This is a genomic window from Limnohabitans sp. INBF003 (genome assembly GCF_055396645.1).
In genome coordinates, this window is sequence record NZ_AP029222.1 from 2,877,881 (window position 1) to 2,930,611 (window position 52,731).

Sequence of the window (52,731 nt, forward strand, 5' to 3'; positions counted from 1 at the left end):
TCTTCCAATTGGCTGATGCCTATGGCTGCGAACTGATCGGCGGCGACACCACCCAAGGCCCGTTGAACATGGCTATCACCGTGATGGGCGAGGTTCCTCTGGGGCAATCTATTTTGCGCAGTGGTGCACAAGCGGGTGATGACTTGTATGTGAGTGGCCATTTGGGCGATGCACGCTTGGCTCTTGAAGCTTTTCGTGGCGCGATCAGCCTGCCGCAAACTGTATTCGATGCCGCACGCCTGCGCATGGAAACACCGACGCCACGCGTGGCTCTGGGCATGGCCCTTCGAGGCATCGCTCATGCCATGGCCGACATCAGCGATGGTTTGCTTGGCGATCTGGGACACATCCTCAAAGCCAGCCATGTGGGTGCCGAAATTGACCTGCAGTCCACGACAGAGCTTATGCAAACGACACACCTGTGGTCTTGCCCTTCTGAATTGGCCCAGACCTGCGTGCTGTCCGGTGGCGACGACTACGAACTCGTGTTCTGTGCCCCGCCCTCGGCATCTGCCAGCGTCCATGCTGCGGCACAAGCGTCTGGTACTCGCGCAACACGGATTGGCCGCATCACTGCGGCACCAGCGCTGGTCCTGCTGGACCCACAAGGGCAAACTGTGCATTCACAGTTTCGCTCTTTTGATCACTTTGCATGACGATGACTTCTTCTTTTGATTCAAGGACCGTCAGCCGCCCCATCAAGCCGACCGCCGCCTTCATGCTGGCGCACCCAGCCCGCATCATGGCCCTGGGTCTGGGCTCTGGCCTGGCACCCAAGGCACCCGGTACGGTTGGCAGCCTTTGGGGGTGGCTCTCCTGGTTGGTCATTCAAAACTATCTCTCTTTGCCTGAACAAGCCCTGCTGATTGCCACCGCCTTCCTTGCAGGCTGGTGGGCCTGCACGGTCACCGCACACCACATGGGCGTCAGCGACCCTGGTGCCATTGTCTGGGACGAGATCATTGCCATGTGGTTGATTTTGTTTTTGGTCATGCCGACAAACTTCTGGGGGCAACTGACTGCCTTTGCCTTGTTTCGGTTTTTCGATGCCGCAAAACCCGGACCGGTTGCGTGGGCAGATCAGCTGTTCAAGGGCTTTGGCTGGCGCGGTGGTTTCGGCATCATTTTTGATGATCTTGTGGCTGCTTTTTGCACCTTGTGTGTGATGGCTTTATGGAGGTGGTTCTGATGTCCGATGTGGCGGTCAAGCTGGCGGAACGCTTGAGCACACTGAATTGGCAAATGGCTACAGCAGAAAGCTGCACAGGTGGCCTGATTGCTGCGCACTGCACGGACTTGCCTGGCTCCAGTGCGTGGTTTGACCGCGGATTTGTCACCTACTCCAATGACGCCAAGACACAAATGCTGGGCGTGCCCGCTGAATTGATTGCAGCGCAGGGTGCCGTCAGCCAATCTGTTGCACACGCCATGGCCATGGGTGCGGTTTACAGGTCCAAAGCGCAAGTGTCTGTTGCGGTCACAGGCGTCGCAGGCCCGAGCGGCGGCACCCCTGAAAAGCCTGTGGGAACCGTTTGGTTCGGCTGGTGCATCAACGGCGCAGCATCAACAGAGATCAAACACTTTGAAGGCAACCGCCATCAAATCAGGCAATCGACTGTGGCACACGCCCTAGAAGGCCTGCTCAGCCGCCTTCCTCTTCCGAATTGAACTTGGAAGCCACAAATGAAAAAACCCTCCGAAGAGGGTTTTTTCATATTCAACCGAAGTTGAAATTTGGTTGCGGGGGCCGGATTTGAACCAACGACCTTTGGGTTATGAGCCCAACGAGCTACCAGACTGCTCCACCCCGCGGTATCTTCGAATTATACCTTACTCTGCTGCTTGTTCGGCAGAAGAATCAGCACGATCGACCAATTCAACCAAGGCCATTGGTGCATTGTCACCCACGCGGTAACCCATTTTCAGGATGCGTGTGTAACCACCAGGACGCTTGGCGAAACGGGGACCCAGATCGGCAAACAATTTGACGACGCTGTCACGGTCACGCAGGCGGTTGAATGCCAAACGCTTGTTGGACAAGCTGTCTTCTTTGGCCAAAGTGATCATCGGCTCAATGACGCGACGCAGCTCTTTGGCTTTAGGGAGTGTGGTCTTGATGACTTCGTGCTCGATGAGCGAGTTCATCATGTTGCGCAGCATGGCGAGGCGGTGCTCGCTGGTGCGGTTCAATTTACGGAGGCCGTGTCCGTGACGCATGGTGCTTTCCTTTCTTTATTAAACAGGCAGCCGTATCAGGTACTGCCCGTGCACACCCCGGAATTTTCCGGGAACTTCGTATTATCGCTTTTCCAAACCAGCTGGTGGCCAGGCTTCGAGCTTCATGCCCAAAGTCAGACCGCGGGAAGCCAAGACTTCCTTGATTTCATTGAGTGACTTGCGACCCAGATTAGGGGTTTTGAGCAATTCATTCTCAGTGCGCTGGATGAGGTCACCGATGTAATAAATGTTTTCTGCTTTGAGGCAGTTGGCCGAACGAACGGTGAGTTCGAGTTCGTCCACAGGACGCAACAGGATCGGATCAAAACTGCCAGCGCCACCGCGTTGTGCAGGCTCATTGAAGGCCGACAATTCGCTGCCTTCGAGTTGTGCAAACACAGCCAGTTGTTCAACCAGAATCTTGGCCGAGGAGCGCACAGCATCTTCAGCCGTGATCGCACCATTGGTTTCAATTTCGATGACCAACTTGTCCAGATCGGTACGCTGCTCAACACGAGCGCTTTCAACGGTGTAGCTCACGCGCTTGACCGGAGAGAACGATGCGTCGAGAACGATGCGGCCCAAAGCTTTGGTAGGCTCGTCAGCAAAACGGCGCATGCTGCCAGGCACATAACCACGGCCTTTTTCGACCTTGATCTGCATGTCCAGTTTGCCGCCATGCGACAGATTGGCAATGACGTGCTCTGGATTGATGATCTCGACATCGTGAGGTGTCTGGATATCGGCAGCAGTAACAGCGCCTTCGCCGTCCTTGCGCAAACTCAGAGTCACTTCGTCACGGTTGTGCAGTTTGAAAACCACACCTTTGAGGTTCAACAGGATGTTGACCACATCTTCTTGAACACCGTCAATGGAAGAGTACTCATGCACAACACCCGCGATGGTGACTTCGGTGGCGGAGTAACCGACCATGGAAGACAACAAGACGCGACGCAATGCGTTGCCGAGTGTGTGACCATAACCACGCTCGAATGGCTCCAACGTGACTTTTGCACGGTTGGCGGCCAATTGCTCGACTTGGATGGCTTTGGGTTTCAACAGATTGGTTTGCATTCAGACTTCCTCTCAATACCCCCGGTTCGTTACACCGGTAAGGCTGATGAAGCACCCGGCCCACAATGCCTTGTGCGCCGGGAACGATTGAAACAACGAATTAACGTGAATACAGTTCGACGATCAACGATTCGTTGATGTCTGCTGCGAATTCATCGCGATCAGGAACCTTCTTGAAGGTGCCTTCTGCCTTGTCGGCATTGACTTCAACCCAAGCAGGCATGCCCACTTGCAAGGCCAATTGCAAAGCTTCAACCACGCGGTTTTGCTTTTTGGACTTTTCGCGAACAGCGATCACGTCACCGGCCTTGACCAGGTACGAAGGGATGTTCACGGATTGACCATTCACCGTGATGGCTTTGTGAGAAACCATCTGACGTGCTTCAGCACGTGTAGAGCCAAAGCCCATGCGGTACACCACGTTATCCAGACGGCACTCCAACAGACCCAACAAGTTGGAACCTGTGTTGCCTTTGCGGCGATCAGCTTCAGCGAAGTAGCGGCGGAATTGCTTTTCCAGCACGCCGTACATGCGCTTGACTTTTTGCTTTTCACGCAATTGCAGACCGTAGTCCGATGTGCGCTGACCCGAAGTACGGCCGTGCTGGCCTGGCTTGGTGTCAAATTTGGACTTGTCCGCGATCGAGCGGCGTGCGCTCTTCAAGAACAGATCAGTGCCTTCACGGCGTGAGAGTTTGGCCTTGGGGCCGAGGTAACGTGCCACTTGAAATCCTTTTATACATCTGCCGCATCAGAAATGCGGGAGCCAGGCGATGCAAGCATGGCCTGGCGGTGGGCTTGGTTTGAAATTAGATACGACGACGCTTTTGAGGGCGGCAGCCATTGTGCGGAACAGGTGTCACATCAGCAATGGAGGTGATGCGGATACCCAATGCACCCAGGGCACGAACCGAAGACTCGCGACCAGGGCCTGGGCCCTTGATTTCGACGTCAAGGTTTTTGATGCCTTGTTCTTGTGCTGCACGACCTGCGACTTCAGAAGCGACCTGAGCAGCGAAAGGTGTCGACTTGCGCGAACCCTTGAAGCCCTGACCACCCGAAGAAGCCCACGACAAGGCATTGCCTTGGCGATCGGTGATCGTGATGATGGTGTTGTTGAACGACGCTGTGAACGTGCGCAATGCCGTCGGCAATGTTCTTGCGGACTTTTTTGCGGACACGTTGTGATGCGCTGTTTGATTGTGCTTTAGCCATAGTGGTCTCTCAATCCTGCTTATTTCTTCAGAGCCGCTGCGCCTTTGCGCGGACCCTTGCGAGTGCGTGCATTGGTGCGTGTACGCTGTCCGCGCATAGGCAAGCCGCGACGATGACGGAAACCGCGGTAGCAACCGATGTCCATCAAACGCTTGATGTTCATGGTGGTTTCACGACGCAGATCACCTTCAATGGTGAACACGGCGATTTGATCGCGAATTTTTTCGAGATCAGCGTCCGTCAGATCTTTGATCTTTTTGGAATAAGCGATGCCAGAAGCTTCGCAAATTTGTCGAGCGCGGGTGCGACCAATACCGAAGATGGCGGTCAAGCCAATTTCAGCATGTTTGTGCGGCGGAATGTTGATGCCAGCGATACGTGCCATTTTCGTCCTCTAAAACTAGTTCAATCAGCCTTGACGCTGCTTGTGACGTGGATCTGTACAGATCACACGAACAACGCCTTTACGGCGAATGATTTTGCAGTTGCGGCAAATTTTTTTCACCGAAGCCGAAACTCTCATGGTTTTCTCCTAAAACTCATCGTTACCCAGACCTTGTCAGACTAGGTGAAATTTGTGGCCCTGCACAAATGGCAGGGATTCTTTACCGAAACCAGCTCACTACAGACAACTCTTTTTCAAGCTTTGCCGAAGCATTGATCACAACAATTGATCAGGATTTGAAACTTGCTTTCTTCAAAAGCGAATCGTACTGTTGTGACATCAAATAATTTTGAACCTGAGCCATGAAATCCATGGTCACGACCACGATGATCAGCAACGATGTGCCACCAAAGTAAAACGGAACATTGTATTTCAGAATCAAAAACTCAGGCAGCAAACAAACGAATGTGATGTATGCCGCACCTGCCATGGTCAAACGCAACAAAATCTTGTCAATGTAGCGTGCCGTTTGATCACCTGGGCGGATACCCGGAATGAAAGCACCGCTCTTCTTGAGGTTGTCTGCTGTTTCACGGCTGTTGAACACCAACGCCGTATAGAAGAAGCAGAAAAACACAATTGCCGCAGCATAAAGCATCACGTAAATCGGCTGACCAGGTGTCAAGCTGCTCGAGACATCTTTGAAGAAACGAACAACAACGCTGTCTGTTTCACCCGAACTGAACCAGTTGATCACCGTTGCAGGCAACAAAATGATCGACGACGCGAAAATCGGAGGAATCACACCTGCCATGTTCAGCTTGAGCGGCAAGTGCGACGATTGACCGCCATACACCTTGTTACCCACCTGACGGCGTGCGTAATTGACGAGAATCTTGCGTTGACCGCGCTCCACGAACACCACGAAGTAAGTCACCAGAACCACAACCGCAATGATCAGCATGGAAACCAAGGGATTCATCGCACCGGTACGAACCAGCTCAAACAAACCACCCATGGCATTTGGCAAACCTGCCGCAATACCCGCAAAAATCAGGATCGAGATACCGTTGCCCAAGCCACGCTCGGTGATTTGTTCACCCAGCCACATCAGGAACATCGTGCCGGCCGTCAGACTGACCACCGCAGTCATGCGGAAACCCATACCTGGATTGATCACCAGACCCGCCGATGCTTCCAGAGCGACAGCAATACCCAACGACTGAAATACAGCCAGACCCAAAGCGCCAAAACGCGTGTACTGGGTGATCTTGCGCCGTCCCGCTTCGCCTTCTTTCTTCATTTGCTCGAAAGCAGGAAGAACGTAGGTCAGCAATTGCATCACGATGGAGGCAGAGATGTACGGCATGATGCCCAAGGCGAACACGGTAAACCGCGACAAAGCGCCACCCGAAAACATGTTGAACAAGCTCAGGATGCCACCTTGCTGACCATTGAACAGCTGCTTGAGCTGTGCAGGATCAATGCCTGGGACAGGAATGTGCGCGCCAGCACGGTAAACCACCAGCGCGAGCAGCAAGAAAACCAGTCGACGACGGAGGTCGCCGAACTTGTCTGCTTTGACTGCTTGATTAGCGCTGGTTGCCACGATGTGTCTCGCCTATCAACATTCAGGCTACGGAGCCACCAGCAGCTTCAATCGCTGCTTTGGCACCTGCAGTCGCGCCAATACCTGTCAATTTGACAGCTTTAGCGAGCTCACCCGTATTGATCACCTTGACCACTTTGGCCATTTGCGACACCAAACCAGCTTGCTTCAAAGTCAACACATCCACTTCAGCCAAGTCCAAACGGGACAAGGTTGTCAGTGTGATTTCTGCGTTGTACTTGAGCAAGTGCGACTTGAAGCCACGCTTGGGCAGGCGACGTTGCAAAGGCATTTGACCGCCTTCGAAACCCACTTTGTGGTAGCCACCCGAACGGGATTTTTGACCTTTGTGACCACGACCGGCGGTTTTACCCAGACCCGAACCGATACCACGGCCAACGCGACGCGCTGCGTGCTTGGAGCCTTCTGCGGGCTTGATGCTATTGAGTTCCATCATCGGCCTCTTAGAGAACTTTGACCAGGTAGCTGATCTTGTTGATCATGCCGCGCACTGCGGGTGTGTCCTGCAGCTCACTCACGGAGTTGAGCTTGCGCAGACCCAAGCCACGAACAGTGGCGCGGTGCGAAACTTTGGTGCCAATCGGGCTGCGAACCAGTTGGACTTTCACGGTTGATTGTGTCGTCATGTTCGATCTCCGGTTCAGCCGAACAGCTCTTCAACGGACTTGCCACGCTTGGCAGCCACGTTGGAGGCTGTTGTGCAATTGGACAATGCGTCCAGAGTGGCACGAACCATGTTGTAAGGGTTGGACGAACCATGGCTCTTGGCCACGATGTCGGTGATGCCCACCACTTCGAACACAGCGCGCATAGGACCACCAGCGATGATGCCGGTACCCTTTGGGGCTGGTGCCATCATGACGCGGGCTGCGCCGTGATGACCATGCACTGCATGGTGAATGGTGCCATTCTTGAGGTGAACTTTGGCCAAGTTGCGACGGGCTTCTTCCATCGCTTTTTGGACAGCGGCCGGCACTTCTTTCGATTTGCCTTTGCCCATGCCCACTTTGCCATCGCCATCACCCACCACAGTCAATGCGGCGAAACCCAAGATACGGCCACCCTTGACCACTTTGGTCACGCGGTTGACCGCGATCATCTTTTCGCGCAGACCGTCTTCAGGACCGTCGCTCTGCGGTTTTGCTGTAAATTTAGCCATTTGTAATTCCGATCCGTTTAGAACTGCAGACCTGCTTCACGGGCTGCTTCGGCCAAAGCCTTGACACGACCGTGGTAAGCAAAACCTGCGCGGTCGAAGGCGACCTTCTCAACGCCAGCAGCTTTTGCTTTTTCAGCAATGCGCTTGCCAATGACGGCGGCAGCGGCGGCATTGCCACCCTTGCCTGTAGCGCCCAGGGCCGTGCGCACTTCGGCTTCGGCTGTAGAGGCACTGGCCAACACTTTGGTACCGCAGCCAGAGATAACGCTGGCGTAGATGTGCAGGTTGGTGCGGTTCACGGTCAAACGGGCCACGCCTTGCTGTGCAATGCGGATGCGTGTTTGACGTGCACGACGGAGACGCTGCTCTTTCTTGGTCAACATGATGCAGCTCCTTATTTCTTCTTGGTCTCTTTGATCGTGATCTTCTCATCCGAATAACGGATGCCCTTGCCTTTGTAAGGCTCAGGAGGACGAACAGCACGGATCTCAGCAGCAATTTGGCCAACACGTTGACGGTCGGCACCCTTGATCACGATTTCAGTCGCGGTCGGAGTGGCCACCGTGATGCCAGCTGGCATATCGATGTTGACGGGATGTGAGTAACCAACAGCGAGGTTCAATTTGGCGCCAGAGGCAGCCGCTTTGTAACCCACGCCGACCAGGTTCAGCTTCTTTTCGAAGCCTTTGGTCACGCCAGTCACCATGTTGTTCACCAGCTGACGCAAGGTGCCGCTCATGGCATTGGCTTCACGTGAATCATTGGCAGGGGCAAAGCTGAGCTTGCCGCCTTCGTTGCTCACGGTCACCAGCATGTTGGAGGCGATGGCCAATTGACCACCAGCGCCCTTCACACTGATTTGATCTTGTTTGATCGACACATCCACACCAGCGGGGATGGTCACAGGCATTTTTCCTACGCGGGACATTCTTTTTCTCCCTTTAAGCGACGTAGCACAGCACTTCGCCGCCGACACCGGCTGCACGTGCTTTGCGATCAGTCATCACGCCCTGGGGTGTGGTGACGATGGCCACGCCCAAGCCGTTTTGGACTTGAGGAATAGCATCACGGCCTTTGTACACACGCAGGCCTGGACGGCTCACGCGCTCAATACGCTCGATGACCGGACGGCCAGCGTAGTACTTCAGGGCGATATCGAGGGTGGCTTTGCCATCTTCGGTTTTGACTTGGAAGCCGTCAATGTAGCCTTCATCTTTCAGCACTTGGGCGATGGCGACCTTCACTTTGGAAGATGGAACCAACACGTTGGCTTTTGACACCATTTGTGCGTTACGGATGCGGGTCAACAGATCGGCAATAGGATCACTCATGCTCATGTTGTTATCTCCTGCCGATTACCAGCTGGCCTTGGTCACGCCCGGAATGTTGCCTGCGAAGGCTAATTCACGGATCTTGGCGCGGCCCAGACCAAATTGACGGAACGTACCGCGTGGGCGACCGGTGATTTCACAGCGGTTGCGTTGGCGGGTCGGGTTGGCGTTGCGCGGGAGCTTTTGCAGACCCAGACGGGCAGCTGCACGCTCTTCATCACTGCGCTTGGCATCGTTGGCGATGGCTTTAAATTCCGCGTATTTTTTCGCGTATTTCGCTGCCAGTTTTTCACGCTTGAGCTCGCGCTCGATCAAAGCTACTTTAGCCACGTGACACCTCAGTTCTTGAAGGGGAAGCGGAAAGCTGTCAAGAGCGCTTTGCACTCTTCGTCAGACTTGGCCGTTGTGGTGATGCTGATGTTGAGACCGCGCAAGGCATCGACCTTGTCGTACTCAATCTCAGGGAAAATGATCTGCTCTTTGACGCCGATGTTGTAATTACCACGACCATCAAATGCGCGACCAGAGATACCGCGGAAGTCACGAACGCGAGGCAAAGCCACGGTCACGAAACGGTCCAGGAATTCATACATCTGAACGCCACGCAGCGTCACCATGCAGCCGATAGGCTGTTGTTCACGGATTTTGAAACCGGCGATGGCTTTCTTGGCCTTGGTCACCACAGGCTTTTGGCCTGCGATTTTGGTCAAGTCGCTCACAGCGTGGTCCATGACTTTTTTGTCAGCCACCGCCTCAGACACACCCATGTTCAAGGTGATCTTGGTGATGCGAGGAACCTGCATTGGCGACTTGTAGCCAAATTTGGCTGTCAACTCGGCAGCGATTTTCTCGCGGAAGATTTGTTGCAAACGTGCCATGCTCATGCCACCTTGATTTCTTCGCCGCTCGACTTGTAAACGCGAACGCGTTTGCCGTCAGCTTGCAGCTTGATGCCCACGCGATCAGCCTTGCCTGTTGCGACGTTGAAAATCGCCACATTGGATTGGTGAATCGGCATGGCCTTTTCGATGATGCCGCCAGTCGTGCCCTTCATGGGGTTTGGCTTGGCGTGCTTTTTGACGATGTTGATACCGTCAATTACCAGATGAGAGTCAGTGGCGCGCAACGACACGACGCCGCGCTTGCCTTTGTCCCGACCTGTGATGACGATGATTTCGTCGCCTTTGCGAATCTTGTTCATGGCGCGTCCTTACAGTACTTCAGGAGCCAAGGACACGATCTTCATGAACTTCTCGGTACGCAGTTCACGCGTGACCGGGCCGAAGATGCGGGTGCCAATAGGCTCCAACTTGGCATTCAGCAACACAGCAGCATTGCCATCGAATTTAATGAGGGAGCCATCGCCACGGCGGATGCCCTTGGCAGTGCGAACCACCACAGCACTGTAGATCTCGCCTTTTTTGACGCGACCACGCGGGGCGGCTTCTTTGATGCTCACTTTGATGATGTCGCCAACACTTGCATAGCGACGCTTGGACCCGCCGAGCACCTTAATGCACAGCACGGACTTAGCGCCGGTGTTGTCGGCCACATCCAACCGAGATTCTGTCTGGATCATTTCTTTATTCCCAACTTGTATTTCTTGTCCGCCAGCCTTGCAGCCAACCCACAGAAATCAGTCTTGGACCCGTCATTCACACCGCGAACCACTCGCAGCGCTTCAGATTGGGCAGATACTTACGCTTTTTGCAAAGCGAAGCTCTCGATTATGTCTGAAAACTTGGGCAAGCGCAACAAGTTCCGAAAAATATTTCTGAAGAAGCGCCCCGATTCAGACATTCATGCCGAGCAGCACAGGCTGCCATCCGACGAGTTATGGAGCAGGACAGTGAAAAACACAGACAATTCACTTGCCCGACACGTCATTTTTGACCAAATCACTTTAACAACTATATTGATTGAGCATGACCACTCTCAAGAAACACATCGCCTTCATCGGCGGCGGCAACATGGCCAGCGCCATCATCGGCGGCCTGATCCGCCAGGGCATGAAAGCCGAGCAGATCACCGTGGTCGAACCCTTTGCCGAGACCGCCGCCAGACTGCAGCAGGACTTCGGCATCACCGCCCTGCCTGCCGCTGGCCCCGCTTTGGCCCAGGCCGATCTGGTGGTCTGGGCGGTCAAGCCGCAAATGTTCAGCGAAGCCGCCGCGCCCGTCATGCCGCACACCCGAGCTGCACTGCACTTGTCGGTGGCAGCCGGCATCCGCACCGACAGCATCTGCCGCTGGGTGGGCACCGATCGCGTGGTGCGCTGCATGCCCAACACGCCCGCCTTGGTGGGCCAAGGCATCACCGGTTTGTTCCCATGCCCGTCGGTCACCGCCGCCGACAAAGCGCTGGTGGAACAGGTCATTGGCACGACTGGCCAATTTTTGTGGGTGCAGCAAGAGTCGCAGCTGGACGCCGTAACCGCCTTGTCGGGTTCCGGTCCGGCCTATGTGTTTTATTTCCTCGAAGCCATGACCCACGCCGGTGTGGGCATGGGTCTGAGCGCTGAGCAGGCTTACCAGCTGGCCGTGGCCACTTTTTCGGGCGCATCGTCTTTGGCTGCGGCTTCGACAGAATCGCCAGAAGTGCTGCGCCAGCGCGTCACCTCCAAAGGGGGCACCACCTATGCCGCCATCACCTCGCTGGAATCCTCGGGGGTGAAGGCGGCGTTTGTGCAAGCCATGCAGGCGGCCGAAGTGCGTGCACGCGAGTTGGGCGATGAGTTCGGCAAAGCCTGATGCTGCCCGCCTGAAGCCTGGCAGGCGTCAGGCGACGCTGTAACTCGCTGCCACACCCAAAAACACGCTGAACCCCAGCCAATGGTTCAGTCGGAAGGCCTTGAAACAGCCTTCTCGGGTGCGGTCCTTGATGAGCAGGACATGCCAGACCACCTGCACAGCGGCCCCGGCCAGTCCTGCCCAGAACCACAGCCCCCGTGCTGGGGCATCCAGCAAGCATGCCCAGAGGCCCAAATAAGCCGCATAAAACCCCGTGATCGCCGCGACATCCCAGCGGCCGAGAGTGATGGCCGAGGTTTTCATGCCAATCAACAAGTCGTCATCGCGGTCCACCATGGCGTATTCGGTGTCATAGGCCAACACCCAAAACAGGTTGCCCAGCAGCAAGCCCCAAGCCAGTGGCGGCACAGCCCCTTGCACGGCGGCAAACGCCATTGGAATGCCAAAGCTGAACGCCACCCCCAGCACGGCCTGCGGCATCGACACATAGCGTTTGGCGTAGGGGTAAATCAGCGTCACCCCCAAAGCGGCAAACGACCACCGGATGGTGGCCGCGTTCGTCGTCAGCACCAAGCCGAACGCACACAGCGCCAGCACGGCCCCCACCAGCAAGGCCTCTTTTGTGCCGATGCGCCCACTGGTCACTGGGCGATTGGCCGTGCGTTTGACGTGCTTGTCAAAGTCTCGGTCGGCCACATCGTTGATGCAACAGCCCGCACTGCGCATGAGGACCGTGCCCAAGGTGAACACGGCGACCAAATGCCAGCCCGGAAAGCCACCCGCAGCCACCCACAAAGCCGCCAGCGAAGGCCACAGCAACAGCAGCCAGCCCGCAGGCCGGCTCCAGCGGATCAGGTCAAGGTACAGCTTGAGTTTGTAGGTCATGACAGACGCGTCACACCCGGCAGCGGACAGGCATAGATGGCGTTGCGCATGGCGGCAATGGCTTCGTAGCGGGTGTAGCTGCGGCGCCAGGCCAGCACCACCCGACGCGTAGGAGGCTTGCCACCTGCCGGGTCCACGATAGGCAGGTAGCGCACAGGTGAATCGTGCCACCCGCCCGAACGCTTGTGCACGGGCTTGAGCTCGGGCACCGACAAACGGGGCACCAAGGTCACGCCCATGCCTGCCGCCACCATGTGCTTGATGGTCTCCAGGGATGAGCCCTCAAAGGTCTTGCGGATGCCATCGGTCTGGCTCGCATAACGGGCAAATTCGGGGCACACCTCCAGCACGTGGTCACGAAAGCAATGCCCTGCTCCCAGCAACAGCATGGTCTCGTTTTTCAGCTGCTCAGGGGTGATGAAGGCTTCGGAGGCCAAGGGGTGGTTCAGCGGCAAGGCCGCCATGAAAGTCTCGTCATACAAAGGTGCCACGGCCAGGCCCGACTCGGGAAACGGCTCAGCCAGAATGGCGCAGTCGAGCTCGCCTGTGCGCAGCATTTCCAGCAATCGCACAGTGAAGTTTTCTTGCAGCATCAAGGGCATTTGCGGCATGTCGGTGATGATCTGGCGCACCAGATCGGGCAGCAAATAAGGCCCGATGGTGTAGATGACACCCAGGCGCATGGTGCCTGCTAAAGGGTCTTTGCCGCGCTTGGCGATTTCCTTGATCTCGGCTGCTTGCTCCAACACGCTTTGCGCCTGGCGCACGATTTCTTCGCCCAGCAGCGTGACCGACACTTCGCTGGCGCTGCGCTCGAACAGCTTGACCTCCAGCTCTTCTTCCAGCTTCTTGATGGCCAGCGACAAAGTGGGCTGCGACACGAAGCAAGCTTCGGCCGCCTTGCCAAAGTGCTTTTCGCGGGCCACGGCCACGATGTATTTGAGTTCGGTCAGTGTCATGGCTTGAATTTAACAGTCAGGCTTTCAAATATTCGGATTTCCCGCCCAGCCAACGGTGAATGTGCCGCTCGGCCAATTGCGGGTGCTGGTCCAGCATCTGCGGGGCCAGCGCACGCGCCCAGTCCAGCAAATGCGCATCGGTCTCCAGATCGGCAAAGCGCAGCAAGGGCGCACCCGACTGGCGTGCCCCCAAAAACTCGCCCGGCCCCCGGATCTCCAGATCGCGCCGGGCGATCTCGAAACCGTCATTGGTCTCGACCATGGCGCGCAGACGCTCGCGGGCGGTCTCGCTCAAGCGGCCGCCTTCGGGCGTGCCATAGAGCAACACGCAGGCCGATGCCGCCGCGCCCCGCCCCACCCGGCCACGCAGCTGGTGCAACTGAGAGAGGCCAAAGCGCTCGGCGTGCTCGATCACCATCAACGAGGCATTGGGCACGTCCACCCCCACCTCGATCACGGTGGTGCTGACCAGCACGCCCATGACGCCTGCGGTGAAGAGTTCCATCACCGCCTTTTTTTCGGCCACCGGCATGCGCGAATGCAGCAGGCCCACCATCACGCCGGGCAGGGCTTCGCTCAGGTCGGCATGGGTTTGCGTGGCATTGGTCAGGTCCAGCGCCTCGCTTTCTTCGATCAGCGGGCACACCCAATACACCTGCCGACCCTGCTGAATTTGGGCCCCGATGCGCTCGACCACCTCATGGCGGCGGTGGTCCGACACCACCCGGGTCACGATGGGCGTGCGCCCTGGCGGCAGCTCGTCGATCACCGACACGTCCAGATCGGCGTAATAGCTCATGGCCAGCGTGCGCGGGATCGGCGTGGCCGTCATCATCAGCATGTGCGGCTCCATGCCTTCGTCCTGCATCTTGCCGCGCAGGGCCAGGCGCTGCGCCACGCCAAAGCGGTGCTGCTCGTCGATCACGGCCAGCGCCAGGTTCTTGAACTTGACGTGCTCCTGAATCACCGCGTGCGTGCCCACCACCAGCGCGGCCTCGCCCGACTCGATCAGCGCCAGCATGGCGGCGCGCTCTTTCTTCTTCTGGCTGCCAATCAGCCAGGCGACTTTGACGCCCAGCGGCTCCAGCCAGCCCACCAGCTTGGCAAAGTGCTGGGTGGCCAGAATTTCGGTCGGGGCCATCAGGGCACATTGCCAGCCCGCATCAATGACCACCATGGCCGCCAGCGCCGCCACCACGGTTTTGCCTGCGCCCACATCGCCTTGCAGCAAACGGTGCATTGGCACGTTGCGGGCCAAGTCTTTGGCAATCTCCTGCCCCACACGCTGTTGGGCATTCGTCAGGCCAAAGGGCAAGGCGGCCAGCAACTGCCCGTGCAAGCCTTTCGGTTTCATCTTCAAGGCCGGGGCACGCAACAAATCGCGCTCGCGCTTGGCCGTGAGTTGCGACAGCTGCTGCGCCAGCAACTCCTCGCACTTGAGGCGTATCCAGGCCGGGTGGCTGCGGTCTTCGAGCGCGGCCAGCGACACATCGGGTGTGGGGTGGTGCAAAAACTGCAAAGCATTGCGCAAGGGCCAAGCGCCGCGTTGGTCAGGCCAGGCGATGCCCTGAGGCATCGTCTCGCTCAGGTCAGCGTGGTTCAAACCCGTGATCACGGCCCGCCGCAAATAGGCTTGTGCCAGCCCCGCCACCGTCGGGTACACCGGCGTCAGGGCTTCGGCCAAGTGACCGCCCGCCGCCTTGAAACTGGGGTGCATCATGGTCAGGCCCATGAAACCGCCCTTGACCTCGCCCCGCGCCCGGATGCGGTTGCCCACCGCCAGCGCCTTTTGGTGAGAAGGGTAAAAGCTGAAAAAGCGCATCACGCAGGTGTCCGAGCCGTCATCCACCGTCACCAAAAGCTGGCGACGCGGGCGCATCGTGATCTCGCAGGCCGTCACCGTGGCTTCAATCTGCACGACATCGCCTTCCCGAGCCTCACGGAGTTGGACGATCCTTGTTTCGTCCTCGTAGCGCAAGGGCAAATGCAAAGCCAAATCAATGTCGCGCACCAACCCCAGCTTGAGCAAGGCCTTTTGGGGGGCGCTCAGTGTTTTGGCGGGTTGAACGGCAGACGTTGCAGACATGCACCGATTGTGCCGTGAGACTCGCCCAAGGGGAGCGCCCTGTTCAGGCTTTGGGTTTGACCGTTGCTGCGACAGACAACGCGGTCACCACATCCCGCACCGTTTTGCGGGCATTGATGTCCAGTGCCAAATAGCGACCGAGCATTTCACGGTCGGACATGTTCAAATTTCTCAAATCCGACATGGCTTCCGCCGTCTTGATCACGCCCGCTTTTTGACCAAACCTCAGTTCGTCCGGACTGACTTGCAGCCAATTGGCCAAGACCCTGAGCTTGTCCTGAGTTGGAATTGATTTGGCCAGCAACCAATTGCGGGCAGTATGGGCTGTGATGCTGCGCCCCCAATAGCGCAAATTGAATTCATTGGCCACCACCGTGGGAGACGTGCGCACGCCAGCGTCCTCTAACGATTGACGAAGTCGTTGTGCAAATGCTTGGGTTTCTGTTGGTGCTGACACCCGTCTGAAAATAAGGCTTAAACGACCTCAACAGGTGAATTCGAATCAATTAATTCGATATATTTATTTACATTTCTTGATCTGACGATGATTTTTTGAATTCCCCACACCTCTGTCAACTTGTTGAAACTCACCCACGACGGAGACAGCCTCATGCCACTCAATTTTTGAAAAAACATTGGCAAGAACAATAACTTGAAGCATTTGTCACCCCCTTAAAATACATGTTTCATTTGTATGGGCCTGTCCAGCCCTGCGCCATGCCCCGTTCAAACCTCTCTCGCGCCTTCACGCTCAGCAATTTCGACTTCGAGCTGCCTCCCGAACTGATTGCCCAGCACCCGGCTGCCGAACGCAGCGGCTCGCGCTTGCTGGACGGCTCATCGCCCACGGTGATTGACCGCATCTTCCGCGAACTGCCTGGCCTGCTCAATGCGGGCGACCTGCTGGTCTTCAACGACACCAAGGTGGTCAAGGCGCGCATCTTTGGCGAGAAGGCCACGGGCGGCAAGCTCGAATTGCTGATCGAGCGCGTGCTGCCCGGGCATCAGGTGGTCGCACACATGAAGGTCAGCAAAAAACCGTTGGTCGGCGGCAAGATGCTCATGGCAGGCGGCACTGCACAAGGCGGCTTTGAGGCCGTGCTGTTGGGCCGTTGGCCCGATGAGAACGGCCAGCTATTTCACCTGCAACTGAGCGACGAACCGCATGCGCTGATGGAAAAGCACGGCCATGTGCCTTTGCCGCCGTACATTGAGCACACCGACACCGAAGAAGACGCCAAGCGTTACCAGACCGTGTTTGCGCGTGCACCGGGTGCGGTGGCAGCGCCCACGGCCGCGCTGCACTTTGATGAAGCCTTGCTGGCCGCGCTGGAGGCCCGGGGTGTGCAATGCGCCAGCGTCACCTTGCACGTGGGTGCAGGCACCTTCCAGCCCGTCAAGACCGAGAACATTGCCGAGCACACCATGCACCGCGAGTGGTACGAAGTGCCTGAGGCCACGCAGCAGGCCATTGCCGCGTGCAAGGCGCGGGGCGGCAAAGTGGTGGCGGTGGGCACGACCACGGTGCGCACGCTCGAATCATGGGCCAAGTTCGGCCAAGCCAGCGGCGACACACAAATTTTTATCACGCCAGGATTTGAATTCCAAGTGGTGGACCGTCTGATCACCAACTTCCACCTGCCCAAAAGCACGCTGATGATGTTGGTGAGCGCCTTTGCGGGCTACGAGCACATCATGGGCTTGTACCGGCACGCGATCACGAACCAGTACCGATTCTTCAGCTATGGCGATGCGATGCTGCTGACACGCACCGCATCTGAATCTCAGGTCAGCTGAAGAAACACCCGCCCACCTTCGATCTTGACCGGCCAGGTCTTGGCCGGCTCCGTGGCCGGGCCGCAAGCCACCGAACCATCACGCAGGCTGAACTGGGCCTGGTGGAAGGGGCACTCCACATGGTCGCCTTCCACAAAACCGTCGCACAATTTGGCGTTGCCGTGGGTGCAGAGGTTGTTGATGGCAAACACCTCGCCGTCCACGCTGAACAGGGCAATGTCTTGCCCCTCGGGGCTCACGGCGATGCCCGCACCTTCAAACAAATCGGCCTCGGCGGCCACGTCGGTCCAGTTTGTCATGGTCATATCGGGTAAATGATGGCGTTGGGGATCATTTCGCTGTCGTACACGCACAGGCGTTCAGCGAACTTGAGGCCTTCGGGGGTTTGCACGAGGGTGTCGATGTAGCGGCCCACATTGAACACGGTGCTTTCCTTGTCGAGCTTGGTGCGGAACACCGCGTAATTGGCTTCGGCGTGGATGCGACCGTCCTCCACCTTTCGCACCACGGGTGCACCCACCACATGCCGCTGGTAATACGGGTCGTGGTAGAGCGTTTCTTGGATGCCGTACACGCGGTCTTTCAGCATGCCTTTGCTGGTGAACGACAGCGTGCACAGCGGAAAGCCGCGCTCGTGGTTTTCACGCGGGATGAGTTTGTACACGCATTGCTCGGTGAAAAATTCGGGCCACAAATCCCACTGGCCGCTGTCCACGGCCAGGGCGTAATCGGCGTACAGGCGGCTCAAGGCCATGTGGGTTTCAAAGCTCACCATGGTCAAGCCTCCATCACTTTGCGCCAGTAGGCGTACATGCCCCGGATCAGGGTCTCGGTCACCATGTGGTCGGTCTCGCCCACATCGCGCCCGCCCAGTTCCACCAGCATGCGGTGTTCGGGCTTGGTCTCGAAGGCCTGCTGCGAGAACTCGATCACCTCACCGTCGTCGGCGCTCACAAAACCCGCCGGGCCAAACAGGTTGGACTGGCGCAAGCGGCGCTCGGTCATCTCGGGCGTGTCGTCTTCAAAGCCGAAGTGCGTCCACACAAAGTCAAACGCACCATGCCCGTCGGGCTGGATGTGCCGCGTGGACACGCTGTTGACCTGCTGCTGAAAAATCACGCTCGGGAACAGCGTCATCATCACCGCCGTGGGCATCTGCTCGCCCATCTGCCACCAGCCCTCGGGCACGATGTCCAGAAAACTGGCGTCGTGCAACTGCATGCTTTCCTTAAAGCTGCTCACCTGCGTGACCTGCGCCGCAGCGCCCGTGGCCTGGCCCGCGCTGCCGCGGGTCGAGATCATGGCGGCGTGGCGGTGGTGCGCGTCCATGCGCAGCTCGCTCTTGTTGTCGGCGCGCCAGAGGCCAAAGGTCACAAACCAGGTGTGCAGCAAGCCCGGGTGATAAGGGTCCTTGATGTTTTCCTGCATCAGCTTCCAGTTGCCCGGGATGCGCTGGCGGTTGTAGCCCAGCACCACCAGCTTGCGGCCGTTGAATAGGCGGTCAAAGTATTTCAGGATGGTCGGGCCCATGAAGTCTTCGAGCGACTCCACGTTGTGGTCAAACGACGCGAACACCACGCCGCCGCGCGTGGCCACTTTCAGGGCCGTGAGGCCATGGTCCTTGGGGTCAAAGTCGGCGGGCATACCGCCGTTGACCTTGCCGTCCTGGCGCACGCCGCGCCGGAACGGCACGCCCTGCAAGTCGCCCTTGAGGCTGTAGCTCCACTGGTGGTAGGGGCAGACAAACTCTTTCTTGTTGCCATGGCGCTCGCGGCAAAACTGCATGCCCCGGTGGGCGCAGACGTTCTCGACCACATGGATCTGGCCATCCTGGGCGCGCGTCATGATGACCGAGCGCTCACCCACCACCGTGCGCTTGAAATCGCCAGGGTTCGGGATCTCGGCCTCCAGGCCCACATAGCTCCAGTGGCTTTTGTAAAAGAAGCGCTCCAGCTCCTTCTTGTGCCGGTCTTCGTCGGTGTACACGGCAAACGGAACGCGGCTGGTGCCTTCCGTTTCCCAGTGGATGGAATGTTCGGTCATGTGTCAGTCTCCTCAAATGCTTGTTGCGGGAGCGAGCCCCTGCTCGCGAATGAGCGCTTGGGCATTGCATGCTTTCGGCCGCAGGGGCGACCTCCCACAGGTCTTGATGCACATCATGTCGCCGCCTTCGAATTCCGTAAATCGAAACTCAAAGATAATCATTATTCGAATTTCAAATAACACTGCGCCATGGAACTCGCCCGACTCGACCTCAACCTGCTGCTGGTGTTTCACCACCTGCTGCGCGAAAAGCGCGTCTCGGCCGTGGCCACGGTGCTGGGCATGAGCCAGCCCGCCGTCAGCAGCGCATTGGGTCGCCTGCGCACCAGTCTGGGCGACGAGCTGTTTTTGCGCACCCAGCACGGCATGGCCCCCACACCGTACGCCCTGCAACTGGCCGAGCCAGTGGCCACCGCGCTCGATGGGCTGCAACAAGCGCTGAACGTGCGCGCCGCATTTGACCCAGCCACCAGCGAACGCCGCTTCACCCTGGCCATGACCGATGTGGGCGAGATGTACTTCCTGCCGGTGCTGATGGACGCGCTCGCCCAAACCGCCCCCGGTGTCACCCTCCAGGTGGTGGCCGTGACCAGCGCCAGCCTGGGGGCCGACATGGCGTCTGGCCGCACCGACCTGGCGCTGGGCCTGCTGCCGCAACTGCAAGCGGGTTTTTTCCAGCAGGCGTTGTTTCGCCAGCCTTATGTGTGCCTCATGCGCGAAGGGCACCCGCTGGCCGCTGCGCCCAGCTTGGCGCTGGCCGACTTTGCCGCCGCCAGCCACGTGCGGGTGATTGCAGCAGGCACGGGGCATGGCCGGGTGGATGAAGCGCTGGAACGCCAGGGCCTGCAACGGCGCATTCGCCTCACGGTGCCGCACTACGTGGCCCTGGGCGACGTGCTGGGGCATTCGGACCTGATCGCCACGGTGCCCGAACGTTTTGCGCAGCGCGTCACCACACCTTTTGGTCTGACCACACGGCCATTGCCGCTGGCGGTGGACGGCAGCGTGATCCACCAGTTCTGGCACGCCCATCTGCACAAAGACCCCGGGCACCAATGGCTGCGGAGCATGGTGGCCCAGTGCTTTGGCGACGGCACCGACTGACCCCCTCCTACAATCCCTGCCATGCTCCAATTCGACCTGCTCAAAACCGACCCCTCCAGCCACGCCCGACGCGGCACGCTGACCCTGAACCATGGCGTGGTGCAAACGCCCATCTTCATGCCCGTGGGGACCTACGGCACCGTCAAGGGCGTGATGCCGCGCAGCCTGCACGAGATGGGCGCGCAGATCATTTTGGGCAACACTTTCCACCTGTGGATGCGCCCGGGGCTGGACATCATGAAAGGCTTTGGCGGCCTGCATCAGTTTGAAAAATGGGACAAACCGATCCTGACCGACTCGGGCGGGTTTCAGGTCTGGTCGCTGGGCGACATGCGCAAGATCACCGAAGAAGGCGTGACTTTTGCCAGCCCCGTGAACGGCGACAAGCTCTTCATGTCGCCCGAGGTGAGCATGCAGATCCAGACCATCCTGAACTCGGACATCGTGATGCAGCTCGACGAGTGCACGCCTTACGAGACCAAGGGCCACCTGACGACCGAGGCCGAAGCCCGCAAGTCGATGGAGATGAGCCGCCGCTGGGCCGTGCGCAGCAAGGACGAGTTCGCGCGCCTGGAAAACCCCAACGCGCTGTTTGGCATCGTGCAAGGCGGCATGTTCGAGAACCTGCGTCAGGAGTCGCTGGAAGCGCTGGTGGAGATGGACTTCCCCGGTTATGCGATTGGCGGTGTCAGCGTGGGCGAGCCCAAAGACCTGATGCTGCAGATCATGGCGCACACCCCGCACCGCCTGCCCGCCCACAAGCCGCGCTACCTGATGGGCGTGGGCACGCCCGAGGATTTGGTGCAAGGCGTGGCCGACGGGGTGGACATGTTCGACTGCGTGATGCCCACCCGCAATGCCCGCAACGGCACGGTGTTCACTCGATTTGGCGACCTGAAACTGCGCAACGCACGCCACAAAAACGACCCGCAGCCGCTGGACACCAGTTGCACCTGCCATGCCTGCGCGGGAACATCTGGCGTGTCGTGGGACAACGGTGGCCGAGACGGTTTCAGTCGCGCTTACATGCACCACCTGGACCGCTGCGGCGAAATGCTCGGCCCCATGCTGACCACCATCCACAACCTGCATTACTACCTGAACCTGATGCGCGAAGTGCGCGAATCGCTGGACGCGGGGCAGTTTTCGCAGTTCCGGGCGCAGTTCAAGTCAGATCGGGCACGCGGGGTTTGACTGCGTGGGAGGCTGCCCCTGCGGCCGAATGTTTGGTCTGGCTTCAGAAGTCATTCGCGAGCAGGGGATCGCTCCCACAAAGCCCATCTCCTGCACCCATTTTCAGTTGGTCGTGAACACCGTCAACACCCCGGTGTAACCGTACAACTGGTCGCGCGCAATTTCACCCGCAGCAAAAAAGCCCACCAGCGGCACATCGCCTAAAGCGTGGCGGATGATCTGCATCTCGGCGCTGGGGCCACCAAAGTGCGGGCCTCCCCGGCCCGTACAACTGACATAGACAGCACCGGCAATGCGCTTGCCGACTGGGAGCACGCTGGGCACCGGGTCATCGCTCAAGGCATTGATCGCCTCGATGGACAACATCTCGGGCTCCAGCTCTTCGCGAATCTCGGCGCACACGCGCACCAGGTCGGCACGGGCGGCCTGCACATCGCGCTTGCAAAACGCCAAGCGCATGCCGGGCTCCAGGTGTTCGGCCACCGCAACCCCCTGGCGCATGGGGTCTAGACCCACGATGTGGCGCACCCGCACGTCACTGCCCAAGTTGCCCGCGCGGCCCACGCCCACTTTCCCCGATGGGCTCAGACCCACCAAGGTTGAACGCACCACCGGGATGGCTTTTTGCGGCTCGCTCAAGCTGATCTTCAAGTCGGCCAGCATCACGTCAAGTGCAGGCTCTCCATTGAGCTTGAGCACCACATGCTTGTCGGCCTCGGTGATCTCGCGCTCGGGTGAAACGGGCTGACAACCTTGGGTCACACGTGACAGCAGGGTCACATCGGCGTTAAAGGCCACACCACTCAAGCCACCTTCCAACACACCGCCATCGTCCAGGCTCTGTCCCTTGTGGACAGCAAACTGCACGCTGCGGGTGCGGCTGGCGGTCAGCCCGCCAAACAAATAGCCTTGCTGGGTCCGCGCCGCCATTTCGCCCAGCAACTCGGCCAAATCGGGCGTGGCAGGGTCGGCATGCACCAGCGCCACGGCGGCAAAACCGTTGTAGGCCAAAGGGGTCAGACCCGAAAACACGCGGTAGCGCTCAGGGGGTACATCGCACAACATGACCGCCATGGCCGGTTCGTCAAAGTACTCGGCGTTGTTGACCGCGATGCCCACGCCTACGGTCCCGACCCAATCGCTGACGGCGGGCAACTCTTGGCGCAAATGGTCAAGAATCGCCTGGGCATGGCCCGCATAGTGGTCGGTGATGTAGAGCAGCGCCAACTTGGGGGTTGCGGCGCACTCGGGCAAGCGCATCTGGGCTCGCAACTGGGCTAAAACCAAACCCGCAGCCATCAGCCACTGCGGATGGGTCGCGTGGCCGTAGGGAAACAACTTCATGAAGTGGTGCGCTTGGGAACAGGCTTGCGCGGCGCAAATTTGGCAGCCGGTTTGGCTTTGGCGGCTACCGCTTTTTTGGCGGGCGCCTTTTTGGCTGCGGGTGATTTTTTGCTGGCCGCTGGGGTGCTGGCACCTTTGGCCTTCATGCCGGCCTTCATGGCCTCGGCAGCCACATCTTTCACGGCAGCGGCTGCAATGCTCTGAAACTGCTGTGTCAGGGCACCCCACCACTGCATCGGGTCCACCGTGGGCTTGGCCGAGGCCTTTTCTGAAGACTTGGCCGCCGACTTTTCTTGGGCCGCTTCGGCGTCAGCCTCTGGCTTTGCCACAACAGGTTCAGGCTCGCGGGTAGCTTGCGGCGCAGGTTCGGCTGCAGGTGCTTTGGCGGTGAACGCCTTGGCCAGATCGGCCATGTTCACGTTCATGCTTTGCAGCGTGGACAAGGTCATCTTCTGCACCTCCATCGCCTGGATGGTGGCCTTGAGTGCGGTGGTGTTTTGTTCCAGCCAAAACAACACCGACTTGAGCTCCTGGATGCGTTTGTCGATTTCCTCGACGCTCAGTGTCGGTGCCACCCAACTGGCCATGCCCGGGATGGCCCCTGTTGCTGGTGCTGCCTGAGCAGCCGTTTTGGACAGGTTTTGCAAGAAATCAAAACCGGGAACAAATTGGCCAAAGCCGAAAGCCGATGTGTCGCTCATGGTGTCTCCTCACGCAGATGGTGTGTGCAACAGCTTAAACGAAATGTCTGGCACAAGGCTTTCAGTGTTTGTGCTCTGCATGGCCATGCCCTTGCGGCATGCCAGTGGTCACCGGCACGCTCACTTGCTGTTTGCTTTCGGTGCCTTTGGCATCCTTGAAGACCAGGGTCAGGGCCACACTGCCGTCTTTCACAAGCGGCGCCTTGAGGTCCATCAGCATCAAGTGGTAACTGCCGGGCTTGAGCTCCACGGTTTGGTTGGCTGGCAAATCCAGTGCGGGCACTGCGCGCATTTTCATGACCGAGCCCTCCATCTTCATTTCATGGATTTCGGCCACGCCCGCGACGGGGGTAGACACCGCCACCAGACGGGTGGTCTGGGGGGCCGTGATTTTCATGAAAGCACCCGTGGCATTTTGGCCTTGAACGGTAGCACGGGCCCATCCGCCCTCCACCTTCACCTGGGCCCAGGTCGTGCTGGCGGCCATCAGGCCCAGGAACAACCAAGTGGCTTGTTTGAATGTCTTGTTCATGTTTTCTCCTCAGATTGGAAGTTGGGGTGTTCAGTGTGCGTGTCCAGCTGCTGCGGCACGGGGCATGAGTTCCAGCGCTGCAGCGGGTGATTTCAAGTCCGACAGTTTCTGGCCTGGCTTGGGGACTTCCGTCCAATCGTTGCGACCTTGCTCGCACAACTGCTGCACGGGCCAATACATCATGCCCGACTGGGCAGGTAAAGTGCCCAGCAGCACGAACTCGTCGTAATGGCCACTGGGCAACATGTCTTCGTCAGTTTTGGCCGTCCAGCTGATGCGGGTCACGTCTTCGGTGACGGTGCGGCCATGGCTGGTGTAAGGCTGCGCCAGCTTCTCGCGGGTCACCTCCAGACGCCAGCCCGCCTTGGGCATGGGTTTGGCGCCTTGCACGCCCGCGGGGATGTCCACCACGATCTGGCGCATGGGTGAATTGCCACAACCATGGCTCACCTTGAAAGTGGCCTTGTAGCTTTGGCCCGCGGTGGCCACTTGGTATTCGAGCACGGTGTGGGCCTGGGCCAAGCCACCCCATGCGATGGCCGATGCGGCGATGATTTTGAAAAACATGTTCATTGCAAATCCTGATGTCTAAAGTCAGCCTTCAACTCAAGCGTGTCGCTGCGCTGAAGGTAGGGGGGATGGGCTGACCCGCCTGTAGGCATGGCCATTCACATCCGAGTGGTCGCGCATGCGGCGTGTCTGGCCGCAGTGGCGTCAACGGGACAGTTCAGGAAAGTGCAGGGGGGCCGCGTGGCGGCAGAGGGGAGCCGGTCAGCCAGGCGATATGGGCTGACGGTATGGCGCGCAAGGCATAGGCCAAAGCACTGCGGGTTTCAAACCCCAACGACACAGGCGGTAGCGGTGCGCTGACGTGGGCGCACAAGGGGCAGTCCATGCCGCCCGAAGACTTTTGGCTGTCGCCAGCGTCGTCACCCATCACCATCTTCATGCCGCCCATGGCCGAGCAAACCATCTGGCTGGCCTGCGGCTTGACCAAGGGCGACGCCACCGAAACCCCGATGAACAACGCAAACCACACCAGCACGAGGCGGGTGAGGAGGTGTGCGTTGCGCAGGGTTTGCAGGGTAGGCATGGCCGAAATTATCCCACGGGCCTGCTGGGTGTCTTGGACGTCATCTTTGCGACGCAGCCGATGGCCGCCAGGCGCTAACCTGCGTTCATTGTTCACAACACCGGAGACTCCCATGCTCAAACTCTGCGGCTTTGCAGCCAGCAATTACCACAACAAAGTCAAATTCGCCCTGCTGGAAAAAGGCGTGCCTTTTGAAGAAGAACTCGCCTGGGTGGGCGCGACCGACGCGTCGGCCAGCCCTCTGGGCAAGGTGCCTTACCTCAAGACCGAGCAAGGCGCGATGTGCGAGTCGGCCGTGATGCTGGAATACATCGAGCAAAAATACCCGCAAAACCCGCTGCTGCCTGCCGACCCGTTTGCGGCCTCCAAAGTGCGCGAGCTGGCGCTTTTTCTGGACCTGCACCTGGAGCTGGTGGCGCGCAACCTCTACCCCGAAGCCTTCTTCGGCGGCAAGGTGAGCGACTCGGTCAAAGAAAAAGTCGCAGCGCAGCTCGAAAAGAACGTCGCGGCCTTTGCCAAGCTCGCCAAATTCGCGCCTTTTGTGGCGGGCGACAGCCTGACGCTGGCCGACTGCGCGGCCGTCACGCATTTGCCGCTGGTCTCAGGCGCCACCAAATTGATTTACGGCAAGGACTTCCTGGCCGATCTGCCGGTGCGCGACTACCTCAAGATGATGGGCGAGCGCCCCCACATGCAAAAAATCAACGCCGACCGCAAAGCCAACATGGAGTTGATGATGGCGCGCATGAAAGCCAAATAAGCACGGCTTGATTTTTCCTGACCTGGGGCCTGGTTGACCTGCGTCAACCACGCTGGCCCTTGGCAGGTTCAGGATGAGCGCATGAACTCATCCAGCCAATCCCCTCAAGAGCGCCTTCTGCAAGAGCGCACCCAACTGCTTGCACGCATCGCACAAGAGCGCGGCGGTTTGGTGTCGCGCGTCGACATGGCCGCTGAACACGATGTGCGCGACTTTGACAACCGGGCTCAAGCCATCTCGGAGCGCAATGACGAGTTCGCCATGAACGAACACGAAACCGCCGCGTTGGGTGACATCGAAGCCGCTTTGGAACGCATTCAGGCAGGCACCTACGGCCAATGCACCGACTGCGGCGTCACCATCCCGGCCGCCAGGCTCAATGCCTACCCCACCGCCAAGCGTTGCGTTGATTGCCAGTCATTGAAAGAGCAACGCCGCTGACTTTATAGGCGCGCATGCCTGACCGCGCTTGGCGCATGGGCCATGCTGTTTTGGGCCCAGGATGGCTGATATGCTTTCGGGCATGCACAGCTTATTTCACCTCGCTTTTCACGTCACCGACCTCGACGAGGCCCGCCGCTTTTATGGCGGCGTGCTCGGTTGCCAAGAAGGTCGATCCACCGACACCTGGGTGGACTTTGACTTCTTCTCGCACCAGATCTCGTTGCACCTGGGAGAGCCCTTCAAAACCACCCTCACGGGCCATGTCGGCGACCATCTTGTGCCCATGCCTCACTTTGGCCTGATTCTGCAAAAGGACGATTGGCAAACCCTGGCGGACCGCTTGCAAGGCGCGCACATGAAGTTCGTGGTCGAACCCCACTTGCGCTTTGCAGGCCAGCCGGGCGAGCAATGGACGATGTTTTTCATGGACCCGTTTGGCAACCCGATCGAAGTCAAGGGCTTCACCAGCTTGAGCACGGTCTACGCGAGCTGACGGCGATGGAACACACCTTTGCTTCGGCCACCATCTTGCTGCTGCTGATCACCGATCCGCTGGGCAACATCCCGATTTTTGTCAACACCTTGCGGGCTGTGCCCCCTGAGCGGCGTGCCCGCGTCATCGTGCGCGAAGTGCTGATCGCTTTTGGCCTGCTGCTGGCCTTCATGTTTGTGGGTCAATCGTTCTTGAAGGCCATGAGCCTGTCGGATGTGTCTTTGCAAATTGGCGGTGCGGTGGTGCTGTTTTTGATCGCATTGCGCATGATCTTCCCGCCGCCGCCACAAGACTCGCCCGTGCCTTTGGCTGAACCCTTGATCGTTCCCTTGGCCATTCCCGCCTTGGCCGGTCCTTCGGCCATGGCGACCGTGTTGTTGTTGGTCAGTCAGGCCCCTGAGCGGCGGCTGGAGTGGGTGGCGGCGCTGACGGTGACCATGGCCGTGTGCGCTGTGGTGCTGTTGTTGGCAGAGCGTTTGCAACGGCTGGTGGGCTTGCGCGTGGTCTCGGCTTTTGAGCGCTTGATGGGCCTTATTTTGGTGTCCATCTCGGTGGAGATGCTGATCCGGGGCTTGAAGTCTCTGGCGCAAAGCTGGCCCCACTGAGCCCCTTGCAGCGTCTTTGGGCCGATCAGTTCAGCCGACTGCTTTCCAGCGGCACATCCTTTTTAGATCGGGGTGTGCCAATCGGCCTGCCCGATTGGCCTTTTTGGGTGGCCGCAATGTCTTCTTCGCTGGGGTACTGGCCCAACAGCCAATAGTCAAAAACACGCCGGGCAATGGGTGCCGCTGCGGCTGCGCCGAAACCGGCGTTTTCAACCACCACCGCCACCGCGATCTTGGGTGCATCGGCGGGCGCATAGGCCATGTACAAGGCATGGTCGCGCTGGTACTCGGCCAGTTTGGCCGCGTTGTATTTGTCTTTTTGGCCAATGGTGACGGCTTGCGCCGTGCCGGTTTTGCCTGCGCTCTGGTAGCCCGCACCGGCAAACACCTGGGCCGACGTGCCCGATGTGACCACCCCGACCAGGCCATTGCGCACCACAGCGATGTGCTCGGGCGCATAACCCAGATCAACTGGCTCGGACGTGGTGGTTGCCGCTTCGGCATGGGTCAGGGCATCTTGCGTGGCCCGCACCACACGCGGGGCAAATTTGCGCCCGCCGCTGGCGATGGTGGCGGTGGCCGATGCCAGCTGCACCATGGTGAACGCGTTGTAACCCTGGCCAATGCCCAGCGAGATGGTTTCGCCGCCAAACCATTTTTTCTGCTCGGGCCTTTTGTAATAGTTACGCTTCCACTCGGTGCTGGGCAGCACCCCACGCACTTCGCCAGGCAAATCAATGCCGGTGATCTGGCCAAAGCCCAAGGGCTTCATGAAGTCATGGATCGCATCGACCCCCATCTCGTTGGCCAGCGAGTAGTAATAGACGTTGCTGGACAACGTGATCGAACGCACCATGTCCACCGGCCCCAGCCCGGAGTCGCCATGGCTTCGGAAGGTGTGCCCGCCATACGACCACGAACCTGCGTCGTTGATGATGGTGCTGGCACTGCGCTTGCCCGTGGTCAGCGCCCCCAGCGCCATGAAAGGCTTGTAGGTCGAGCCTGGCGGATAGGTGCCACGCAAGGCCCGGTTGAGCAAGGGTTTGTCAGGTGACTCGTTGAGGGACTGCCAACTCTCGACATCAATGCCCTCGACAAACAAATTCGGATCAAACGTGGGCTTGCTGACAAATGCCAACACCTCACCGGTTTGGGGGTCCATCGCCACCAGTGCGCCACGGCGGTTGCCAAACAAATCCTCGATCATTTTTTGAAGGTGGATGTCGATCGACAAAACCACGTTCTGCCCCGGCGTGGCCAGATGGCTGGACAGGCTTCGGGTGGCTCGCCCACCGGCCGAGGTTTCCACCCGGTTCACGCCCGTGATGCCATGCAACTCGCGCTCGTAGCGCTGCTCGACACCCAGCTTGCCGATGTATTCAGTCCCACGGTAATTGCCCACATCGTCGTCGTCTTCGATGCGCTCTTTTTCTCGTGCATTGATCCGGCCGATGTAGCCCACCACATGGCTGGCCAACTCACCGTAGGGGTACTGCCTGAACAAGCGCGCCTTGATCTCGACACCCGGAAACCGATAACGCTGCGCACTGAAACGCGCCACCTCTTCGTCGTTCAAGCGGGTACGGATGGGCAAAGAATCAAAACTGCGCGACTCTTCTCGCAAGCGCTTGAATCGGCGGCGGTCCTTGCCCTGAATTTCCACCAGCTCGCCCAGCGCATCGATCGTGGCCTCTAGGTCAGCCACTTTGGACGGCGTGATTTCCAGCGTGTAGGCCGAGTAATTGCTGGCCAACTCAACACCGTTGCGGTCCAAAATCGTGCCGCGTGGCGGCACGGTGGGGATCACGGCCGTGCGGTTGTTTTCGGCCTGCTCCAACAGGTCTTCATGGCGCACGATTTGCAGATACGACAAACGAACCGCCACCAGCACAAAGCACACCAGCACGACCACCTGAACCACGAGCACGCGGCTGCGAAACCGGTAAAGGTCGGCTTGGTTGTCACGCAACTCGGCAAGTGAGGGCAGCCACAGTGACATGGTCAAAGAGGCCGGATGTTGTCGGGGTCAACCGCTCGCCGCTGCGGTGCGAGCAACAAAGCGCCAATCAGCGGCCACAGGGCGGCCTGCATCAAGGGCGCAAAAAGCTGGCTCCAATGCGGCCAGGCATCCTGCACGATCAAGCGGGTTGCCCACTCCAGCAAAGAGGCGATCACAAAGAGCGGCGCAATTTGCAGCGCTTGTTCGCGCAAGGGAAACCAAAGCAAGCGCCGCTGAACGGCAATGGCCATGCTGCTCAACACCACATAAGACAGTGCGTTTTGCCCTAGCAAAGCCGACTCGTGTACATCGAGTGCCAGCCCCAACACAAAGGGCAACACCAAGCCCACGCGCCGGGGTTGGTACACGTTCCAGAACACCACCACAATGGCCAGAACATCGGGCAACCAGCGCCACCCCGTCAACCCCAGCAACATGTTCATCAGCAGCCCCACCACCAAGGTCAAGGCGATGAAGCGCGGGTTGGCGGGCAGCAGCAGCGGCCGGCCTGCGGGCATGATCATGGTTTGACTCCTGAAGATGCGGGCGCGGCAGAAGGCGCAGAAGACGCAGTTGGCCGGCCTTTGCCACTGCGCTTGGGTTCAGGATGGGCGGCAGGCGCTGGTGGCCAGTCCTTGACCGGCATCAGCACCAACAAATGCCGTCCACGGGCTTTGGCTGCCGGGGTGGCATGCACCCGCGCAAAAGACGAATCCACACGGCGATCGATCCGGCTCACAGTGCCCACATGCAGGCCTGGCGGATACACGCCGTCAATGCCGCTGGTCGTGAGCAAGTCACCTTGTTTGACATCGGTGCTGGCGGGTACAAATTTCAGCTCCAACGCACCGCCGGGCACGGACGGGTCACCCATCGCCACATGCCGACTGCCCGTGCGGGCATTCATCACGGGAATGCTTTGGTCCCGGTCTGTCAGCAAGGTCACCTCGCTGACCAAGGGGTACACCCGCGTGATCTGCCCCACCACGCCACCGGCATCAATGACCGCAGCGCCTTGCACAATGCCACCGAGCTGGCCACGGTCCACCACCACACGGTCGGTGTACGGGTCGGCCGTGTCGTAAAGCACCTCCACCGCCTGGGATGGCCCCGCCACTTGCTTGCGCAGATCCAGCAACTGCCGCAGCTGGGCGTTTTCTTGCGTCAACTGCTCGACTTGCTGCAAACGTTGGGCTTGCGCGATGGTGCGGGTCTGGAAGTTTTGCGCCGCATCTTGCGCCTCTTCGAGATTGCCGAAATATTGCCCCAGGCCGCTGGCCGCCCGCCCGGGCTGCAACGACAACCACTGCAAAGGGGCCAGCACCATGGCGATGCCCGAGCGCAGCGGCTGGGAAATCTTGAACCGGTGGTCCGAGGCCATCAACAAAATCGACAGCAGCGCCAAGAGCACCAGTTTGGTGGTCGCAGACAGGCCCTGCCGAAAAATCGGGGGTGCACTGCGTTCGAGGGTATCCAGAGCCATAAAAAAGGTGCGCCGGATTCAGGTTGGGTCAAGCTTGAACCCTGGCCGTGGGCAAGCAGCCAGGTGCATCGCTTATTCGCTGGTGAAAATGCTGCCCAACTGGTCCATGCGCTCCAGCGCCATGCCGCAACCGCGGGCCACGCAAGTCAGCGGGTCTTCGGCCACCAGCACAGGCAAGCCGGTTTCTTCGGCCAGCAAGCGGTCCAGGTCACGCAGCAAAGCGCCACCACCGGTGAGCATCATGCCGCGTTCGGCAATGTCAGCGCCCAATTCTGGCGGCGTGTGTTCCAGCGCGGTTTTGACAGCCGAGACAATCTGGTTGAGCGGATCGGTCAAGGCTTCCAGGATTTCGTTGGAACTGATGGTGAAGCTGCGCGGCACGCCTTCCGACAGGTTACGGCCCTTGACTTCCATCTCCTTGACTTCGCTGCCGGGGAAGGCCGAACCGATGTTTTTCTTGATGGCTTCGGCGGTGGGCTCGCCGATCAACATGCCGTAGTTGCGGCGGATGTAGCTGATGATGGCTTCGTCAAACTTGTCGCCGCCCACGCGCACGCTGCCTTTGTAGACCATGCCGCCCAGCGAGATCACGCCGACTTCGGTGGTGCCGCCACCAATGTCCACCACCATGGAGCCCGAAGCGGCCGACACCGGCAAGCCAGCGCCAATCGCTGCGGCCATGGGTTCTTCGATCAAATACACCTCGGAAGCGCCTGCGCCCAAGGCCGACTCGCGAATCGCCCGGCGCTCGACCTGGGTGGAGCCGCAAGGCACACAAATGATGATGCGGGGGCTGGGGCGGAAGGTGCTGCGGGGGTGCACCATGCGGATGAACTGCTTGAGCATCTGCTCGGTCACCGTGAAGTCGGCGATCACGCCGTCCTTCATGGGGCGAATGGCTTCGATGTTGCCGGGCACTTTGCCCAACATGGCCTTGGCTTCGTGGCCGACGGCTTGCAGGGTTTTCTTGCCCTGGGGACCGCCCTCGTGGCGGATGGCCACAACCGAGGGCTCGTCGAGCACGATGCCCTTGTCGCGCACAAAAATCAGGGTGTTGGCGGTGCCCAGGTCAATGGCCAGGTCGCTGGAAAAATAACGGCGAAATGAAGAAAACATTCGGGAGTCCTTTGACGCTCAAACCCAAGGCCCGCTGAGGGCATGTCGGGGACGGCGCGGCTGTCAAATCGGGTGTATCGTGAGGGCTGGCTCAAAGGCTATGCTGTGAGCTGCGCTAAACACAGGATAATACCCGATCCCCCGGCAAAACAGGTGCCGCCAAGCCCCGTTTGGCTTGGAAAACCCCGTCATTTACAACTCTTTTCAAACCATGTCCCTGACCCCGCAGGATATTGCCCGCATCGCGAACCTCGCCCGACTGGAACTGCAGCCCGACGAGAGTGAGCGCATGCTCGCCCAGATCAACGGCTTTTTTGGCATCGTCGAAGCCATGCAGGCGGTGGACACCACCGGCATCGAGCCCATGGCCCACCCAGTGGCCGCCATCCAGGACATCACGCTGCGCCTGCGCCCCGACGTGGCCAGCGAACCCAACCAACGCGACTTGAACCAGCGCAGCGCCCCCGCCGTCGAGCGCGGCCTGTTTTTGGTGCCCAAGGTGATCGAGTGAGCCGCACGATGACGACATCCAACCTGCATGACATGACCGTGGCCGAGCTGGCCCGCGCCCTCAAGGCCAAACAAGTGAGCGCCGTGGAAGTGGCCACCGGTTTTCTGGCCCGCACGGGCGGCAACCCGCACAACGCCTTTCTGGACATCGACAGCGAAGTGACCCTGGCCCAAGCGCAGGCCAGCGACGCCCGCCTGGCCGCTGGCACCGGCGGCCTGCTCGAAGGCGTGCCTGTTGCGCACAAAGACGTGTTTGTGACCCGCGACTTCGCCACCACCGCAGGCTCCAAAATCCTCACCGGCTACCGTTCACCATTTGACGCGACGCTGGTGCAAAAACTCGGCGCATCCGCACAAGGCGGCGCAGGCATGGTGTCTTTGGGCAAGCTCAACTGCGACGAATTCGCCATGGGCTCGGCCAACGAAAACTCGGCCTTTGGCAAAGTCACCAACCCCTGGGACACGGCCCGCGTGCCCGGCGGCTCGTCGGGTGGCAGCGCCGCTGCCGTGGCGGCACGCCTGACCCCCGCAGCAACGGGCACCGACACCGGCGGCTCCATCCGCCAGCCCGCCAGCTTTTGCGGCATCACCGGCATCAAGCCCACCTATGGCCGCGCCAGCCGTTACGGCATGATCGCCTACGCCTCCAGCCTCGACCAGGGCGGCCCCATGGCCCGCACCGCCGAAGACTGCGCCTTGTTGCTCAGCGCCATGTGCGGCCCCGACATCGACCGCGACTCGACCTCGCTCAACGTGCCCGCCGAAGACTTCACCGCCTCGCTCAACAACTCACTCGAAGGCCTGCGCATTGGCATTCCCAAAGAGTTCTTTGGCGAAGGCCTGGCAGCCGATGTGCGTGCCGCCGTGGACAGCGCTTTGCGCGAGTACGAAAAGCTCGGCGCCAAGCTGGTGCCCATCAGCCTGCCGCGCACCGAGTTGTCAATTCCCGTCTACTACATCATTGCCCCGGCCGAAGCCAGCTCCAACCTGAGCCGCTTTGACGGCGTGAAGTTTGGCCACCGCGCCAAGGACTACACCGACCTGGTGGACATGTACAAAAAGACCCGCGCCGAAGGTTTTGGCAACGAGGTCAAGCGCCGCATCATGACGGGCGCTTATGTGCTCAGCCATGGCTATTACGACGCCTACTACCTGCAGGCCCAAAAAATCCGCCGCATGATCGCGGACGACTTCCAAAACGCGTTCAAGCAGTGCGATGTGATCGCGGGCCCCGTGGCCCCTTCGGTGGCCTGGAAGTTTGGCGAGAACGCCAACGACCCGGTGGCCGATTACCTGGCCGACATCTTCACCCTGCCCGCCTCGCTGGCCGGCCTGCCCGGCATGAGCGTGCCCGCAGGTTTTGGTGCGAGCGGCATGCCCGTGGGCCTGCAGCTGATCGGCAACTACTTCAAGGAAGCCCAGTTGCTCAACGCCGCGCACCGCCTGCAACAAGCCACCGATTTCCACCTTCGCAAGCCGGAGGGCATCTGACATGAGCAAACTCGTCCAAGGCTACGAAGTCGTCATCGGCTTTGAAACACACGCCCAACTCTCGACCCAAAGCAAAATTTTCAGCCGCGCGCCCACGGCCTTCGGCGCCGAAGCCAACACGCAAGCCTGCGCGGTGGACATGGCCCTGCCCGGCACCCTGCCCGTGATGAACATTGGTGCGGTAGAACGCGCCATCGAATTCGGTCTGGCCATCAACGCGCACATCGCCGAGCGCAGCATTTTTGCGCGCAAAAACTACTTCTACCCCGACCTGCCCAAGGGCTACCAGATCAGCCAATTCGAGATCCCGGTGGTGCAAGGCGGCGAGGTGTCGTTCTTTCTCGAAGAGGGCAAAGAAACGGTGCGCAAGACCGTGCGCCTGGAGCGCGCCCACCTCGAAGAAGACGCGGGCAAATCGCTGCACGAAGACTTCATTGGCCAAAGCGGCATCGACCTGAACCGCGCAGGCACGCCGCTGCTGGAAATCGTGACCCAGCCCGACATGCGCAGCAGCGAAGAAGCCGTGGCCTATGCCAAAGAGCTGCACAAGATCGTGACCTGGATCGGCATCTGCGACGGCAACATGCAAGAAGGCTCGTTCCGCTGCGACGCCAACGTGTCGGTGCGCAAACCCGGCGGAGAGCTGGGCACGCGCCGCGAGATCAAGAATCTGAACAGCTTCAAGTTCATGCAGCAAGCCATCGACTACGAAGTGCGCTGGCAGATCGACCAAATCGAAGACGGCCACACGATCCAGCAAGCCACCGTGCTGTTCGACCCCGACACGGGCGAGACCCGCGCCATGCGCACCAAGGAAGACGCCGCCGACTACCGCTACTTCCCCGACCCGGACCTGCCGCCGCTGGTGATTGGCCGCGACTGGGTGGAGCGTGTGAAAGGCGAGATGGCCGAGCTGCCCCGCGTGATGGCCGAGCGCTTCGTCAAAGACTACGCCCTGCCCGAATACGACGCCACGCAGCTGACCCAAAGCAAGGCCGTCGCCGCTTACTTTGAAGCCACCGCCAAGGCCTGCGGCCAAGCCAAACTGGCCAGCAACTGGATCATGGGCGAAGTCTCACGCCGCCTGAATGCGAGCGAACTGACCATCGAGCAGGCACCGGTGAGCGCTGCGCAACTCGCCACCTTGATCGGCCGCATCAGCGACAACACCATCAGCAACAACGCGGCGCGTCAGGTGTTTGAAGGTCTGTGGAATCAAGAAGGCGAAGTCGATGCCATCATCGAAGCCAAAGGCCTCAAGCAGATGAACGACACCGGCGAGCTGGAAAAGATCATCGACGAAGTGCTGGCCGCCAACCCCAAGAACGTCGAAGAGTTCAAAGCGGGCAACGCCAAAGCCCTGAACGGCTTGGTCGGACCAATCATGAAAGCCAGTAAGGGCAAGGCCAATCCAGGGCAGGTGAATGCTGTGTTGATGAAGAAGTTGGCATAAACATCCTCTTGGCGACCGAAGAGTTTTAAAGTTCCATCTGGATGGTTCAGCGAATTAACCAAGAGCGCCAATCAAATCAATATGTATCGCCAAATCTTTCAAGAGCTATACAAAACTATTTTTCGGATGAACACCAGTATCCGGGCAAAGGTCGTTTGTCTTGAAGACATCGCTCATGAAGATGAAAGATTCCAGAGTTGGCTTGTGGTGGGGATCACCAGGAATGCGCTGGAGGCATTGGCCGAAGTAGATTTTCGCGTTCGCGAGGCCAGGATCAAGCGGGCTCACAAAGTGTCAAGACAAGACAGAGGTGACGAGTTATTCAATCGTGGTGAGCCCATGCCAAACGCATACGACTTTTTCTTCGAGCGTGACAGCGTCATTTTGACCACATCCGCAGAGAACGGAATAAATGGTTTTGAGCATTGGAGCGAGATATTCCCATTGGATTTAGCAGACCTGCAGCGTGGTCGTACCCCGTACGCCGCACTCGGGAGAAAGGCTGAAATCGAGAGGGTCCGAGCGTTACATGCTGCGATTTATTAACGCAACTGCGGCATCCAAGTAAAAAACTAATCCGGTGATAGCTTCCATCTGAATTTAAAGTCGGTTCAATAGGGTAATTGGCTTAGCTCCTCATCAGGCCGATTCACAATCAGTGCATGTCGATCTCAAAAAACAGCACCATTTACTACCTCCCCGGCCATGGAGGTCAGTTATCCACGGGTCTTGGTCAAGGCCTGATGGATCGGGGTTTCGATGTCACTGGCCGAGAGACACGCGGCGACTTTCGGACGCTGCCCTTTGATGACCAGGTTCAGACCATCGTAGATGACCTGCAAAACCATTTCTGGCATGAGCAGGCACGGGTGATCTGCAATTCCTTCGGCTCATATCTGTTCTTGCATGCGCAAACCCAAATGCCATCTTTTGTGGGCCGGGTGCTGTTGCTGTCACCCATCGTTGGCGAGTTCACGAACGAACAAGCCAGAACCAGCTTTTCGCCGCCAAGGCCAGAACGGCTGAAAACGCTGGCCGAGGCCGGGCAATTCAATGCCCCGGCCCGTTGTGAAATTCATGTCGGGGAAGAAGACTGGCAAAGCATCCCAGCCAATGTGCAGGGCTTTGGTCGGTTGACGGGCATTCCCGTCACGGTCGTCCCAAAGGGCGGGCATGACTTGGGCAAAGCCTATGTGGGACCGCTACTGGATCGGTGGCTGTCTAACCAAGCGGCCTGAAAGTTCTAGTTTAACCCCACATGTTTTCTCGGCCCACTTGGCTCATTTCTTTGCTTTTGGCCATAGGCCTATTGGCCGCACTCGGCCTGTTCTGGCGGAACGGTTCTGACATTGAAGTCACGCATCACGACATGCGTGGTTCATCACAAGCAACCGGGTTTCGGGTGGTGCAACTGTCTGACCTTCACCTGCAGCACTTTGGTGAAGCAGAGAAAATCATCGTGAATCAGGTGCAGACATTGCAGCCTGATTTGGTGGTGCTCACAGGTGATGCCATCGACCGTGCCGATGCACTGCCTGTTTTGAAAAGCTTTTTGGCAGCCTTGGGCTCAACGCCCATCATTGGGGTACCGGGCAACTGGGAGCACTGGGGCGAGGTAGATTTTCAGGCCTTGGTGGCACTTTTTGCAGCGCAACCGAATGGTCGGTTACTACTCAATGAGCGGTTGCTACTCACATCTAGGGAACGAAAAATCCATTTGATCGGGCTGGACGACTTTACTGCCGGACAACCCGATGCACGCTTGTTGTCACCGACCACGTCAGCAGAGGTAACTGTTCTTGTTCAGCACTCGCCCGGCTTCTTTGAGGCCCCCGAAGTCAACCGTCGGATGAGCCAGCATCGCTTCTCCTTATGCTTGTCGGGACACACCCATGGCGGACAGATAACCGTGGGTGGCTGGGCACCTTTCAGACCCGTGGGCAGCGGGCGCTTTGTGGCGGGCTTCTACGATGTACCGGGTTGTCGCTTGTATGTGTCGAAGGGTTTGGGCACGTCGGTGCTGCCCCTGCGCTGGGGTTCTGCGCCAGAAATTGCGGTGTTTGATCTGTGAAGCGGCGCAATATGTCGGGTCACAGAAAGATCAACACGCTTTCCGACCAAACTTCGTCTGCACCAACACCCCATATATGACTGCGCCGTGAGTTCACGGTAAGTGGTGACGCGTGACACGCGGCACAGGTTCACGTATTTCTCGATGCTGATGCCGTTGGCAAATCCGCTAAACCCCACGTCACAGACGTTTGTTGATCACCTTGGTGTGTGTGGGCGTGAGCTGCGGGTGTTGCTCGCGCAGTCCGGCCCAAAGCGGGTTTTATAGATTTACGCTTCATTTGTGAAGCGTAAATGGCTTTTTTACGCTTCACGCGCCCTGCAAGCCTTGCTTACTCTTGTCGAGCGCACCTGTTTCAACCACCGATCAAGGGTAAATCAATGCGTCGTTGTCGCCCACCTGTGCCCCAAACAAGCATGCGGGTTAAGATATGCACACACTTCTATGCGCATGGAGATCACGATGCGAGCCACCCACACAGCCCCCAGCATGCGCACCGGCGTATCCGGTAAGCGCGCCATCAATCTAAGCCTGAGTAACGATGTTCTGGAGGCCGCAAAGCAGCTCGCCATCAACATTTCTCAGGTCTGCGACAGCCACCTGCGTGAAGTTGTGCGCCGCGAACAGGAGCGCAAATGGCGAGAGGATCACGCCGATTTCATCGCGGCTTACAACGCCACCATCGACGCCGAAGGCCTGCCACTGGATGAGTGGAGAAGTTTCTGATGGCACGCTTTGACGTCTATGCCAACCCTGGCAACCATGCGGCTTCCACCCCCTACCTGCTGGATGTGCAGAGCGACTTGCTCAATGGCCTGGACAGCCGGATGGTGATTCCCTTGCGCAGCCTCAAGCACTTCCCCAAGGTCAAGCTGTCGACGCAACTGACACCGATTTTCACCATAGAAGGTGAAGAGTACCTGCTGGAAACACCCAAAATGGGCGCAGTTCCACAGCGGGTGTTGAAGTCGCGCGTGACCTCGCTCGCCCAAGCCCAAGACCAGATCACTGCCGCTATGGATTTTTTGTTCCAAGGTTATTGATTTGTCAAATTGACAAACCATTCGATGGTCGCAACATACAAAAATTGAATCTGAAGGAGGCGACCATGACCATTCACACATTCTCAAGCCGCGACTTCACACGGAACGTGTCAGCCGCCAAACGCGCTGCCTTAGAGGGTCCGGTGTTCATCACCGACCGGGGTCGCCCCGCGTTTGCACTGCTCAAAATAGACGACTACTACCGCATGGCCGGAAAATCAACCACCTCCCTGCTGGAGGTGATGGATGGCATTCCGGGCGGTGAAGGCATCGATTTCGATCCGCCCAAGCTGTGTATCCGTGTTCAGGCCAAATTCTTGGATTGACAGCAACTCAAGCGTTCGGTCTCATCAGGGCGTGTGCACGCCCTTCGGCCGCAGGGGCGGCCTCCCACAAGGGCAAGAGTGTGTCGGCTTCAGCGCTCCAGCGGCACGACTTCCTGCTCAATCGCCCCAAACAAGCTCTCGCCATTCAAACCCTTCATTTCAATGCGGATGGTGTCGCCGTATTTCATGAACTCAGTCGAAGGCTTACCGTCCAGGATGGTTTCGATGGCGCGTTTTTCGGCGATGCAGCTGTAGCCCTTGGGCCACTCGGGTTTGCCTTTCACTTCCACGCTTTTGTTGCTCACGGTGCCGCTGCCCACGATGGAGCCAGCGCGCACGTTGCGGGTTTTGCAGATATGGGCGATCAACTGGCCGAAGTGGAAGGTCATTTCAGGGCCGGCCTCGCACATGCCCACTTTGCGGCCGTTCCAGGTGGACTGCAGCGTCAGGTGCACGCGCCCGCCTTTCCAGGCTTCGCCCAGCTCGTCGGGCGTCACGGCCACCGGGCTGAAGGCGGTGGCGGGTTTGCTCTGGAAAAAGCCAAAGCCTTTGGCCAGTTCGTTGGGGATCAGGTTGCGCAGGCTCACGTCGTTGGCCAGCATGATCAGGCGCACGCCTTCGATGGCGTCGTCGGCGCTGGTCTGCATGGGCACGTCGCCCGTGATGACCGCGATCTCGGCTTCAAAGTCGATGCCAAAGGCTTCGCTGGCGCACACCACCGGGTCGCACGGGCCAATGAAGTCATCACTGCCGCCTTGGTACATCAAGGGGTCGGTGTAAAAGCTGCTGGGCACTTCGGAGCTGCGGGCCGCACGAACCAACTCCACATGGTTGAGGTAGGCTGAGCCGTCGGCCCATTGGTAGGCGCGGGGCAGCGGGGCCATGCATTGCGCAGGGTCAAACGGGAACGCGTGGCGTGACTTGCCTTGGTTCAGCGTGGTGTACAGGTCTTCCAGCTGGGGGGCCAGAAAGTTCCAGTCGTCCAGCACTTGCTGCAACTTGCTGGCGATGCCGGTCGCATAATGTGCGGTGCTCAGGTCGCGCGAGACCACCACGAGTTGTCCGTCGCGTGAGCCGTCTTTGTAGGTCGCCAATTTCATGTTGAATGTGTCCGTTCTGGTCGCGATGCGCTACAGTGTGCATCAGCGAGAAATTACGCATTGTTAAACTCATTTAACTAAACGAAACCAGATTCTAGGCGATATGGACTCAGACAGCACAGCCTCCAGCCCCAAAGACGGTGACAAAGAACGCGCAGGCATTCAATCGGTCGAGGTCGGTTTTGCCCTGCTGGATGTCCTGGCGCAAGCGCCCGACCCCTTGATGCTGCGAGACCTCGCGGCCGCGGCCCACATGAGCGCCGCCAAAGCCCACCGTTATCTGGTCAGCTTCCAGCGTTTGGGCTTGGTGGTGCAAGACAGCACCAGCACCCGCTACGAACTGGGCCCCGCCACTTTGCGCTTGGGGCTGGCCACCTTGTCGCGGCTGGACGCCGTCAAGATGGCCCGCGAGCGTTTGCCCGCCTTGATCGAGGCCACCGGCCACACGATGGCCCTCGCCGTCTGGGGCAACCGGGGGCCGACCTTGGTGCACTGGCAAGAAACCCCGCTGGCCATGCCGGTCAGCTTGCGCTTGGGCGATGTGATGCCGCTGTTGTCTTCAGCCACGGGGCGGTGCTTTGCCGCCTTCAACAGCCATGGCGGTGCGGCCGAAAAAGCAGGCCCCATGATCGAAGAAGAATTGGCATTGGCCCGCAAAGTGGGCCGCAGCGACTTGCCCAGCACGCCCGCCCAACTGCAAGCCATGGTGAAAGAAACGCGCCAACAAGGCCTGGGTCGCGTGGTCAATGTGTTGCTGCCCGGGATTTCGGGCTTTTGCGCACCGGTCTTTGATGCCGACGGGCACTTGGTGCTGGGCGTGGTGGCGCTGGGTTCGTCCGCCACGCTCGACACCGCATGGGACGGGCCGATTGCGCAAAGCTTGCGCCAGTTTGCCCGGCAACTGTCGGCCGATCTGGGCTGGCGTGCTTGATGAAAGCCAAGCAGGCCACCGCAAGCGCTGACGACAAAGCCGCATTGTCGGGGCCACCCTCGCGCCGGACTTTGGCGGCCCTGGTGCTGACGGTGCTGGTGGCACACGCCGTTGCGCTGTTGAGCGTGTCGGGCTCACTGGATCTGCGCTTGCCTGCCGACGACAGCGTGCGAACCGGGCCACTGCAAACGCGCTGGGTGCCACCGCCTGCTGCAACGCCCGCACAAACCGCCCCGAAAGCGGTCACGCCGCGCCCACGCATCGCCACCGAACCGGCTGCACCCGTGCCTGCACCCGCACCCGCGCCCGAGCCGGTCGCCATGCCGGAGCCGGCAGAGTTGCCACCGCCCACGGCCGTCGAACCGCCTCCTGCGGCCCCATTGGCAACACCTGCCGAAAGCGCCCCAACTCAGGCGTTGCCTGCCGCAACGGCCGCCAGCCATGCCACAGCACAAACCGCCACATCGGCCATGCCGCTTATTCCGCTGGGGGCCTTGCCGCCTTCGAGCTTGCTGAACTACCGCCTGACGGGCTTGGCCAAGGGCCTCACCTACCACGCCACCGGCGAACTGCGCTGGCAAGCCAACGACAGCGCCTACGCCATGAGCCTGTCGGTGAAGGCCTTTTTGCTCGGCTCGCGGCACTGGCGCAGCGTGGGTGCCGTGAATGCCTCTGGCCTGGCACCCACCCGTTTTTCAGACAGCTGGCGCAGCGAACGCGCAGCCCACTTTGACCGCGAAAACAACCGGGTGGTCTTCAGCAACAACGCGCCCGTGGCCACACTGGAGTCGGGGGCACAAGACCAGATCAGCCTGTATGTGCAACTGGCCGCAGCCATGGCGGGCGAGCCGCAGCGCTTTCAGCCGGGAACACGTCTGCAAATTCAAACAGCCACCACGCGCGATGCATTGCCGTGGTTGCTGACCATGGAGCCTGGCGAAACCCTGAAATTGGACGCACAAACCTTGCCCACCGCCAAGTGGGTATGCCAGCCGCGCAACCGTTTTGACGCCAAGGTGGAGTTCTGGATGGCCGAAAAATACGCCTGGATGCCCGTGCGCATCCGCATCACCCAAATCAGCGGCGACTACATTGACCTGACACTCAGTGGACAAGAGCCCCTGCCGACCTTGCCCCTTGCAGACCTGCCCGCCGGGAAAACCACACCATCTTGAAGTTCATCCGAAAAGCCCCATGTATTGAGCTCAAGTTGAGGGAGAATGAACGCATGAACCTGTTGTACGAATCTGAAACCTTTGCCGTGATGCATGTGCTGGCCAACGCGCCCGCCGAACCGGCCCCCGTGACCAGCAAACCCCTGCTGGAACGCCATGGTTTTGAAATCGTGGACAAGCGCTCGGGCAAAGAGGTCTATCTGGACGGCTCATGGGCCGAAATGTTCCAGCAGCAAATCCAGGCCTGGCAACAGCACACCCCGACGCAAGAAGAAGTCGAAGACACCCTGGAGGGCTACACCGGCCTGGCCCAGCAACCGGTGGTGGTGCACTGAAGGCTGCGCACGCGCCCAGAACAAAAGCCGCCTGTCGCCTCAGGCGGCTTTTTTATGCCCGCTGCGCCCACTGATCCACTGGAAAATCGGCCCCACCAAGATCAGCACCGCCACCAGACGGCAAACCTGAAACGCCGTGACCACCGGCACCCCCAGCTGCAAAACTTTGGCGGTGATCGCCATCTCGGCAATGCCGCCGGGTGACGTGCCCAAAATCAAGGTGGCCGGGTGCAGCCCGGTGGCCCAGGCCAACAACAAGCCAAAGCCCACCGACAAGGCCATCATGGCCACCGTGCCCGTGGCGGCAGAGGCCAGCCAGCGCGGCGCGGTGTGCACAAACTCACGCTGAAAGCGCACACCCAGGCTCACGCCAATGACCAGCTGCGCCGCGTTCGACAACACCGTGGGCACAGCCGACCAATAAACGCCCGACAGTGTCAGCCCCATCGACACCAGCAAAGCGCCCATGAACCAGGGGTTAGTGCGTTTGAGCCAGGTCATGAGCAGCGCCCCGCCTGCCGTGGCCAGCGCCAGCCAGAGCAAGCCCGGCCACTGCGCCACACGCGGGCCGGGCAGCAGGCGCGCATCCACCTGCAAGCCCCAGTGGTTTTGCGCCCATTGCATGGCGAAAGGCACAGACACCACCACGATCACCAGCCGCACACTGTGCGCCGCCGCCACCAGGTCGGTGCGTGCGCCGTGGCGCTCGGCCAGCAAGGTCATCTCGGACGCGCCACCAATGGCGCTGGCAAAGTAACTGGTAGCCCGCCAGGCCCCTGGCGGCAGGTGCGCAAAATCGGCCGCGTGCTGGCGCTGCAGCCACAGGCCAAACAAGGCCCCCAGCGCCAGCGCCCAAACCACCGCCAGCCCAATCGCCCACCACAGGCTGACCACCAGCTCGCCGACTTGCGGCGTGAAATAAAGCCCCAAGGCCGCCCCAATCACCCACTGCCCGCCGTTGCGCAGCAGCGCCGCGCTGCGCGTGGGCGCGCCCAGCACCGACGCCACCGCCGTGACCAGCAACGGCCCCAGCATCCACGGAATGGGGGTGTGCAGCCAGGCGCACAGCTGGGCGGCAGACAGCGCCGCCAACAAGGTCAACGCAATGCGGGTCAGTTCACGAAAATTCATCGGGTCAAAAAAAGACCGCCCACACGGGCGGTCGGGGTCAGGTCAAAAGTGGTCGCTTCAGGCGTGACGGCGGATGCTGTCGGCCACCGTCTGCACGATCTGGTCGATGTGCGCGTCTTCCACGATGTAGGGCGGGCAAATGACGATGTTTTCGCCTGCAGGGCGCACCCACACACCTTTGTGGAAGCAGTCCATGAAGATGTCATAAGCCCGCTTGCCGGGCGAACCGGCGATGCTGGACAGCTCCACCGCGCCGGCCAGGCCCAGCGTGCGGATGCCGATCACGTTGGGCAAGCCCTTGAGTGCGCTGTGCATCGCGTCGCCCAACATGCGGCCTTGCTGGCCTGCGCGGGCAAACAGGTTCTCTTCTTTCATCAAGTCCAGCGTGGCAATGGCCGCCGCGCAGGCCACGGGGTGGCCGGAGTAGGTGTAGCCATGGAAGAACTCGATGGCATGCTGCGGCGAGTTGGCGTTCATCATCGCGTCGTAGATGAAGTCGCGGCAGATCACGCCACCCAGCGGGATCACGCCGTTGGTCACCGCCTTGGCAAAGTTCAGCATGTCGGGCACCACGCCGTAATAGTCGGCCCCGAAGTTCACCCCCAGGCGACCAAAGCCGGTGATCACCTCGTCAAAAATCAGCAAGATGCCGTGCTTGTCGCAAATCTCGCGCAGGCGCTTCACATAGCCTTGGGGCGGGATGTACCAACCCGCGCTGCCCGCGATCGGCTCGACGATCACGGCCGCGATGTTGCTCGGGTCGTGCAGCACCAGGATGCGGTTTTCCAGCTCCAGCAGCGGGTCTTCGGCCCACACGGGTTCTTCGTGGTGGATGTAGGGGTGGTTCACCGGGTCGTGGATGAAGCGCATGTGGTCCACCCGGGGCAGCAGCTGCGCGCCAAAGGCCTTGCGGTTGGCCGGCAGGCCGCCCACGCTCATGCCGCCAAAGTTCACGCCGTGGTAGCCCTTTTCGCGGCCGATGAACACCGTGCGATGGCCTTCGCCCCGGGCACGGTGGTAGGCCAGTGCCACTTTCAGGGCGGTGTCGGCCGCTTCCGAGCCCGAATTGCAAAACAGCACCTTGTTCAGGTCGCCGGGGGCCATGGCGGCGATCATTTGCGCCGCTTTGAACGCCTTGTCGTTGCTGGCCTGAAAGGCCGTGGCGTAGTCCAGCGTGTCCAGCTGCTTTTTGATGGCTTCGTTGATCGGCTTGCGGTTGTGGCCCGCGCCCACGCACCAGAGGCTGGAGATGCCATCAATGACTTTTTTGCCGTCGTGCGTGGTGAAGTGCATGCCCTCGGCACCCACGAACACGCGGGGGTCTTGCTTGAAAGTGCGGTTGGGCGTGAAGGGCAACCACTGGTTGTCCATGTTGAAGTCGGGGTGGGTCATGGCAAAACTCCTTGAGATCGATTCAGCCAATCAGTTTAAAGGGCAAAGTGGCCCGACTTCGCCCCAACGCGACAAGCCAAGCGACAAAGAAACGGGTGTCTCTACAATAGCCAGTCCAGAAATGCCCGTCCCCACCCCCTGTAATGGGCACGGCGAAACCTGCAGCTTTTACCCATGACCACGACTTACATCCTCACCCTCTCCTGCCCTGACCGCACCGGCATCGTGCATGCCGTGTCGGGTTTTTTGCTGGAGCGGGGGGGCAACATCGAAGAAGCAGCGCAATACAACGACCACGACACAGGCCTGTTTTTCATGCGCGTGCAGTTTGCTTGCGCTCAAGCCGATGGCGTGGCACTGAACGCCCAGTGGGGCGAGTTTGCCCAGACCTTCCAGATGAAATGGGACCTGCACGCGGCCACCCAACCCATGCGCACCGTGCTCATGGTCAGCAAGGAAGGCCACTGCCTGAACGACCTGCTGTTCCGCTGGAAGAGCGGCCTGCTGCCGCTGGACATCCGCGCCATCGTGAGCAACCACCGCGAGTTTTACCAACTGGCGGCCAGCTACAACGTGCCGTTTCACCACATTCCGGTGACCGCCGCCACCAAAGAGCAGGCCGAAGCCAAGCAGTACGAAATCATCCAGGCCGAAGGGGCCGAGCTGGTGGTGTTGGCCCGCTACATGCAAATCCTGAGTGACGACCTGTGCCGCAAGCTGGCCGGTCGCGCCATCAACATCCACCACAGCTTTTTGCCCAGCTTCAAGGGGGCCAAGCCTTACTACCAGGCGCACGACCGGGGCGTCAAGCTGATCGGGGCCACCGCCCACTACGTGACGGCCGACCTGGACGAAGGCCCGATCATCGAGCAGGACGTGGCCCGTGTGGACCACAGCAAGACGGTGGAAGACCTGACCACGATTGGCCGCGACACCGAAAGCCAAGTGCTGGCCCGCGCCGTCAAATGGCACAGCGAACACCGCGTGCTGATCAACGGCCACAAGACGGTGATTTTCAAATAATGTCCGCCACCTCACGCATTCCGCCCATCCAGTGCCTGCTGACCTTTGAGGCCCTGGCACGCTTGCGCAGCGTGACCCAGGCCGCCGAAGAGTTGTGCGTGACGCCCAGCGCAGTCAGCCACCGCGTCAAACAGCTGGAGCAGATCATCGGCACCAAGCTGTTTGGCCGTGCCGACTTTTCGCTCACCACCGAAGGCATCGAATACCTGGCGCATGTGCGCGAAGGCCTGGTGTCGCTGCAACGCTTTCCCAGCGCCAGCAACACCCCGGGCCGCCGCAAGCTGCGTTTGGCGGTCACGCCCACCTTTGCCCGCTCGGTGCTCATGCCGCGCCTCAAACACTTCCTGGACGCCTACCCCGAAATCGACATCACCATGCAGGTCAGCATCCCCCTGCTCGACGTGGTGGCCGAAGACGCCGACCTGACGGTGCGCTTTGGCACTGGCCGTTATTCGGATGTGGAGCACGTCTGCCTGGCCAAGGACGAAGTCACACCCTTGGCATCGCCCGCCTGGTTGCGCGAAAACGGCCCATTTGCCAGCGCCGAAGACCTGCAAGGCGTGGCGCTGCTGCGCAGCCCGCTGGAGCCCTGGCGCACCTGGTTTGCCGCGCACGACCTCGACTGGCCCGAACCCACCGACGGCTCGTCGTTCAACGACATTGGCCTGATGTGCGACGCCGCCGCACAAGGCCTGGGCGTGGGCCTGATCCGAACCAAACTGGGCGCACCCTGGCTGGAAAACGGTCAACTGGTCCGCTTGTTTGAACGCAGCGTGCCCAGCCCGCACGCCCATTACCTGTGCTGGCGCACTGGCACCATGGAGCGCTGGGAATGCGCCACCTTTGCCGACTGGCTGAAAAGCGTGCTGGCCTGAAGTCCTTCGGGAACGCATTCCGCCGTGGGAGCGAGCCCCTGCTCGCGAATGTGTGCATTGGCGCAGCCCGCATTCGGCCACAGGGGCGACCTCCCACAACAACACCGCCCCCATGTGCGCTTTTCACAAGCCTGTCAAAGTTTCTTCAGCCCGCCCCAAGCCTCTTGCGCGTAAAGTGGTGGTCCTTAATGACCGGTTTTGAATGCCATGAGCGCCAACACCCTTGCTGAAACCAACGAACTGACCGCCGCCGAACGTGCCGAGCGCCAGCGCGCTGTGGTGCACGCCTTGCTCAAGGTCTTGCCCGCTTCGTCCATCCTCTACACCCCCGAAGACACCACGCCCTATGAATGCGACGGCCTGACCGCCTACCGTGAGCGGCCCTTGGTGGTGGCCCTGCCCGAGACCGAGGGCGAAGTGCAGGCCGTGCTGAAAGCCTGCCATGCCTTACAAGTGCCGGTGGTGGCACGCGGCGCAGGCACGGGCCTGTCGGGCGGTGCCATGCCGCACCGCATGGGCGTGACGCTGTCCATGGCGCGCTTCAACCAGATCAAGACCGTGGACCCGGTCAGCCGCACGGCCGTCGTGCAGTGCGGCGTGCGCAACCTGGCCATCAGCGAGGCCGCAGCCCCTTACGGCCTGTATTACGCGCCGGATCCATCCAGCCAGATCGCCTGCACGATTGGCGGCAACGTGGCCGAGAACTCGGGTGGCGTGCACTGCCTCAAATACGGCCTGACGGTGCACAACGTGCTCAAAGTGAAGGGCTTTACGATCGAAGGCGATCCGATTGAATTTGGCAGTGACGCGCTCGACACCTCCGGCTACGACCTGCTGGCCGTGCTGGTGGGCAGCGAAGGCATGCTGGCCGTAACGACAGAAGTCACCGTCAAACTGGTGCCCAAGCCGCAGCTGGCGCGCTGCATCATGGCCAGCTTTGACGACGTGCGCAAAGCCGGTGAAGCCGTGGCCGCCGTGATCGCGGCGGGCATCATCCCGGCCGGGCTGGAGATGATGGACGGCCCCATGACCATCGCGGTGGAAGACTTTGTGCACGCGGGCTACGACCTGAGTGCAGCGGCCATCTTGCTGTGTGAGAGCGACGGCACGCCCGAAGAGGTGGAAGAAGAAATCGGCCGCATGAGCGAGGTGCTGCGCAACTGCGGCGCGACCGCCATCACCGTGAGCCGCGACGAAGCCCAGCGCATGAAGTTCTGGAGCGGCCGCAAGAACGCCTTCCCGGCGTCGGGCCGCATCAGCCCCGACTACATGTGCATGGACTCAACCATCCCGCGCAAGCGCCTGGCCGACATCTTGCAAGCCATTTCCGAGATGGAAATCAAGTACGGCCTGAAATGCCTGAACGTGTTCCACGCAGGCGACGGCAACCTGCACCCGCTGATTTTGTTCGATGCCAACGACCCCGACCAGCTGCGCCGCTGTGAGTTGTTTGGTGCCGACATTCTGGAGACCAGCGTAGCCATGGGCGGCACCGTCACCGGCGAGCACGGCGTGGGCATCGAGAAAGTGAACAGCATGTGCGTGCAGTTCAGCGCGGAAGAAAACGAACAGATGTTCGCCGTCAAACGCGCCTTCGACCCGCAAGGCCTTTTGAACCCCGGCAAGGTCATTCCGACCCTGAACCGCTGCGCCGAATACGGCAAGATGCTGGTGCGGGCGGGGGCCATCAAGCACCCGGAGCTGGAACGGTTTTAATTCGTTCGGTTTTGTAGGTCGGTGGCTTTAGCCCCGACAGGGTGGACCACAAACATTTGTCGGGGCTAAAGCCACCGACCTACAACACATCACTCTCGGACACCAGGCAACTCCCTTGGAGCAGTGCCCCAATCAGCAGGACAAACCCCGTTCTTGACATACCGGTGGAACGTGCTGTGCGGCCAATCGACCACTTGCTGCACAAGACCGTGCTTGACCGGATTGAAGTGAATGTAATGCGTGTGCTGCTCGACATCACGCTCGTCACGCAAGGTGTGCTCCCAAAAACGCGCTTGCCACAAAGCCTGAACACCCAAACGCCCACGCAACCGGTGCACCACACCTTGCTTGATGAGCATCCAACGGATCGAAAAATCTGCATCATCGGGTGGGAGTTGCCAGATGCAGTGCAGGTGGTCTGGCATCACCACCATCGCCAAGGTGTCAAATGGCCTTTGGGTGCGAACATGTCGCATCACGTCGCCCAGGACTTTGATGCTGAGCGGCTCATGAAGCCAAGGCACCCTCTCATGTGTCACGACCGTGAAAAAGAATGTCCCACCTGGCGTGTTCGATCGACGGTACTGCATGACCGCATCCCCCTGATTTTTTGAAGTCATTGAGCCATGGTTTGAGCAAACCATCAAGCATTGATGTTCAGGATCGGAGTTTGTAGGTCGGTGGCTTTAGCCCCGACAGGGTGGACTTCAAACATTTGTCGGGGCTAAAGCCACCGACCTACACAGATCAAACCAGGCCCATTTGGTTGCACTCGCAACCATAAGTGTTTTCACCTAGTTGCGCACGCAACCAAATAGGCTTAACATCGCCAGCCTGATTTCCCCTCATTTCAATCCGAAAGTTCACGCTGATGAATCCGATGTTTGCCCGACTCAAAACGCTCATGACCGTAGGCCTCGTTGCCCTCGTTGCCCTCGTTGCCTTCGCGTCCACCACCGCCATGGCGCAAAAGTTCCCCAACAAGACCATCGAATGGGTCGTCCCCTATCCACCAGGTGGGGGCACCGACACCGTGGCACGGGCATTGGCGCAAACCATGGGCCAGTCTCTGGGGCAATCGATCATCATCAACAACAAGCCCGGTGCGGCCACCAACATCGGTGCCGAGTACCTGGCTCGCGCCAAAAACGACGGTTACACCATCATGTCGGCAGACACTGCGACGCTGGCAGCCAACCCGTTCATTTACAGCAAGCTCTCCTTCAACGTCGAGAAGGACTTTGCGCCCTTGGGTTTGACGGTGCGCTTTCCGATGATCTTGGTGGTCAACCCCAGTGTGCCGGTCACCAACCTCAAAGAGCTGACACAGTGGCTCAAAGCCCAGCCCAACCCCACGGGTTACGCCACGCCGGGTGCAGGCAGCCCGCACCACCTGGCCAGCGAGTTGTTCCGCGAAGTGAGCAAAACGCCCCTGACCCACATCCCCTACAAAGGCGCAGCGCCAGCCGTGCAAGACGTGGTGGGCGGTCAAGTGCCCATGATGTTCGTGGACACGGCCAGCGGCTACCAGTTCATCACCTCCGGCAAACTGCGCCCGATCGGCATCGCCAGCCTGAAGCGCGTGAAAAACTTTGAGCAAATCCCGACCCTGAACGAGCAAGGCCTGAAAAACTTTGAAGCCTACGCCTGGCAAGGTTTGGTGGCCCCAGCAGGCACACCGGAAGAAGTCATCAACACCCTGAACAAAGCGCTGCTGGACGCCATGAACAGCTCGGCCATCAAAGCCAAATTGCAAGTGCTCGGCCTGGAAGCCACACCGAGCACACCCAAGGCCATGGGCGAGTACGCCGCCAAAGAGCGTGCCAAATGGGGGCCCCTGATCAAAGCCACCGGCATCAAAGCCGACTGAACGCCGAGGCCCTGCATGTCCACGCCCCTTGACCGCACACTCACCTACCGCCTGCACCAATTGCACAAACTGACCGACTCGGACAGCCAGTCGGCCTACCCCGAACACACGGGTTTGTCGATGAGCGATGGGCGGTGCCTGACCACGATTGGCACCTTCGAGCCTTTGTCGGTCAAGGAGCTGGCCGAAAAAGCCAACCTCAACAAAGGCCAGGCCAGCCGCGCTGCGCAAGCGCTGGTCGATCAAGGTTTGGTGCTCAAAGCCGATCATCCGGGCGATGGTCGGGGCGTGGTGCTGACCCTGACACCCGAAGGGCGCGAGGTGTTCGAGCGCGCCATGGCCATGGTCCACCAACGCAACGAAGACATTTTTGGCTGCCTGACCGACAAAGAACAGGCCACGCTGAGCGCCTTGTTCGACCGCCTGATATCGCACGCACGTCCCCGCTGAAACCCACTCCACGACCTCACACCATGCACACCCCCACCACCGAAGCCCGTCCTTCGATTTATTACCAGTACGAAGTTTTCAAGCCCTGGCTGGCCTCGGCACACCCGAAGCAAGCCCGCCAAAAAGTCGTGATCGTCGGCTCCGGCCCGGCCGGCATGGTGACCGCACTGGAACTGGCGCGCCACGGCGTAGCCAGCGTGGTGCTGAGCGCCGAGTTGCAGTTCTCGCAAGGCAGCCGGGCCATCTGCTTCACCCGCCGCTCGATGGAAATCCTGCAGCAAGTCGGCGTGGCCGACCGCATGACTGAAGGCGGCTTGCCCTGGCGCTTTGGCAACTCGTTTTACCGGGGCCAGCGCGTGTTCCGCATGGAAGCGCCACACGATGCCGATGACCGCTTCTTTCCGATCATCAACGTGCAGCAACAGTTCATGGAGGAGTACCTGCACGACGCCTGCAAAGCCAACCCGCTGATCGATTTCCGCTGGGGCAACAAGGTCAACGCCGTGGTGCAAAAAGACGGTTACGCGCAATTGGAAGTGGACACGCCCGAAGGCACTTACATGCTGGAAAGCGACTGGGTGGTGGCCGCCGATGGGGGCCGCTCGGGTATCCGCACGGCCATGAACCTGCAAATGGAAGGCGCGTCTTACGAAGGCTTTTTCGTGATCGCCGACATCAAGGTCGATTTGCCCTTGCCAACCGAACGCCTGGCGTACTTCGACCCCGAGTGGAACCCCGGCAACACCATCCTGATGCACCGCGAACCGAACGGCATCTGGCGCGTGGACTACCAGCTGCCGCCGGGCGAAACACCCGAAGAGGCGCTGCGCCCCGAATCGCTCAAGGCCCGCATCGACGCGCAACTGGCCATGATCGGCCACGCGGGCGTGCCCTGGACCATGGACTGGTCCTCGGTCTATTCGGCACGCACGCTGACCCTGCCCGACTTCGTGCACGGCAGCGTCATCTTCACCGGCGATGCGGCGCACCTGCTGCCGATCTTTGGTGTGCGCGGGGCCAACACCGCCTTTCAGGACGCGCAGTCGCTGGGCTGGCATCTGGCCTTGGTGGTCAAAGGGCTGGCGGGCAAAACCCTGCTGGCCAACCACAGCGCCGAGCGCGTGGGTGCAGCGCGCGAGATCATCACCGAAGCGGGCAAAAGCACGCGCTTCATGACGCCACCCAGCCCAGGCTTTCGCCTGCTGCGCGACGCGGTGCTGTCGCTATCACTCACGCAAGAATTCGTGCGCCCCCTGTACCACTGGCGCACCTCACGGCCACACGAATACACCCATTCGGTGCTCAACAGCACGGGCGACGACAACGGCCTGTTCAAGAGCGGCCCCGCGCACGGTGCCCCGCCGCAAAACGTGCGCTTGGGTGCCAACGACTTTTTGCTCGACCACCTGGGCGGTGGCTTTGACCTGCTGTATTTCACCG

General features: G+C 59.9%; 65 protein-coding genes, 1 tRNA gene and 1 pseudogene (2 of these 67 only partly in view). 29 read left to right on the forward strand and 38 right to left on the reverse strand.

Going from position 1 to position 52,731, the window contains the following annotated elements; genetic code table 11:
- The 3 genes in view from thiL to ACZ5VE_RS13285 are tightly spaced (each overlapping or abutting the next) and all read left to right on the forward strand, a layout consistent with a single transcriptional unit that may run on beyond the window.
- Window positions 1–656, forward strand: the 3' portion of a protein-coding gene (thiL, locus tag ACZ5VE_RS13275) for a thiamine-phosphate kinase (RefSeq protein WP_464455618.1). 304 nt of this gene lie to the left of the window's left edge; 656 of the gene's 960 nt are visible here — the last part of the coding sequence; its start codon lies off the left edge, out of view; it ends in the stop codon at window positions 654–656.
- Entirely contained in the window at window positions 653–1,189 is a 537-nt protein-coding gene (locus ACZ5VE_RS13280; RefSeq protein ID WP_464455619.1) for a phosphatidylglycerophosphatase A family protein, read from the forward strand. Before thiL ends, ACZ5VE_RS13280 begins: the two co-directional genes overlap by 4 nt.
- The gene (locus ACZ5VE_RS13285; protein ID WP_464455620.1) at window positions 1,189–1,668 is read left to right on the forward strand and encodes a CinA family protein; all 480 of its coding nucleotides are present in this window, start codon (window positions 1,189–1,191) and stop codon (window positions 1,666–1,668) included. The genes ACZ5VE_RS13280 and ACZ5VE_RS13285 overlap by 1 nt, the downstream gene beginning before the upstream one ends.
- Before the next feature lie 67 nt (window positions 1,669–1,735).
- On the opposite strand, the gene ACZ5VE_RS13290 is transcribed toward ACZ5VE_RS13285, so the two are convergent.
- From ACZ5VE_RS13290 to rplN, 18 genes and pseudogenes are all read right to left on the reverse strand, one after another.
- Window positions 1,736–1,812, reverse strand: a tRNA-Met gene (locus ACZ5VE_RS13290).
- An 18-nt stretch (window positions 1,813–1,830) separates the two neighbouring features.
- Window positions 1,831–2,217 carry a 50S ribosomal protein L17 gene (gene rplQ / locus ACZ5VE_RS13295; RefSeq protein ID WP_108312073.1) on the reverse strand — a complete coding sequence of 129 codons (387 nt, stop codon included), beginning with the start codon at window positions 2,215–2,217 and terminating at the stop codon, window positions 1,831–1,833.
- A gap of 81 nt (window positions 2,218–2,298) precedes the next feature.
- On the reverse strand, window positions 2,299–3,291 hold the full coding sequence (locus ACZ5VE_RS13300; RefSeq protein WP_108285862.1) for a DNA-directed RNA polymerase subunit alpha: 993 nt from the start codon (window positions 3,289–3,291) through the stop codon (window positions 2,299–2,301).
- Between the two features lie 100 nt (window positions 3,292–3,391).
- A complete protein-coding gene (gene rpsD / locus ACZ5VE_RS13305; protein WP_019429280.1) occupies window positions 3,392–4,015 on the reverse strand; it encodes a 30S ribosomal protein S4 in 624 nt (207 codons plus the stop codon).
- 85 nt (window positions 4,016–4,100) lie between these two features.
- Window positions 4,101–4,506: pseudogene (rpsK, locus tag ACZ5VE_RS13310) on the reverse strand (30S ribosomal protein S11).
- Window positions 4,507–4,525: 19 nt separating this feature from the next.
- Window positions 4,526–4,891 carry a 30S ribosomal protein S13 gene (gene rpsM, locus ACZ5VE_RS13315; RefSeq protein ID WP_019429278.1) on the reverse strand — a complete coding sequence of 122 codons (366 nt, stop codon included), beginning with the start codon at window positions 4,889–4,891 and terminating at the stop codon, window positions 4,526–4,528.
- 24 nt (window positions 4,892–4,915) lie between these two features.
- Window positions 4,916–5,029: a 50S ribosomal protein L36 gene (rpmJ, locus tag ACZ5VE_RS13320; protein ID WP_011481465.1), complete on the reverse strand. Its 114-nt coding sequence runs from the start codon at window positions 5,027–5,029 to the stop codon at window positions 4,916–4,918.
- Between the two features lie 151 nt (window positions 5,030–5,180).
- Window positions 5,181–6,500, reverse strand: coding sequence for a preprotein translocase subunit SecY (gene secY, locus ACZ5VE_RS13325; RefSeq protein WP_464455621.1), 1,320 nt, complete (start codon window positions 6,498–6,500; stop codon window positions 5,181–5,183).
- Window positions 6,501–6,522: 22 nt separating this feature from the next.
- Entirely contained in the window at window positions 6,523–6,954 is a 432-nt protein-coding gene (gene rplO / locus ACZ5VE_RS13330; RefSeq protein ID WP_464455622.1) for a 50S ribosomal protein L15, read from the reverse strand.
- A gap of 10 nt (window positions 6,955–6,964) precedes the next feature.
- Window positions 6,965–7,147: a 50S ribosomal protein L30 gene (gene rpmD, locus ACZ5VE_RS13335; RefSeq protein WP_019429275.1), complete on the reverse strand. Its 183-nt coding sequence runs from the start codon at window positions 7,145–7,147 to the stop codon at window positions 6,965–6,967.
- Window positions 7,148–7,161: 14 nt separating this feature from the next.
- Window positions 7,162–7,680, reverse strand: coding sequence for a 30S ribosomal protein S5 (gene rpsE / locus ACZ5VE_RS13340; RefSeq protein ID WP_019429274.1), 519 nt, complete (start codon window positions 7,678–7,680; stop codon window positions 7,162–7,164).
- 17 nt (window positions 7,681–7,697) lie between these two features.
- Window positions 7,698–8,063 (reverse strand): 50S ribosomal protein L18, encoded by a 366-nt coding sequence (gene rplR / locus ACZ5VE_RS13345; protein ID WP_019429273.1) that lies wholly within the window; start codon window positions 8,061–8,063, stop codon window positions 7,698–7,700.
- A gap of 11 nt (window positions 8,064–8,074) precedes the next feature.
- On the reverse strand, window positions 8,075–8,608 hold the full coding sequence (gene rplF / locus ACZ5VE_RS13350; RefSeq protein WP_026036520.1) for a 50S ribosomal protein L6: 534 nt from the start codon (window positions 8,606–8,608) through the stop codon (window positions 8,075–8,077).
- A 13-nt stretch (window positions 8,609–8,621) separates the two neighbouring features.
- Entirely contained in the window at window positions 8,622–9,017 is a 396-nt protein-coding gene (gene rpsH / locus ACZ5VE_RS13355; RefSeq protein WP_464455623.1) for a 30S ribosomal protein S8, read from the reverse strand.
- A gap of 18 nt (window positions 9,018–9,035) precedes the next feature.
- Window positions 9,036–9,341, reverse strand: a complete 306-nt coding sequence (gene rpsN / locus ACZ5VE_RS13360) for a 30S ribosomal protein S14 (protein WP_108332613.1) — start codon at window positions 9,339–9,341, stop codon at window positions 9,036–9,038.
- Between the two features lie 8 nt (window positions 9,342–9,349).
- The gene (rplE, locus tag ACZ5VE_RS13365; RefSeq protein WP_100174273.1) at window positions 9,350–9,889 is read right to left on the reverse strand and encodes a 50S ribosomal protein L5; all 540 of its coding nucleotides are present in this window, start codon (window positions 9,887–9,889) and stop codon (window positions 9,350–9,352) included.
- A 2-nt stretch (window positions 9,890–9,891) separates the two neighbouring features.
- Window positions 9,892–10,212: a 50S ribosomal protein L24 gene (gene rplX / locus ACZ5VE_RS13370; protein WP_464455624.1), complete on the reverse strand. Its 321-nt coding sequence runs from the start codon at window positions 10,210–10,212 to the stop codon at window positions 9,892–9,894.
- Between the two features lie 9 nt (window positions 10,213–10,221).
- On the reverse strand, window positions 10,222–10,590 hold the full coding sequence (gene rplN / locus ACZ5VE_RS13375) for a 50S ribosomal protein L14 (protein WP_019427444.1): 369 nt from the start codon (window positions 10,588–10,590) through the stop codon (window positions 10,222–10,224).
- A gap of 346 nt (window positions 10,591–10,936) precedes the next feature.
- On the opposite strand from rplN, the gene proC reads away from it, so the two are divergent.
- Complete coding sequence (gene proC, locus ACZ5VE_RS13380; protein WP_464455625.1) at window positions 10,937–11,761, forward strand: pyrroline-5-carboxylate reductase; 825 nt, start codon at window positions 10,937–10,939, stop codon at window positions 11,759–11,761.
- A 27-nt stretch (window positions 11,762–11,788) separates the two neighbouring features.
- Here the strand turns inward: proC and ubiA are convergent, their stop codons facing one another.
- Genes ubiA through ACZ5VE_RS13400 form a run of 4 tightly spaced genes read right to left on the reverse strand, consistent with a single transcriptional unit; the run spans window position 11,789 to window position 16,082 of the window.
- On the reverse strand, window positions 11,789–12,646 hold the full coding sequence (gene ubiA, locus ACZ5VE_RS13385) for a 4-hydroxybenzoate octaprenyltransferase (protein ID WP_464455626.1): 858 nt from the start codon (window positions 12,644–12,646) through the stop codon (window positions 11,789–11,791).
- Window positions 12,643–13,605: a LysR substrate-binding domain-containing protein gene (locus ACZ5VE_RS13390; protein WP_464455627.1), complete on the reverse strand. Its 963-nt coding sequence runs from the start codon at window positions 13,603–13,605 to the stop codon at window positions 12,643–12,645. The genes ubiA and ACZ5VE_RS13390 overlap by 4 nt, the downstream gene beginning before the upstream one ends.
- Window positions 13,606–13,621: 16 nt before the next feature.
- The gene (gene recG, locus ACZ5VE_RS13395; RefSeq protein ID WP_464455628.1) at window positions 13,622–15,691 is read right to left on the reverse strand and encodes an ATP-dependent DNA helicase RecG; all 2,070 of its coding nucleotides are present in this window, start codon (window positions 15,689–15,691) and stop codon (window positions 13,622–13,624) included.
- Window positions 15,692–15,734: 43 nt separating this feature from the next.
- Entirely contained in the window at window positions 15,735–16,082 is a 348-nt protein-coding gene (locus tag ACZ5VE_RS13400; RefSeq protein WP_464455629.1) for a hypothetical protein, read from the reverse strand.
- A gap of 326 nt (window positions 16,083–16,408) precedes the next feature.
- Between ACZ5VE_RS13400 and queA the strand changes: the two genes are divergently transcribed.
- Window positions 16,409–17,488: a tRNA preQ1(34) S-adenosylmethionine ribosyltransferase-isomerase QueA gene (gene queA, locus ACZ5VE_RS13405; RefSeq protein ID WP_464455630.1), complete on the forward strand. Its 1,080-nt coding sequence runs from the start codon at window positions 16,409–16,411 to the stop codon at window positions 17,486–17,488.
- Here queA and ACZ5VE_RS13410 read toward each other — a convergent pair.
- The 3 genes from ACZ5VE_RS13410 to ACZ5VE_RS13420 are packed head-to-tail and all read right to left on the reverse strand — an operon-like array spanning window position 17,476 to window position 19,531.
- On the reverse strand, window positions 17,476–17,793 hold the full coding sequence (locus ACZ5VE_RS13410) for a non-heme iron oxygenase ferredoxin subunit (protein WP_464455631.1): 318 nt from the start codon (window positions 17,791–17,793) through the stop codon (window positions 17,476–17,478). The genes queA and ACZ5VE_RS13410 overlap by 13 nt on opposite strands.
- On the reverse strand, window positions 17,790–18,263 hold the full coding sequence (locus tag ACZ5VE_RS13415) for an aromatic-ring-hydroxylating dioxygenase subunit beta (RefSeq protein ID WP_108428264.1): 474 nt from the start codon (window positions 18,261–18,263) through the stop codon (window positions 17,790–17,792). The genes ACZ5VE_RS13410 and ACZ5VE_RS13415 overlap by 4 nt, the downstream gene beginning before the upstream one ends.
- A gap of 2 nt (window positions 18,264–18,265) precedes the next feature.
- Window positions 18,266–19,531, reverse strand: a complete 1,266-nt coding sequence (locus tag ACZ5VE_RS13420) for an aromatic ring-hydroxylating dioxygenase subunit alpha (protein WP_464455632.1) — start codon at window positions 19,529–19,531, stop codon at window positions 18,266–18,268.
- A 189-nt stretch (window positions 19,532–19,720) separates the two neighbouring features.
- Between ACZ5VE_RS13420 and ACZ5VE_RS13425 the strand changes: the two genes are divergently transcribed.
- The gene (locus ACZ5VE_RS13425; RefSeq protein ID WP_464455633.1) at window positions 19,721–20,635 is read left to right on the forward strand and encodes a LysR family transcriptional regulator; all 915 of its coding nucleotides are present in this window, start codon (window positions 19,721–19,723) and stop codon (window positions 20,633–20,635) included.
- 21 nt (window positions 20,636–20,656) lie between these two features.
- Window positions 20,657–21,829, forward strand: coding sequence for a tRNA guanosine(34) transglycosylase Tgt (tgt, locus tag ACZ5VE_RS13430; RefSeq protein ID WP_464455634.1), 1,173 nt, complete (start codon window positions 20,657–20,659; stop codon window positions 21,827–21,829).
- Window positions 21,830–21,931: 102 nt separating this feature from the next.
- Here the strand turns inward: tgt and ACZ5VE_RS13435 are convergent, their stop codons facing one another.
- The 5 genes from ACZ5VE_RS13435 to ACZ5VE_RS13455 form a co-directional block, all read right to left on the reverse strand.
- Window positions 21,932–23,173, reverse strand: coding sequence for an FIST signal transduction protein (locus ACZ5VE_RS13435; RefSeq protein ID WP_464455635.1), 1,242 nt, complete (start codon window positions 23,171–23,173; stop codon window positions 21,932–21,934).
- Window positions 23,170–23,874, reverse strand: a complete 705-nt coding sequence (locus ACZ5VE_RS13440) for a PhaM family polyhydroxyalkanoate granule multifunctional regulatory protein (protein ID WP_464455636.1) — start codon at window positions 23,872–23,874, stop codon at window positions 23,170–23,172. Before ACZ5VE_RS13440 ends, ACZ5VE_RS13435 begins: the two co-directional genes overlap by 4 nt.
- A 61-nt stretch (window positions 23,875–23,935) precedes the next feature.
- Window positions 23,936–24,406, reverse strand: a complete 471-nt coding sequence (locus tag ACZ5VE_RS13445; protein ID WP_464455637.1) for a copper chaperone PCu(A)C — start codon at window positions 24,404–24,406, stop codon at window positions 23,936–23,938.
- A 30-nt stretch (window positions 24,407–24,436) separates the two neighbouring features.
- Entirely contained in the window at window positions 24,437–24,973 is a 537-nt protein-coding gene (locus ACZ5VE_RS13450) for a YcnI family copper-binding membrane protein (RefSeq protein ID WP_464455638.1), read from the reverse strand.
- Between the two features lie 160 nt (window positions 24,974–25,133).
- Window positions 25,134–25,499: a DUF2946 family protein gene (locus tag ACZ5VE_RS13455; RefSeq protein ID WP_464455639.1), complete on the reverse strand. Its 366-nt coding sequence runs from the start codon at window positions 25,497–25,499 to the stop codon at window positions 25,134–25,136.
- A gap of 112 nt (window positions 25,500–25,611) precedes the next feature.
- Here ACZ5VE_RS13455 and ACZ5VE_RS13460 point away from each other — a divergent pair, with 112 nt between their 5' ends.
- The 4 genes from ACZ5VE_RS13460 to ACZ5VE_RS13475 all read left to right on the forward strand — a co-directional run bounded on the left by ACZ5VE_RS13460 (window position 25,612) and on the right by ACZ5VE_RS13475 (window position 27,801).
- Window positions 25,612–26,259: a glutathione S-transferase family protein gene (locus ACZ5VE_RS13460; RefSeq protein WP_464455640.1), complete on the forward strand. Its 648-nt coding sequence runs from the start codon at window positions 25,612–25,614 to the stop codon at window positions 26,257–26,259.
- Window positions 26,260–26,340: 81 nt separating this feature from the next.
- Window positions 26,341–26,700, forward strand: coding sequence for a TraR/DksA family transcriptional regulator (locus tag ACZ5VE_RS13465; RefSeq protein WP_464455641.1), 360 nt, complete (start codon window positions 26,341–26,343; stop codon window positions 26,698–26,700).
- 82 nt (window positions 26,701–26,782) lie between these two features.
- Window positions 26,783–27,196 carry a VOC family protein gene (locus ACZ5VE_RS13470; protein WP_464455642.1) on the forward strand — a complete coding sequence of 138 codons (414 nt, stop codon included), beginning with the start codon at window positions 26,783–26,785 and terminating at the stop codon, window positions 27,194–27,196.
- A gap of 5 nt (window positions 27,197–27,201) precedes the next feature.
- On the forward strand, window positions 27,202–27,801 hold the full coding sequence (locus ACZ5VE_RS13475; protein WP_464455643.1) for a MarC family protein: 600 nt from the start codon (window positions 27,202–27,204) through the stop codon (window positions 27,799–27,801).
- A 25-nt stretch (window positions 27,802–27,826) separates the two neighbouring features.
- Here ACZ5VE_RS13475 and mrdA read toward each other — a convergent pair whose 3' ends face one another.
- From mrdA to ACZ5VE_RS13495, 4 genes are all read right to left on the reverse strand, one after another.
- On the reverse strand, window positions 27,827–29,800 hold the full coding sequence (gene mrdA, locus ACZ5VE_RS13480; RefSeq protein ID WP_464455644.1) for a penicillin-binding protein 2: 1,974 nt from the start codon (window positions 29,798–29,800) through the stop codon (window positions 27,827–27,829).
- 2 nt (window positions 29,801–29,802) lie between these two features.
- Complete coding sequence (mreD, locus tag ACZ5VE_RS13485; RefSeq protein ID WP_464455645.1) at window positions 29,803–30,324, reverse strand: rod shape-determining protein MreD; 522 nt, start codon at window positions 30,322–30,324, stop codon at window positions 29,803–29,805.
- Window positions 30,321–31,283: a rod shape-determining protein MreC gene (gene mreC, locus ACZ5VE_RS13490; RefSeq protein ID WP_464455646.1), complete on the reverse strand. Its 963-nt coding sequence runs from the start codon at window positions 31,281–31,283 to the stop codon at window positions 30,321–30,323. The genes mreD and mreC overlap by 4 nt, the downstream gene beginning before the upstream one ends.
- Before the next feature lie 72 nt (window positions 31,284–31,355).
- Window positions 31,356–32,399 carry a rod shape-determining protein gene (locus tag ACZ5VE_RS13495; protein WP_100174197.1) on the reverse strand — a complete coding sequence of 348 codons (1,044 nt, stop codon included), beginning with the start codon at window positions 32,397–32,399 and terminating at the stop codon, window positions 31,356–31,358.
- 211 nt (window positions 32,400–32,610) lie between these two features.
- Between ACZ5VE_RS13495 and gatC the strand changes: the two genes are divergently transcribed.
- The 9 genes from gatC (at window position 32,611) to ACZ5VE_RS13540 (ending at window position 39,293) form a co-directional block, all read left to right on the forward strand.
- Entirely contained in the window at window positions 32,611–32,910 is a 300-nt protein-coding gene (gene gatC, locus ACZ5VE_RS13500) for an Asp-tRNA(Asn)/Glu-tRNA(Gln) amidotransferase subunit GatC (RefSeq protein ID WP_464455647.1), read from the forward strand.
- An 8-nt stretch (window positions 32,911–32,918) separates the two neighbouring features.
- Window positions 32,919–34,400, forward strand: coding sequence for an Asp-tRNA(Asn)/Glu-tRNA(Gln) amidotransferase subunit GatA (gene gatA, locus ACZ5VE_RS13505; RefSeq protein WP_464455648.1), 1,482 nt, complete (start codon window positions 32,919–32,921; stop codon window positions 34,398–34,400).
- Between the two features lies 1 nt (window position 34,401).
- Window positions 34,402–35,853, forward strand: a complete 1,452-nt coding sequence (gatB, locus tag ACZ5VE_RS13510; RefSeq protein ID WP_464455649.1) for an Asp-tRNA(Asn)/Glu-tRNA(Gln) amidotransferase subunit GatB — start codon at window positions 34,402–34,404, stop codon at window positions 35,851–35,853.
- An 81-nt stretch (window positions 35,854–35,934) separates the two neighbouring features.
- Window positions 35,935–36,399, forward strand: a complete 465-nt coding sequence (locus tag ACZ5VE_RS13515) for a hypothetical protein (RefSeq protein ID WP_464455650.1) — start codon at window positions 35,935–35,937, stop codon at window positions 36,397–36,399.
- 116 nt (window positions 36,400–36,515) lie between these two features.
- Window positions 36,516–37,091, forward strand: a complete 576-nt coding sequence (locus ACZ5VE_RS13520; protein ID WP_464455651.1) for an alpha/beta fold hydrolase — start codon at window positions 36,516–36,518, stop codon at window positions 37,089–37,091.
- Window positions 37,092–37,222: 131 nt separating this feature from the next.
- Complete coding sequence (locus ACZ5VE_RS13525; RefSeq protein WP_464455652.1) at window positions 37,223–37,924, forward strand: metallophosphoesterase; 702 nt, start codon at window positions 37,223–37,225, stop codon at window positions 37,922–37,924.
- A 489-nt stretch (window positions 37,925–38,413) separates the two neighbouring features.
- Window positions 38,414–38,650, forward strand: a complete 237-nt coding sequence (locus tag ACZ5VE_RS13530; protein WP_464455653.1) for a type II toxin-antitoxin system CcdA family antitoxin — start codon at window positions 38,414–38,416, stop codon at window positions 38,648–38,650.
- A complete protein-coding gene (locus tag ACZ5VE_RS13535) occupies window positions 38,650–38,967 on the forward strand; it encodes a CcdB family protein (RefSeq protein ID WP_464455654.1) in 318 nt (105 codons plus the stop codon). Before ACZ5VE_RS13530 ends, ACZ5VE_RS13535 begins: the two co-directional genes overlap by 1 nt.
- 65 nt (window positions 38,968–39,032) lie before the next feature.
- On the forward strand, window positions 39,033–39,293 hold the full coding sequence (locus ACZ5VE_RS13540) for a prevent-host-death protein (protein ID WP_464455655.1): 261 nt from the start codon (window positions 39,033–39,035) through the stop codon (window positions 39,291–39,293).
- A gap of 89 nt (window positions 39,294–39,382) precedes the next feature.
- Here ACZ5VE_RS13540 and ACZ5VE_RS13545 read toward each other — a convergent pair whose 3' ends face one another.
- On the reverse strand, window positions 39,383–40,393 hold the full coding sequence (locus ACZ5VE_RS13545; RefSeq protein ID WP_464455656.1) for a fumarylacetoacetate hydrolase family protein: 1,011 nt from the start codon (window positions 40,391–40,393) through the stop codon (window positions 39,383–39,385).
- Window positions 40,394–40,496: 103 nt separating this feature from the next.
- Between ACZ5VE_RS13545 and ACZ5VE_RS13550 the strand changes: the two genes are divergently transcribed.
- Genes ACZ5VE_RS13550 through ACZ5VE_RS13560 form a run of 3 tightly spaced genes read left to right on the forward strand, consistent with a single transcriptional unit; the run spans window position 40,497 to window position 42,834 of the window.
- Window positions 40,497–41,324 carry an IclR family transcriptional regulator gene (locus ACZ5VE_RS13550; RefSeq protein WP_464455657.1) on the forward strand — a complete coding sequence of 276 codons (828 nt, stop codon included), beginning with the start codon at window positions 40,497–40,499 and terminating at the stop codon, window positions 41,322–41,324.
- Window positions 41,324–42,499, forward strand: coding sequence for a DUF3108 domain-containing protein (locus ACZ5VE_RS13555; RefSeq protein WP_464455658.1), 1,176 nt, complete (start codon window positions 41,324–41,326; stop codon window positions 42,497–42,499). Before ACZ5VE_RS13550 ends, ACZ5VE_RS13555 begins: the two co-directional genes overlap by 1 nt.
- A gap of 53 nt (window positions 42,500–42,552) precedes the next feature.
- Window positions 42,553–42,834: a BTH_I0359 family protein gene (locus ACZ5VE_RS13560; protein ID WP_464455659.1), complete on the forward strand. Its 282-nt coding sequence runs from the start codon at window positions 42,553–42,555 to the stop codon at window positions 42,832–42,834.
- A 39-nt stretch (window positions 42,835–42,873) separates the two neighbouring features.
- Here the strand turns inward: ACZ5VE_RS13560 and ACZ5VE_RS13565 are convergent, their stop codons facing one another.
- Window positions 42,874–43,965 (reverse strand): AbrB family transcriptional regulator, encoded by a 1,092-nt coding sequence (locus tag ACZ5VE_RS13565; protein ID WP_464455660.1) that lies wholly within the window; start codon window positions 43,963–43,965, stop codon window positions 42,874–42,876.
- A 57-nt stretch (window positions 43,966–44,022) separates the two neighbouring features.
- Complete coding sequence (gene aptA / locus ACZ5VE_RS13570; RefSeq protein ID WP_464455661.1) at window positions 44,023–45,357, reverse strand: omega-aminotransferase AptA; 1,335 nt, start codon at window positions 45,355–45,357, stop codon at window positions 44,023–44,025.
- A gap of 174 nt (window positions 45,358–45,531) precedes the next feature.
- On the opposite strand from aptA, the gene purU reads away from it, so the two are divergent.
- The 3 genes from purU (at window position 45,532) to ACZ5VE_RS13585 (ending at window position 48,971) form a co-directional block, all read left to right on the forward strand.
- Window positions 45,532–46,380: a formyltetrahydrofolate deformylase gene (gene purU, locus ACZ5VE_RS13575; RefSeq protein WP_464455662.1), complete on the forward strand. Its 849-nt coding sequence runs from the start codon at window positions 45,532–45,534 to the stop codon at window positions 46,378–46,380.
- Window positions 46,380–47,255 carry a LysR substrate-binding domain-containing protein gene (locus ACZ5VE_RS13580; protein ID WP_464455663.1) on the forward strand — a complete coding sequence of 292 codons (876 nt, stop codon included), beginning with the start codon at window positions 46,380–46,382 and terminating at the stop codon, window positions 47,253–47,255. Before purU ends, ACZ5VE_RS13580 begins: the two co-directional genes overlap by 1 nt.
- 207 nt (window positions 47,256–47,462) lie before the next feature.
- Window positions 47,463–48,971, forward strand: coding sequence for an FAD-linked oxidase C-terminal domain-containing protein (locus ACZ5VE_RS13585; protein ID WP_464455664.1), 1,509 nt, complete (start codon window positions 47,463–47,465; stop codon window positions 48,969–48,971).
- An 89-nt stretch (window positions 48,972–49,060) separates the two neighbouring features.
- On the opposite strand, the gene ACZ5VE_RS13590 is transcribed toward ACZ5VE_RS13585, so the two are convergent.
- The gene (locus ACZ5VE_RS13590) at window positions 49,061–49,615 is read right to left on the reverse strand and encodes an REP-associated tyrosine transposase (RefSeq protein ID WP_464457504.1); all 555 of its coding nucleotides are present in this window, start codon (window positions 49,613–49,615) and stop codon (window positions 49,061–49,063) included.
- A gap of 236 nt (window positions 49,616–49,851) precedes the next feature.
- Between ACZ5VE_RS13590 and ACZ5VE_RS13595 the strand changes: the two genes are divergently transcribed.
- The 3 genes in view from ACZ5VE_RS13595 to ACZ5VE_RS13605 are tightly spaced (at most 23 nt apart) and all read left to right on the forward strand, a layout consistent with a single transcriptional unit that may run on beyond the window.
- Complete coding sequence (locus ACZ5VE_RS13595; RefSeq protein ID WP_464457505.1) at window positions 49,852–50,841, forward strand: Bug family tripartite tricarboxylate transporter substrate binding protein; 990 nt, start codon at window positions 49,852–49,854, stop codon at window positions 50,839–50,841.
- Window positions 50,842–50,856: 15 nt separating this feature from the next.
- On the forward strand, window positions 50,857–51,291 hold the full coding sequence (locus tag ACZ5VE_RS13600; protein ID WP_464455665.1) for a MarR family winged helix-turn-helix transcriptional regulator: 435 nt from the start codon (window positions 50,857–50,859) through the stop codon (window positions 51,289–51,291).
- Window positions 51,292–51,314: 23 nt separating this feature from the next.
- Window positions 51,315–52,731, forward strand: the 5' portion of a protein-coding gene (locus ACZ5VE_RS13605) for an FAD-dependent monooxygenase (RefSeq protein WP_464455666.1). It continues 281 nt past the right edge of the window; only the first 1,417 of its 1,698 coding nucleotides appear in the window; its start codon is at window positions 51,315–51,317; its stop codon lies beyond the right edge, outside the window.

Excerpts from the sequence above, each read along its gene's own strand:
- ACZ5VE_RS13525 (WP_464455652.1), top strand. The coding sequence starts at position 37,223 with ATGCGTGGTTCATCACAAGCAACCGGGTTTCGGGTGGTGCAACTGTCT.
- ACZ5VE_RS13550 (WP_464455657.1), top strand. The coding sequence starts at position 40,497 with ATGGACTCAGACAGCACAGCCTCCAGCCCCAAAGACGGTGACAAAGAA.
- rplX (WP_464455624.1), bottom strand. The coding sequence starts at position 10,212 with ATGAACAAGATTCGCAAAGGCGACGAAATCATCGTCATCACAGGTCGG.
- ACZ5VE_RS13450 (WP_464455638.1), bottom strand. The coding sequence starts at position 24,973 with ATGTTTTTCAAAATCATCGCCGCATCGGCCATCGCATGGGGTGGCTTG.
- ACZ5VE_RS13590 (WP_464457504.1), bottom strand. The coding sequence starts at position 49,615 with ATGGTTTGCTCAAACCATGGCTCAATGACTTCAAAAAATCAGGGGGAT.
- ACZ5VE_RS13565 (WP_464455660.1), bottom strand. The coding sequence starts at position 43,965 with ATGAATTTTCGTGAACTGACCCGCATTGCGTTGACCTTGTTGGCGGCG.
- rpsE (WP_019429274.1), bottom strand. The coding sequence starts at position 7,680 with ATGGCTAAATTTACAGCAAAACCGCAGAGCGACGGTCCTGAAGACGGT.
- tgt (WP_464455634.1), top strand. The coding sequence starts at position 20,657 with ATGCTCCAATTCGACCTGCTCAAAACCGACCCCTCCAGCCACGCCCGA.
- mreD (WP_464455645.1), bottom strand. The coding sequence starts at position 30,324 with ATGATCATGCCCGCAGGCCGGCCGCTGCTGCTGCCCGCCAACCCGCGC.
- rplN (WP_019427444.1), bottom strand. The coding sequence starts at position 10,590 with ATGATCCAGACAGAATCTCGGTTGGATGTGGCCGACAACACCGGCGCT.
- recG (WP_464455628.1), bottom strand. The coding sequence starts at position 15,691 with ATGTCTGCAACGTCTGCCGTTCAACCCGCCAAAACACTGAGCGCCCCC.
- ACZ5VE_RS13465 (WP_464455641.1), top strand. The coding sequence starts at position 26,341 with ATGAACTCATCCAGCCAATCCCCTCAAGAGCGCCTTCTGCAAGAGCGC.
- ACZ5VE_RS13495 (WP_100174197.1), bottom strand. The coding sequence starts at position 32,399 with ATGTTTTCTTCATTTCGCCGTTATTTTTCCAGCGACCTGGCCATTGAC.
- ACZ5VE_RS13580 (WP_464455663.1), top strand. The coding sequence starts at position 46,380 with ATGTCCGCCACCTCACGCATTCCGCCCATCCAGTGCCTGCTGACCTTT.
- ACZ5VE_RS13470 (WP_464455642.1), top strand. The coding sequence starts at position 26,783 with ATGCACAGCTTATTTCACCTCGCTTTTCACGTCACCGACCTCGACGAG.
- ACZ5VE_RS13545 (WP_464455656.1), bottom strand. The coding sequence starts at position 40,393 with ATGAAATTGGCGACCTACAAAGACGGCTCACGCGACGGACAACTCGTG.
- ACZ5VE_RS13600 (WP_464455665.1), top strand. The coding sequence starts at position 50,857 with ATGTCCACGCCCCTTGACCGCACACTCACCTACCGCCTGCACCAATTG.
- rplR (WP_019429273.1), bottom strand. The coding sequence starts at position 8,063 with ATGTTGACCAAGAAAGAGCAGCGTCTCCGTCGTGCACGTCAAACACGC.
- ACZ5VE_RS13300 (WP_108285862.1), bottom strand. The coding sequence starts at position 3,291 with ATGCAAACCAATCTGTTGAAACCCAAAGCCATCCAAGTCGAGCAATTG.
- rplO (WP_464455622.1), bottom strand. The coding sequence starts at position 6,954 with ATGGAACTCAATAGCATCAAGCCCGCAGAAGGCTCCAAGCACGCAGCG.
- ACZ5VE_RS13530 (WP_464455653.1), top strand. The coding sequence starts at position 38,414 with ATGCGCACCGGCGTATCCGGTAAGCGCGCCATCAATCTAAGCCTGAGT.
- ACZ5VE_RS13425 (WP_464455633.1), top strand. The coding sequence starts at position 19,721 with ATGGAACTCGCCCGACTCGACCTCAACCTGCTGCTGGTGTTTCACCAC.
- purU (WP_464455662.1), top strand. The coding sequence starts at position 45,532 with ATGACCACGACTTACATCCTCACCCTCTCCTGCCCTGACCGCACCGGC.
- ubiA (WP_464455626.1), bottom strand. The coding sequence starts at position 12,646 with ATGACCTACAAACTCAAGCTGTACCTTGACCTGATCCGCTGGAGCCGG.
- rpsH (WP_464455623.1), bottom strand. The coding sequence starts at position 9,017 with ATGAGCATGAGTGATCCTATTGCCGATCTGTTGACCCGCATCCGTAAC.
- rpmJ (WP_011481465.1), bottom strand. The coding sequence starts at position 5,029 with ATGAGAGTTTCGGCTTCGGTGAAAAAAATTTGCCGCAACTGCAAAATC.
- ACZ5VE_RS13555 (WP_464455658.1), top strand. The coding sequence starts at position 41,324 with ATGAAAGCCAAGCAGGCCACCGCAAGCGCTGACGACAAAGCCGCATTG.
- ACZ5VE_RS13540 (WP_464455655.1), top strand. The coding sequence starts at position 39,033 with ATGACCATTCACACATTCTCAAGCCGCGACTTCACACGGAACGTGTCA.
- ACZ5VE_RS13410 (WP_464455631.1), bottom strand. The coding sequence starts at position 17,793 with ATGACCATGACAAACTGGACCGACGTGGCCGCCGAGGCCGATTTGTTT.
- gatB (WP_464455649.1), top strand. The coding sequence starts at position 34,402 with ATGAGCAAACTCGTCCAAGGCTACGAAGTCGTCATCGGCTTTGAAACA.
- ACZ5VE_RS13475 (WP_464455643.1), top strand. The coding sequence starts at position 27,202 with ATGGAACACACCTTTGCTTCGGCCACCATCTTGCTGCTGCTGATCACC.
- ACZ5VE_RS13415 (WP_108428264.1), bottom strand. The coding sequence starts at position 18,263 with ATGGTGAGCTTTGAAACCCACATGGCCTTGAGCCGCCTGTACGCCGAT.
- ACZ5VE_RS13445 (WP_464455637.1), bottom strand. The coding sequence starts at position 24,406 with ATGAACAAGACATTCAAACAAGCCACTTGGTTGTTCCTGGGCCTGATG.
- rpsM (WP_019429278.1), bottom strand. The coding sequence starts at position 4,891 with ATGGCACGTATCGCTGGCATCAACATTCCGCCGCACAAACATGCTGAA.
- ACZ5VE_RS13585 (WP_464455664.1), top strand. The coding sequence starts at position 47,463 with ATGAGCGCCAACACCCTTGCTGAAACCAACGAACTGACCGCCGCCGAA.
- ACZ5VE_RS13535 (WP_464455654.1), top strand. The coding sequence starts at position 38,650 with ATGGCACGCTTTGACGTCTATGCCAACCCTGGCAACCATGCGGCTTCC.
- ACZ5VE_RS13420 (WP_464455632.1), bottom strand. The coding sequence starts at position 19,531 with ATGACCGAACATTCCATCCACTGGGAAACGGAAGGCACCAGCCGCGTT.
- ACZ5VE_RS13595 (WP_464457505.1), top strand. The coding sequence starts at position 49,852 with ATGTTTGCCCGACTCAAAACGCTCATGACCGTAGGCCTCGTTGCCCTC.
- ACZ5VE_RS13440 (WP_464455636.1), bottom strand. The coding sequence starts at position 23,874 with ATGAGCGACACATCGGCTTTCGGCTTTGGCCAATTTGTTCCCGGTTTT.
- ACZ5VE_RS13435 (WP_464455635.1), bottom strand. The coding sequence starts at position 23,173 with ATGAAGTTGTTTCCCTACGGCCACGCGACCCATCCGCAGTGGCTGATG.
- ACZ5VE_RS13285 (WP_464455620.1), top strand. The coding sequence starts at position 1,189 with ATGTCCGATGTGGCGGTCAAGCTGGCGGAACGCTTGAGCACACTGAAT.
- ACZ5VE_RS13560 (WP_464455659.1), top strand. The coding sequence starts at position 42,553 with ATGAACCTGTTGTACGAATCTGAAACCTTTGCCGTGATGCATGTGCTG.
- ACZ5VE_RS13455 (WP_464455639.1), bottom strand. The coding sequence starts at position 25,499 with ATGCCTACCCTGCAAACCCTGCGCAACGCACACCTCCTCACCCGCCTC.
- rplF (WP_026036520.1), bottom strand. The coding sequence starts at position 8,608 with ATGTCCCGCGTAGGAAAAATGCCTGTGACCATCCCCGCTGGTGTGGAT.
- ACZ5VE_RS13390 (WP_464455627.1), bottom strand. The coding sequence starts at position 13,605 with ATGACACTGACCGAACTCAAATACATCGTGGCCGTGGCCCGCGAAAAG.
- ACZ5VE_RS13460 (WP_464455640.1), top strand. The coding sequence starts at position 25,612 with ATGCTCAAACTCTGCGGCTTTGCAGCCAGCAATTACCACAACAAAGTC.
- ACZ5VE_RS13515 (WP_464455650.1), top strand. The coding sequence starts at position 35,935 with ATGTATCGCCAAATCTTTCAAGAGCTATACAAAACTATTTTTCGGATG.
- rplE (WP_100174273.1), bottom strand. The coding sequence starts at position 9,889 with ATGGCACGTTTGCAACAAATCTTCCGCGAGAAAATCGCTGCCGAGTTG.
- mreC (WP_464455646.1), bottom strand. The coding sequence starts at position 31,283 with ATGGCTCTGGATACCCTCGAACGCAGTGCACCCCCGATTTTTCGGCAG.
- ACZ5VE_RS13280 (WP_464455619.1), top strand. The coding sequence starts at position 653 with ATGACGATGACTTCTTCTTTTGATTCAAGGACCGTCAGCCGCCCCATC.
- proC (WP_464455625.1), top strand. The coding sequence starts at position 10,937 with ATGACCACTCTCAAGAAACACATCGCCTTCATCGGCGGCGGCAACATG.
- mrdA (WP_464455644.1), bottom strand. The coding sequence starts at position 29,800 with ATGTCACTGTGGCTGCCCTCACTTGCCGAGTTGCGTGACAACCAAGCC.
- gatC (WP_464455647.1), top strand. The coding sequence starts at position 32,611 with ATGTCCCTGACCCCGCAGGATATTGCCCGCATCGCGAACCTCGCCCGA.
- ACZ5VE_RS13520 (WP_464455651.1), top strand. The coding sequence starts at position 36,516 with ATGTCGATCTCAAAAAACAGCACCATTTACTACCTCCCCGGCCATGGA.
- rplQ (WP_108312073.1), bottom strand. The coding sequence starts at position 2,217 with ATGCGTCACGGACACGGCCTCCGTAAATTGAACCGCACCAGCGAGCAC.
- queA (WP_464455630.1), top strand. The coding sequence starts at position 16,409 with ATGCCCCGTTCAAACCTCTCTCGCGCCTTCACGCTCAGCAATTTCGAC.
- aptA (WP_464455661.1), bottom strand. The coding sequence starts at position 45,357 with ATGACCCACCCCGACTTCAACATGGACAACCAGTGGTTGCCCTTCACG.
- gatA (WP_464455648.1), top strand. The coding sequence starts at position 32,919 with ATGACGACATCCAACCTGCATGACATGACCGTGGCCGAGCTGGCCCGC.
- rpmD (WP_019429275.1), bottom strand. The coding sequence starts at position 7,147 with ATGACGACACAATCAACCGTGAAAGTCCAACTGGTTCGCAGCCCGATT.